The sequence below is a fragment of the Mucilaginibacter sp. L3T2-6 genome, from assembly GCF_030519355.1.
In the GTDB taxonomy this organism is placed as follows: Bacteria; Bacteroidota; Bacteroidia; order Sphingobacteriales; family Sphingobacteriaceae; genus Mucilaginibacter.
Genome location: NZ_JAUMKC010000027.1, coordinates 1 through 57,671, shown reverse-complemented (window position 1 = coordinate 57,671; position 57,671 = coordinate 1). Strand labels below are relative to the sequence as shown.

Below are 57,671 nucleotides of genomic sequence, written 5' to 3'. Positions count from 1 at the left end.
ACTACCAGAACAAGTTCGGGAAACTGGACCTAAATGCCGGCCTCCGCGCTGAACAGACTGTCGCCAACGGCAATTCCGTTACCCAGGGCTCGAAAATTGACCGTAATTTTTTTGATTTATTTCCTCATCTGGCAATAACCTGGTCAAAAGACGACAAAAACGAATACACACTGAGCTATAACCGCGGCAGCACCCGCCCCGCTTATGAAGAAATAAATCCGTTTTTATACTATGTGGATTTATATGATTACCGTTCGGGAAACCCTTATTTGAAACCTGAATATGCCCATAATATCGAGCTTACACATGTTTTCAATAAAATTATAACGACAACGTTATACGCCTCCCTGGTAAGCAATTCGTACGAATTTGGTTTTTATAAACAAAACGACACGACTAAAGTAAACATACTCACGCATACCAATTTCGGTAAGATAAATAATTATGGCCTAAGGTTTTCGGCGCCGGCGGTTATTAAGGCGTGGTGGACAGCAGATTTCCATGCCGATATATCCTATCAGCGTTACATAGCTTATCCCCAAAACGGCAATCTGAATAAAGGCACACAGGATGTTATCTTAAACGTGCTCAATACATTTAAGATAAGCCCGGCCGTAACCGCCACTTTATCGGGTGACTACGAGTCGCCCACGTTTTATGGTATTACACAAAATAAGGCCCGGCACCGGATCAACGCAGGGATCGGGACACAGCTTTTTAATAAGCGGGGGACCCTGCGGCTTAACGCTGAAGACATATTTAATACAGACCGCGACAATACCTACACCAACTATCAGAATATTAACCTAACTGTGAAGGATAAAAAGGAAACGCGGGTAGCGCGCCTAACCTTTATTTACCGGTTTGGTAAAACCACGGTAAAGGCGGCTAAAGTTCACCATACCGGCGATGAGGAAGAGCAGAAGCGAATTGGTAATGGAGGCGGCAATTAATCCTGAGTCTCAGGATATGATTCTTAAGCCGGTAGTCTTTCTGTAATGTTCCTGTTTTGGTTTCGGACTTAAACTAACGACTGCGGACTTGAGGCTATCCAACCCGTCCGCTCATCATACTGCTAAAAATTATCAGCAACACCAGCAAACTGATGCCGACATACAGATAATCCTTTTCAAGCGCAAAGCCGATAGTTGAAAATATCACCCTTAAAATCGGCGTAGCTATTAGCAATATAACACCTAACTGAATAATGGCTTGTCCTTTAAAGCTGAAAGCGGCTGCCACCAGGTCAGCAGGCTGGTGTAAAAACGCAGGTATGCCTTTAAATGTCTTATAATCCGGTACGGAATGGCCATGCCGGTAGATGAAAAATATTCCTCCGAAAAAAACGATCCCAATAGATACGATGGTGCCCCAGCGTAGTACATGGCCGATGATGGATTGTATGTCGGTGTCTTTTATCTTGTTCATCACTGTTAGTCCATAGTCCATGGTCGATAGACCATAGTGAATTTCTTATCGTTAACCTTTATCATCTCCTCCACAATTTTCCTTATATCGTCCATTGACCGTGGTCTACGGGATTCTTCATCAAATTTCCCCCATTATGCCGTTATAGATCATCTGGCCGGCCAAAAATGTTACTACTACGGCAAATACCCACCGCAGCCAGTCTGACGATTTAGTGTGTACCAATATTTTAGAGCCGGTAAATGCGCCAAATAACACCCCTATAACCACCGGCATCACCAGCCCAGGGTGAATATATCCTCGCTGTAAATAAACAACTGCGCTTGCCGATGCAGTAACGCCTATCATAAAGTTGCTGGTAGTGGTAGAAACCTTAAACGGTATGCGCATAATGGTATCCATCGCTATCACTTTTAATGCCCCGGAACCAATGCCGAGCAAACCGGATATGGTACCGGCAAAAATCATCATGAAAAAACCGCCTGCAACATTACGCACACCATAGTGAACGGTACCTTCTGCTGTTGGGTAGGTGCTGTTCAGCTTCAGCTTTTTAGCGAGGTAGCTTTCTTCATTAACGATATGCTCAGCCTTTTTACGCAACGACATGATGGCCGACATAGTTAATATCACTCCGAAAAGTATTGCAATAAAATGGGTAGGAATATAGATTGCCAGTATAGCGCCGCACATTGCCCCAAGCGTAGTTGCTATCTCAAGAAACATACCTAAACGCATGTTGGTTATGCCCTCTTTTACATAGGCTGCTGCAGAGCCTGATGATGTTGCAATAACTGAAACCAGCGATGCCCCGATAGCATAATGTATATCGACTTTGAGCACCAGGGTAAGTAAAGGGATAATAACCACACCGCCGCCGAGCCCGGTTAAGGAACCCAGCAGACCGGCAAAATAGGACCCTGCAAGTATGATTACCGTAACTATAATTACCGACATTGGCCAAGTAAATTGAGATGCGGCTAAAGTAATAATAACTTTTTTTAAGCGCCTACTTTAATGTTTCTCTATAGATTTAGTGGAGGAATGTTAATTGGAAGACTATTCGATTTCCAGTTTGGATAAGACTTCAGTTTTTAAGTTGACCAAGTGCTCTTTGATTATCGACCAAACGATGGCATCATCTATAGCATCGTAATTGTGCACCAGTATATTTCTAAATCCGATGATGTCCTTCTGGTAGTTAAATAACTCTTCAGGGTCTATTTCTTTTATTCTTTTTATGGCTTCACCCACAATCCCCAACTGTCTTTCAATTGCGCTCTTGGTTTTAAGGTCTACGGCATATTCTTCAAAAAGATTTATAGAGCCTAAAAATCTTTCGATATTATCAATGCTGGTAACGATATCATTAAAAAGTTTATTTTTTCTATCCATTGATTAAGACAGAGGATAGATTAGTTTTTTTCTTGATCCGATATAATCTTCGAAAAAATGATTTTTAATGCTGCTGCTGGTAACTAAATCTACTCGCTTTTTGAACAAACTTTCAAATTCGTGATAAAGGCTAAGCAGGAATTTTCCCCTGCGAATAGGGTCGGGTTCATTTATTTCGACAAGCAGGTCAATATCGCTTTGATCGTCAAAATCAGCAGTTAATACAGAGCCAAACGCATACAGCTCCTTAACGTTGTGTGTCCGGCACAAAGCAATAAATTTCTCCGATTCAAAATTTACCTCGTTAACGACCATAACATAAAGATACGCATAATTATTTATGTATAAACAGTTTTGAATATTTCTCTTTGCAATCTGTATGGCTAAGCATTTCGTACATTTGCCAACGATATGAGCTACCCTAGTTTAAAAGCCTGCATCGCCGACCTGGAAAAGCATAAGCAGCTTATCCGCATTAAAGATGAGGTTGACCCATACCTGCAAATGGCAGCTATACACCTGCGTGTTTTTGAGCATCAGGGCCCGGCCATATTGTTTGAGAATGTTAAGGGCAGCAAATTCCCTGCGGTGTCGAACCTGTTTGGTACGCTGGAGCGTTCGAAATTCATTTTCAGAGATACGCTGAATCACGTTAAAACGCTGGTCGACTTGAAATCTAATCCTTTAAAAGCAATTAGAAACCCGCTTAAATATGCAGGTGTCGGGTTGACGGCTGTATCAGCCCTGCCTATGAAAACCGGCCGCAGTGCACCTGTTAATTTTGCGAAATGCCACATAAGCGATTTACCGCAGATTATAAACTGGCCAAATGACGGCGGTCCGTTTGTGACCATGCCGCAGGTTTACACAGAAGACGTGGACGCACCGGGCATTATGAATGCCAACCTGGGCATGTACCGCATACAGCTTGCCGGCAACGACTATATTTTAAATAAAGAGATTGGCCTGCATTATCAGTTGCACCGTGGTATCGGCGTGCATCAAACCAAAGCAAACGCAAAAGGTCAGCCATTAAAGGTTAGCATATTTGTAGGCGGTCCTCCATCACACCCGGTTGCCGCTGTAATGCCGCTGCCGGAGGGCTTGTCTGAAATGACCTTTGCAGGAGCATTAGGTAACCGACGTTTCCGGTATTTTTATGATGAAGAGGGTTTCTGCATTTCGGCAGACGCCGACTTTGTGATAACCGGCACCGTAATGCCGCACGAGAATAAACCCGAAGGTCCGTTTGGCGACCATTTGGGTTATTACAGCTTAAAGCATCCCTTTCCGCTAATGAAAGTTCATAACGTTTATCACCGCAAAGATGCGATATGGAGCTTTACAGTGGTAGGCAGGCCCCCGCAGGAAGATACCAGCTTTGGGGCTCTTATTCACGAAATCTCCGGCGCTGCCATTCCTAAAGAGATACCGGGGCTGCACGCCGTAAATGCTGTTGACGCAGCAGGTGTTCACCCTTTATTGTTTGCAATTGGCAGCGAGCGCTATACCCCTTACAGCAACGAGCGCCGCCCGCAGGAACTGCTTACCATTGCCAACCATATTTTGGGCAGCGGGCAGTTAAGCCTGGCTAAATATCTTTTCATCGCCGCGAAAGAGGATAATGCTTTACTGGATGTTAATGATGTTGGCGGTTTTCTGAAACATACCCTCGAGCGCATTGATCTTAGCCGCGATCTGCATTTTTATACCAACACCACCATCGATACGCTCGATTACAGCGGTAACGGTTTGAATGCTGGCAGTAAAGTTGCAATTGCGGCAGCAGGCGAAATCAAGCGTGAACTGTGGAGCGAATTGCCTGCAGATTTTACGTTGCCCCGTCCGTTTGAAAAATATAAAATGGTGATGCCCGGCGTACTGGCGGTGGAAGTACCTAAAAACATACGCAGCAGCGATATGCCATTGATGCTGGAGATACTGGAAGAACACTTACAGCATGCAGAACTAAACGGCCTGCCCTTAATGGTATTTTGTGATGATGCCGGGTTTACTGCCCAAAACCTGGATAACTTTGTATGGGTTACCTTTACCCGCAGCAACCCCTCGCATGATATATATGGTATAAAAAGCTTTACCGAACATAAGCACTGGGGCTGCGAAGGCCCGCTGATTATTGATGCACGCATAAAGCCGCATCATGCGCCGGTGCTGGAGAAAGATCCGCAAGTAGAAAAGATAGTGGACAGGATGGGGGAGAAGGGCGGAGCATTATATGGTATTATTTAGTGCTGGTTGAATTAGAGATCAAACATTATTTAGAATGAAAAAATTAAAAAATAGCCTGTTAATATTTTGTTTGGCGATAGCCATATTTGCCTGCAGCAAACACAAGGACATACCATCTTACACCGTATCAAAGGTTATAAAAACAGACACACTTACCACCGTAAATGTTCACATCGCTAACCGCATCAATCGCAGTGATTTATTGTTGATAGCCGGCAAGGTTAAGGAGGACAGTTCTCAGATTAAAAATCTTAAAGTAAGCTTCCTGCTGCCAGGCAATTCCGAAATAAGCGCGGGTGATAACAGCTACTACGCATCAGCCCGTTTTATTGAAGCAGGTAAGGCGGCACTGTCAGATACGGTTAAGGATTATAATGGCAACTATTTACGCCTTGAAATATTTGGTGTGAATAAAGAGCAGGCCAGTCACCTGCTGGGCATGAAGCCGCAGGAAATATCCGGCAAAAACGTGCTCGGAAAATTTATCGACGATTATAACCATACCGTTATCATTCCCTTTAGTGACCCGAAAGATCCTAAAAAGGAAGTTTATATCATCGAGCTGGACTCTGCTGCTAATGTAGTTTCAAAAACCATCCCGCAGATAGTAAGAGATGGTGACGCCGATAAATGGATAGTGACCCAGCACGGCGACTACATGACCTTAAAAGATAGTGTGTTAACCCAATTCGGGGCAGATGGCTTGGGCATGCCGTTTAATAGTATTAAGGCTGGGATATAAACGGTTCCTAAATGTACTATGAAGCTTCAGGTATTAAAAGAGAATATTTTCACAATTGAAAACTTTTGGACAATACAAAAGTGTGAGCATTTTATTACTAAAAGCGAGGATATTGGTTATCGGCCGGCACCGTTAAAACAGAAAGAGGCCAAAGATTAGTTCCTTCGGTTAGGAACAACAACAGGGTTATTTATAAAGATGATATGCTTGCCGGCGAAATTTGGAAAAGCCTGGAGCCATTCGCCCCGCAACAAATAGGTTACAGTAAAGCAGTTGGACTCAACGAGCTTTTTAGATTCTATAGATATGAACCTGGCCAGGAATTTAAGCGCCATCGAGATCAAAGCTATATCAGGGACAACGGCGAGGCGAGCTATTACACATTCATGATTTACCTGAATGACGATTATGATGGCGGCGAAACAACTTTTAACGACTTAATTATTAAACCGCAAACGGGCCTTGCGCTGATTTTTTTTCATAACCTGGAGCACGAAGGCAGTCCTGTTAAATCTGGTGCAAAGTATGTTTTGCGAACGGATATTATGTTCCGGTTGGATGAGTGAGCTTGTTCTTAAACAATAAAACGCTCCGATAGTTACTTAATTATCACCAATTTGAAACCAATATGTCAATGGCCTCAAACATGCAAAACATCAGTAACCACCGGGTAACTACCCAAGAGGAATGGCTGAAAGCCCGTAAGGAACTTCTTATTGCTGAAAAAGAGCTTACCCGCCGAAGCGATCAGGTTGCGCAAATGCGGCGGCAATTGCCCTGGGTGAAAGTGGAGAAGGAATATCTTTTCGATACCGAAACCGGCAAGGCCACGTTGGCCGATTTATTTTGCGGGCGGTCGCAGCTGCTGGTTTACCATTTTATGTTCGGGCCGGATTATGAGGCAGGTTGCCCCTCGTGCTCCAATATTGCCGACAGCTTTAACGGTTTCGCGATACATTTGATGCATCACGATGTAATGTTCACAGCCATATCCCGCGGACCGCTCGGTAAGCTGCTGCAATACCGGCAGCGCATGGGCTGGACGTTCCCTTGGGCTTCGTCCTACGAAAACGATTTTAACTATGATTTCGGCGTGTCGTTTACTGAGGAGCAGCAGCGTTTAGGGGCAGTTACTTACAATTACCGGGATGGCAACGTAAGCTCGCGTGCCAACGAAATCAAACCTGCAGATACAGTCCCCGAGGCCGGTAAAAGAATTGCGGCCACGGTTGGTATCGATTGGCCTACTTATACCCGTGAAGCGCCGGGGATGAGCGCCTTTGTACTGAAAGATGGCGAAGTGTACCACACCTATTCCGCGTATGAGCGTGGCCTGGATGTGCTCTGGAGCATGTATCAATGGCTCGACCGCGCCCCGCTCGGCCGCAACGAAGAGGGGGAAACCATGTGGTTTAAGCGGCATGATGAATATGAAAGTGAGCCGGGAGAATTGGGAAAAAGCGGGTGTTGCTGCTCCTGACCGCAAACAAAGCGTTCCGTTTTTCTGCATGGAACACCCGGAGTATTATGAAACACACTGATTGTCAGCGTTATGTATTTTTTGTCAATTTTAAATTATTGATAGCCAATGGTTTGTTTGGGGGTTTACACCTGTAAACCCTCGTTAGATTATTCTCTTAAAAGGCGAAAGACTGGCGTAGCGGCGCGACCATGCAGGCTTCCTGCAAACCGGCTGTGGCGACACAGCCGGAAGTGTTCCTGGTAGATTTATTCTTTATTAATTTTCCTGCCGCTTGCCAAAACAATTCCGAAATCGAACTTCCGAATTCCGAAATTTCTCAAATCAAAATCCTGTAAACCCTCGTCATATTACTCTCTTAAAAGACGAAAGCCTGGCGTAGCGGCGTGACCATACAGGCTTCCTGCAAACCGGCCTGTGGCGACACAGCCGGAGGGACTCCTGGTAACTTTTCAACATTACAACTTTCCAACGTTTTAACACATTTCCTCAACCTCCTAACAAACTTTTACAACTACTACAACTTTTCCAACCATTTCCCTATCTTTGCCCATGCAAGAAAAAATCCTCATTCTTGACTTTGGCTCGCAATTTACCCAACTCATCGCGCGCCGTGTCAGGGAGCTCAACATTTACTGCGAGATCCATCCGTACAACCATTTTCCCGAACCAGACGAAACAGTTAAAGGCATTATCCTTTCGGGCAGTCCGCATTCGGTAAGGCAGGAAAATCCGCCGACGTTTGATTTTGAGAAATACCACGGCAAGCTGCCTATACTGGGCGTTTGCTACGGCGCACAATACATCGCTCATTTTCACGGCGGCGAGGTGTTGCCATCAAGCACGAGGGAATATGGCCGTGCCAACCTGCAATATATCAATGAGCACAACCCATTGTTTAAGCTGATATTGCCGGGCTCGCAGGTGTGGATGTCGCATGCTGATACCATTGCCAGTATTGCGCCGAATTTTGAGGTGATTGCCAGTACAGATACCGTGAAGGTTGCGGCTTACCAGGTTACCGGTACGCAAACCTACGCTATACAGTTCCACCCGGAAGTTACACATAGTGTGGACGGAAAACAGTTGCTGTTTAACTTTCTGGTCGACATTTGCGGCTGCAAGCAGGACTGGACAGCCGATTCGTTTGTTGAAACCACTATTGCCGCGCTTAAAGAAAAATTAGGCAATGACAAGGTGGTGCTCGGCCTTTCCGGCGGAGTGGATTCATCCGTTGCGGCGGTATTGCTGCACCATGCCATCGGCAAAAATCTGACCTGTGTATTTGTGGATAACGGCCTGTTGAGAAAAGATGAATTTCAATCTGTGCTCGATTCTTACCAGCACATGGGCTTGAATGTCGTCGGCGTTGACGCCAAACAGCGTTTTTACGATGCGCTGGCCGGCTTAACCGACCCCGAGAAAAAGCGCAAAGCGATTGGCCGGGTGTTTATCGAAGTATTTGATGATGAGGCGCACAAGGTGCAGGATGTAAAATGGCTGGGGCAGGGTACTATTTACCCTGACGTTATCGAGTCGGTATCAGTTAAGGGGCCATCGGCCACCATCAAATCGCATCACAACGTAGGCGGTTTGCCTGATTTTATGAAGCTGAAGGTAGTTGAGCCGCTGAATACCTTATTTAAGGACGAAGTGAGGCGGGTGGGTAAGGCTTTAGGTATCGATCCTAATATTTTAGGCCGGCATCCTTTCCCTGGTCCGGGCCTGGCTATCAGGATATTGGGCGAGGTTACTCCGCAAAAGGTTGCCATTTTACAGGAAGCCGATGCAATTTATATCAACAATTTAAGGGCTGCCGGTGTTTATGATAACGTTTGGCAGGCCGGTTCAATATTTTTACCGGTACAGTCGGTAGGGGTGATGGGCGATGAGCGTACTTACGAGAACGTAATTTGCCTGCGCGCCGTTGAATCGTTAGACGGGATGACGGCAGATTGGTGCCACCTGCCTTACGACCTGCTGGCCAAGATCTCTAACGAGATCATCAACAATGTAAAAGGAATTAACCGGGTAGTATATGACATCAGTTCCAAACCGCCGGCTACTATTGAATGGGAATAGGTGGTTAACGTTTATAATAATAGGTTTTATGGCAGCCGCATGTTCACCCAAGGTGGCGCCTGTTGCCGTACAGTCTAAAAAAAAGAAGGCTTCTGCGCCCGTCGCTAACGCCCAGCAGTCAAACGCGGTTAAGCCGGCAGAGAAAAAGGTGTCGGATATAGCGCTGCTGCTACCCTTCGGGCTCGACCACTTGAGTGCGGGTTCATCGTCGTACACTACGGTTACCTTAAAAGAAGCGGATATTGCACTCGATTATTACCGTGGTTTTAAGCTGGCGCTCGATTCGCTGGCCGGCGAAGGTTATAATTACAAGTTGCAGGTTTTTGACTCCAGGGGTGAAAAGGCCCAATCCCACAGCCTGGCTTTGAACCCGGCCATCCGCAACAGTGATTTGATTGTGGGGCCTGTTTTTCCGGGTGATATTAAAGCATTCACTTCGGCTTATCCAAACAGTAAGCAACAGGTGGTATCGCCGCTTTCACCGGCTGCGCCCGCCACTATTAAAAGCCAGAACCTGGTAACTATGACGACCCCCCTGGAGTATCATGCCGTAAGCGCGGCCAGGTATATAAACAACAATATAAAGCCTAAGAAAATCTTTGTGCTGAAATCAGGCTACAGCGAAGAAAATAGTTACATTGTTCCTTTCAGGAACACGATCGATTCGCTCAGTAAAAAAAGTACGCAGATTGTTTACCTCACGGTAATTCATGGTCAATTGGGCTCGCTGATTCCGCAGCTTTCCAAAACCTCAGAAAATGTATTCGTGATGCCGGCCACGAACCAGCATTTTATAACGGTTACCATGCGTGGCCTCGATTCGCTGGCTGCCAGTTACCCGGTTACACTCTTTGGTCATCCAAGCTGGGTAAACTATTCCTTTTTAAAAGCCGACCTTTTGCAAAGGCTGAACACGCATATAACTTCGTCTGATCATGTCAATTTTAAAGATGCTGGTATAATGGCCTTTTCACGCATTTACCGCGCTGCGTATAAAATTGAGCCTACCATGTATGCTATGAAGGGATTTGAGGAAGGTATGTTACTGGGGAAACAGCTTGCGGAAGCAGACGCGCAAAGCCTTTTGCCGGTAAGCTTTAACGGTTTGCTTAACGAATACCACTTTCAGAAAAAACCGGGTAATGGTTGGATTAATACGCATGCCAACGTTTATAAATACACTAATTTTGAGCTGAAAAAGGTAGAATGAAAGCAATAAATCAGCTTAAAACGTTTCAGCGTATTTTGGATGAATATCCGGCAGAAACGCCTCTAAGTAAATTTTTGCCCGGCTTTTACCGTCAGAACAAACAAATGGGCTCAACCGACAGGCGTATTGCCGGCCGGTTGATGTACAATTATTTTCGCCTGGGCAGGGCGTTACCCGATGCACCGGTTGACGAGCGCCTGTTTGTCGCCGAGTTTTTATGCAATACTCAAATTAACTCGTTCCTGCAACATTTTAAGCCTGATTGGGCAGCCTGTGTGGGTTTCGGTATCGATGAAAAAATCGGAATTATAAAAACGGTATACCCGGATTTCCGACTGGACGATGTATTTCCCTGGGTGGATAAACTGTCTGCCGGGATTGATAAGGGGGCTTTTCTGAAATCCTTTTTCGTTCAGCCTGATTTGTTTATCCGGGTGAACAGGGGATTTGAACAAAATGTAAAGATAGCCCTGGCTGCGGCCGAAGTTGTTTATAAGGACGAAGGCAATAATTGCCTTTCGCTGCCGAACGGTACAAAGTTAGAAACCTTGTTGCCCAACCAGCACTGGTACGAGGTGCAGGATTACTCATCGCAGCAAACTGCACAACTCTTTAAACCTAACAAATGGGATGCCTGGTGGGACGCCTGTGCAGCGTCGGGCGGTAAATCGCTGTTACTGCATGATCTGGAACCGACTGTGAAGCTCGTGGTGTCCGACATCCGCGAATCGATACTGTCCAACCTTGATGAACGCTTCCAGCAGGCTGGTATTGCTAAATATCAAAAAAAACTACTCGACCTTACCCAGAATAACGACCTGCTGCTGCACGATTATGCTTTTGACGGTATCATTCTCGACGCTCCCTGCAGCGGCTCAGGCACCTGGGGGCGAACCCCGGAGATGATCAGCCAGTTTGAAACACATAGCATTGAATTTTTCCAGCGGCTACAGCAAAGCATTATCCGCAACGTGGCGAAATACCTGAAGCCGGGTAAACCACTTATCTATATTACCTGCTCTGCTTTTAAAGCGGAAAATGAAGATGCCGTTAATTTTATGGTGAAAGAGTTGGATTTGAACCTTGAGCAACAGGTAACCCTAAAGGGCTATGAGCATAAGGCCGATACCATGTTTGCGGCAAGGTTAAGTGCAAGCCCCGCAGCCACCTGAATAGGGAGTCCTTATTTGCCATCTGGATATAAAACCCCGCGCCGCGGAATATAATTCCCACGGATGTTTTGCTTAGATAGCCCGGGTAAATTAAAACGCATTTTAGAATACTATAATTCAGTTGGTTACGTCGAAATACTATTTTGGCGGCAAACGGAACAGTATTTGCCTTAGTCCTGCATTACTAAGCTTTCACTAATAAAACTGATATGAAAAAACTTAAACTATTCCTGGCCGCTTTAATATTTATGTGCTCGGTATCTGCCATTTCGCCGGCTAATGCCCAAGGCGATCCCGGAGCTCCCTGCGGCGGTATTGATCCCGATTCAGGCTGCGGCGGCTCGTCAGGTGGCGATACCAGCTTACCTATCAACAATGCGGTTTGGCTGCTGGTTGCGGCAGGGGCGGTTATCGGCACTAAAGTAGCCTTTGCCAAAAGCAAAGTTGCTGTGACTAAGTGACAGAATTACACTATTAACTGAACATATAAATGAGCGTTCGCATCGGGTGATGTGGACGCTCATTTATTAATCTCCTTTTAACGCCAGACCTACAAATGCGTATTACTCCTGAATAGCTTAATTGCAATCGCTAATAAAATAATTCCAAACGATTTGCGCAGGATGGCCACGCCAACCGGCCCCAACAGCTTTTCGAGCCATTTTACGTTCTTAAGCACCAGGTAAACAAAAAGAGTATTTATTACAATACCTGCAATGATGTTTTGAGTTTGATATTGTGATTTCAGGGAAAGCAGGGTAGTCATGGTTCCCGCCCCTGCTATTAAAGGAAATGCTATAGGCACAATGGAGGCCGAGGTAGGGATCTCTTCCTTAAAAAGCGATATGCCAAGCACCATTTCCATGGCAATAATAAATATAACGAATGAGCCTGCTATAGCAAAAGATGAGACGTCTAAGCCGATCACAGCCAATAATTCATCACCCAGAAACAGGAATGCTACCATTAATATCAGCACCGCAATGCTTGCCTTTTCCGATTCGATATGTCCTACCCGCTGGCGCACCTGGATGATCACCGGGATGGCGCCAAGGATGTCGATTATCGCAAAAAGGATCATGGTGACGGAGAGTACCTCCCGGAAAATCAAAGGGTGCATAGTTATCGGGTTTTTATTCTTTCTTCTTTAAACGGAAACTCAGCACGAATGCCAGCAAAATATAAAATGAAGATAAGAAGAAAACGCTGTGAATGGAAATAACCGTTACCAATCCGGCAGTTAACGGCCCCAGGGTTTGGCCGATGGATGCATAAGATTGGTTGATGCCTAATATTTTACCCTGTTCGGTGGAATCAACATGCTCGGAGATGATGGCATTGAGCATGGGGTTACGCAGGCCATTGAACAGGCCATAAATGCACATGCAAATTGCATACGGTAAGAATACCGAAATAAACCCGGAGATAAACATCGCCGCAAAACAAAGTAAGGTCGATAGCATCAGGATGAGTGCTTTGGATGAAATCCATTTAGTGCAGAGCGGAACGCACAATTGCATGATGATACCAGCAAGGCCGAATCCAGCTAAAAAGAGCCCGATTTGCGTGGGCGATAATTTGAGAATATCGACACTGAAGGTTTGAAATCCGGTCACCATACAAAGCTGGGCGGTAGTTAAAAGCAAGCCAATAAATACCGCCGTGCCGATAGTCCTTCGCTTCAGCGTGGTGATCAGTTCTGCAAACCGGAATTTTTGCCCTTTTTTTTGATGCGTTGCCTTATTTGCACCGTTAGTTTCCTGCAAAAGAAACAGTGCGCAAAGTGTTCCTAACAGAGATAGGCCGGCCGCAAAAAAGAACGGTGCCTGGGGACTGATCTTTGTAAATACGCCGCCAACAAAAGGCCCTAAAACGATTCCAAAAGCCAATGATGAACCCAGGATGCCAAACCTGCGGGCCCGGTTTTTAGGCGTAGCCGTGTCGGCAACCATCGCCTGGGCTACGGAGACATTGCCTCCGGTCAGACCGTCGAGTATACGGGCGGCGAAAAGCATAAGCAGACTTTGCGCTTCAGCAAACATCAGGAAGGATAGACAGGTACCGGCCAGGCTAACGACCAGCAAAGGCTTGCGTCCCCATTTATCAGATAACGAGCCCAGAACTGGTGTAGCAAAAAACTGGGCAACAGAAAAAGAAGCCATCAGAAAGCCCAGCGTGGTACCGTTTAGCCCGAAGGTTTTGCCGTAACTGTACATTACGGGAATAATAATGCCAAGCCCCAGCGAATTGATGATACATACCAGAACAAGAATCCACAGGTTTTTATCGGCTTTCATTAGCAGCAGAAACGCAGGTTTATAATTAAAATTTCAAGGTAACAAAAAAGGTTCCGATTTACCGGAACCTTTTCAATATTATGGCTGTTTTATTAAACAAAACAGCTTTTTACTCAACTAATTATTTTTTTTCAAAATCAGTGGCCGTAGGTATTATTTCGCCTAAAGTGCCGAGTTTGCTATGCTTGCGACTGTAGCCGAAGTAGATAAGTAACCCAACAATCATCCATGCAAGCGCGCTTAATTGCGTATCGCGCGGAAGTCCTAATATCATACCTGCGCAAACAATTATACCCAGTATAGGTACCAATGGCACAAGCGGTGTTTTAAACGGACGAACCAGGTTCGGTTCTTTTTTACGAAGGATAATCACACCGAAGCACACCAGCACGAAAGCGAATAAGGTGCCTACCGAGGTAAGGTCGCCGGCAACACTTTCGGGCAGAAAGGCAGCAAATAATCCCACAAATATGAAAAGGATCATGTTGCTCTTGTATGGAGTGCGGAATTTAGGATGCAAGTCGCAGAAAACCTTTGGTAAAAGGCCGTCTGTTGCCATCGTATAAAATACGCGGGATTGGCCCATCAGCATCACCAGGATAACCGAAGAAAAGCCCATTAAGATAGCTACAGTTACCAGCGTAGATAGCCAGCCAAACCCGTGCATATAGGTACTGATGGCGTAAGCCACCGACGCCTCCTTACCGGCATGCATAAAGTCGGTATAAGGAGCAACACCTGTAAGTACCCATGAGAACAAGATATAAAGTATAGTACAAATAGCTAATGAACCAAGAATACCGACAGGCATGTCTTTCTTTGGATTTTTTGCTTCCTGTGCAGCAGTAGACACTGCGTCGAAACCGATGAAAGCGAAGAATACGATACCGGCGCCGCGGATAACGCCACCCCAGCCATGCCTGAAAAAGTCGGAATAAGAATATGAGGTGCCATCAGGCAGAATTGCCGGTTTAGCGTCGGCAGGAATCATATAAGGAGTATGGTTAGCTGGATTGATATAACCCCAGCCGATAGCGATAAACACCAATACGATAGAAACTTTAACAATTACAATGATGCTGTTTACGGTAGCCGATTCCTGGGTGCCTTTAATCAGCAGTGCTGAAAGCAGGATAAGTATAACCAATGCAGGTATGTTAATTAAACCGTGATGGTGAACTCCAGCAGAATCGATAGCTGATTCCATAGGCGAGTGGCACCATTCGTACGGTATTCGCCCCCCGAGGAGATTGTTGGCATATTCACTCCAGCTTATGGAAACGGTTGCTGCGCCAAGTGCATATTCCAGTATCAGTGCCCAGCCGATAACCCAGGCAACTATTTCGCCCATGGTGGCATAAGCGTAAGTATAAGCACTTCCGGCAATTGGGATGATAGATGCAAACTCAGCATAACATAAACCGGCGAAGGCACAGCCTATGGCGGCAACAATAAATGAGATAGTAACCGCGTTACCGGCAAAACCGCCCGCCGCCGCTGCAGTACGCACAAAAAGGCCTGCGCCAATGATGGCACCGATACCAAGCGCCACGAGATTGCCCGCGCCAAGCGTTCGCTTCAGGCTGGTGCCCTCCCCGTCTGACGAGGCCGTTAATTGTTCAAGAGATTTTTTTACGAATAATTTCATTATAAGTCAGTTTTGCCAAACATACTTAAATTTATTTGAAACAAAAAGCACCGAATGTAACAATGGTTTGGCGGTTTAATTCAGAATAAAAAAGGGGAGAATGGCATATTATGAGGTGACATAGTCATGATAGAACAGGCCAGGATACTTGCCGCCCTTGTTGGAGTTGTCTCTTCTCGCCGCCCTTGTTGGAATTGTCTCCAACAAGCAGAAAGCAGTTTGTGATTTCCGATAGCCACTTGCATTTTCACATTTTAAGCCAAGCGGTTGTTGCGATAAACACCGGGATACTTGAGGGAAAGATTGACGTTTGGTTTGCCGGCGAGTTGGCCCATCGGACGCCATTAGCATGGCCGGTTGTTGGTCACAAGGCCAATAACGGCAGGAAACACTTCAAACTATAGTAGTCTCCAAACAAAAAAGGGACACCTTCCGGCATCCCTTTTTTGTATAAATACTATATTATCTATGCCTTCTTATCGGCCTTGATAATATGATGAGTTATCATGGAGTGCTCATGAATTTGTTTTTGAATGCGCTCACTGTTATTTACTTCATGATGCAAATGCGGCGCAATAACCAGCGACATGATCGACATCAGTTTTATCAAAATATTCATTGATGGGCCAGATGTATCTTTAAACGGATCGCCTACGGTATCACCTGTTACAGATGCTTTGTGTGGCTCAGATTTTTTGTAGTGTACCTCGCCGTTTATTTCGACACCCTTTTCGAATGATTTCTTTGCGTTATCCCATGCGCCGCCGGCGTTGCTCTGGAAAATACCCATCAATACCCCTGATACTGTAACGCCTGCCAGCAATCCGCCTAAAACTTCAGGTCCGAATGCAAAGCCGATAATAATCGGGGTAATTAAAGCGATAAGGCCTGGAGCAACCATTTCCCGGATGGATGCTTTGGTTGAAATAGCCACGCATTTCTCATACTCAGGCTTTGCCTTATACTCCATAATACCGGGGATTTCGCGAAACTGACGGCGAACTTCTTCTACCATCGCCATAGCTGCGCGGCCTACTGCCGAAATACACAATGCCGAGAAGATAAAAGGAATCATGCCGCCCACAAACAGGCCGGCAAGCACATCTGCCTTATAAATATCGATATGCTCGATACCTGCAACACCCACAAAGGCAGCAAACAGAGCCAATGAGGTTAACGCCGCCGAAGCGATAGCAAAACCTTTACCGGTGGCTGCAGTAGTGTTACCCACAGCGTCCAGGTTATCTGTACGGTGACGAACTTCTTCAGGCAAACGGCTCATTTCGGCGATACCGCCTGCATTATCGGCAATCGGGCCGAAAGCGTCGATAGCCAGCTGCATAGCTGTAGTAGCCATCATACCTGCCGCGGCGATTGCCACGCCATATAAACCCGCAAAATGATATGAACCATAAATACCCGCGCCTAATACCAATATCGGCAATACGGTCGATTCCATACCGATAGCCAAACCGCCGATAATGTTGGTAGCGTGACCGGTTGACGACTGGCGAATAATACTCAATACCGGGCGTTTACCCATTGCCGTATAATATTCGGTGATGATGGACATTAAGGTACCCACTACCAGGCCGACAACTATCGACATGAAAACACCGTTTTTGGTAAACACCAACGAGCCTGCTTTTATAGCCCCTGTGGCGTCTTCATCGCGCACCATGTGGAAGGTATCAGCAGGGAGCATCCATTGTACCACAAAGTAAGTTGCAACGGCAGTTAGCACTATCGACATCCAGTTACCGATGTTCAGCGCATTTTGAACGCTGTCGGTTTCTTGTTTAATTTTTACAAACGAGGCGCCTACCACCGAGAACACCAGGCCTAAACCTGCTATTACCATCGGCAGCAATATCGGAGCTATACCACCAAAAGCATCGTGCGATACAATCTCGCGGCCCAACACCATAGTGGCCAGCATAGTTGCCACATATGAACCGAATAAGTCGGCGCCCATACCGGCAACGTCGCCTACGTTGTCACCAACGTTATCGGCTATGGTTGCAGGGTTACGCACATCGTCTTCGGGGATACCTGCTTCAACTTTACCTACAAGGTCGGCGCCAACATCGGCAGCCTTGGTATAAATACCGCCGCCTACGCGGGCAAATAATGCAATTGATTCAGCCCCTAATGAAAAGCCGGCCAACACGTCAAGCGCTTTCGCCATCGCCTCGCCGTTTACGGTGCTGCCTGCTACGTGTACTACATAAAACTGGTAAAATACAATGAACAACGAGCCCAAACCTATAATTGCCAAACCGGCAACGCCCAGGCCCATAACTGTACCACCGGTGAATGATACCTTTAATGCTTTAGCAAGGCTGGTACGTGCAGCCTGTGTGGTGCGTACATTCGCTTTGGTAGCGATACGCATACCCAAAAAACCCGCAAATGCCGACAGAAATGCACCGCATATAAACGATATGGCGATGATGGGGCTTGAGGTTGCCACGGTAGTGCCCGACCATGCCAACAATATACCTGCAACTACCACAAAGTAGCCAAGTATTTTCCATTCGGCACGTAAAAATGCCATTGCACCGTCGGCAATATAACCCGATAAGGTTACCATGTCGCCGTCGCCGGCATCCTGCCTGGTTACCCATGCCGCCTTTATTGCCATCGCAATAATCCCGATAAGACCCAGGGCAGGTATTAAATAAATTAAGTAATTGTTCAAAAAATCCATATTTAAGTTTTGGTTTATTAACTAGCCCGGTTTTTATTTTAGGGTGCAAATATAAGCAGTTGTGCAAAATAGCAAATTTATTTATTTACAATAGCGTGAGAATTATAAAGATTTTTGAATAGTTTAGAACTTTAAACTAAAACTGTTGATGACAACCAAAACCAAACAACCGAAACTTAAACATGAGCTGGGTTTGCTCGACGGAACCATGCTGGTAGCAGGCTCCATGATAGGCTCAGGTATTTTTATTGTTAGTGCCGATATTACCCGCAACGTGGGCTCTGCAGGCTGGCTGATAGCCGTTTGGCTGATCACCGGCTTTATGACCATAACCGCAGCAGTTAGCTACGGCGAACTAAGCGGCATGTTCCCAAAAGCAGGCGGACAATATGTTTATCTGAAGGAGGCCTACAACAAACTCATTGCGTTTTTATATGGCTGGAGCTTTTTTGCGGTGATACAAACCGGCACGATTGCCGCGGTTGGTGTTGCGTTTTCGAAGTTTACAGCCTACCTGATACCTGCGGTTAGCGACGATAATATATTGTTCAGTACTGTTATAGCCGGCTGGCATTTTAACCTGAATGCGGCTCAGTTGGTATCGATAGTCGTAATAGTGATACTTACCTATATCAATACAAAAGGTGTACAAAGCGGAAAGATCGTACAAAACATTTTCACCTTTACTAAATTGATAAGTTTGTTCGGGCTGATCATATTCGGTTTACTGGCAATAAAAGGCGATGTATGGCACGCGAACTGGAGCAACGCCTGGAATCTGCATAACCTTAAGGCCGATGGTACCGACAGTGGCGTAAGCTTAACCATGGTGGCAGCATTAGGGGCCATAGCAGCGTCGATGGTAGGCTCAATATTCAGCAGCGACAGTTGGAATAACGTAACGTTTATAGCCGGCGAGATGCATAATCCAAAACGGAATATTGGCTTGAGTTTATTCTTAGGCACGCTGATAGTTACCATAATTTATGTATCGGCAAATGTTATGTACACTGGTGTTTTATCATTGCACGACATAGCCATAGCGCCAAAAGACAGGGTGGCTGTATCCGCAGCAGATGCTATATTCGGTAACATAGGCACTTTTGTTATCGCCATTATGATTATGATCTCGACCTTTGGCTGCAATAATGGTTTGATAATGGCTGGTGCACGCGTTTACTATACCATGGCTAAAGACGGCTTATTCTTCAAAAAAACCGGTACCTTAAATAAAGCCGCCGTACCTGAATTTGGTTTATGGATACAGGCGTTGGTGGCCTCGCTTTTATGTTTAAGCGGTAAATACGGCGACCTGCTGGATATGATATCTTTTGTAGTGGTGATATTTTATGTACTGACTATTATCGGTATCTATAAATTGAGAGCTACGCGTCCGGATGCCGAAAGACCATATAAGGCTTTCGGTTACCCAGTTCTTCCTGCTATTTATATCATCATGGGTATAGCTTTTGATATTTTGTTGATTGTTTACAAACCGCAGTATACCTGGCCGGGTTTGATTATTGTACTGATAGGCGTGCCAATTTATTTTATTGCGAACCGGAATTTAAAGAATGAAGTTACACACGAAGTGCCTGCTTAGCCTTCTATTGATATACGGGCAGGCGACTGCCCAGCCGCTTGAACAGAAACTGCAATCGGCCTTCGGCCGGTTGCAGGCTGACAGCCAGTGTAAATATGCCTCACTGTCGCTTACGGTGCTCGATGTTAAAACCGGCGAAAAGGTTTTTGCGGCCAACCCCAACATGGGCCTCGCCACGGCATCTACCTTAAAAACCATCACTACCATTACTGCCTTCAACTTATTGGGGAAGGATTTTCAATATCAAACCCAATTCGGTTACAATGGCAGTATAGCTGCGGATGGTACGCTAAACGGCGATATCATCATCAAAGGCTCGGGCGACCCAACCCTGGGCAGCTGGCGATATGAAAATACGCATGAAGGCCATGTGCTTACAATGATGGTTGATGCTTTACGAAAGGCCGGTATCAAAAAAATAAACGGACGTATTATCGGCGATGATTCCATATTCGGGTCACAATCTATACCTGAGGGATGGATATGGATGGATATAGGCAATTACTATGGCGCAGGCACATCCGGGCTTTGCTGGCGCGAAAACCAGTTTGACATTAAATTCCATACCGGGCGGATTGATTCGCCTATCAGCATAACGCACGAGGTTCCTGCAATGCCATACCTCACTTTCAAAAGCGAATTGGTAAATGCCCCTGCCGGTACCGGCGACAATGCTTATGCATTTTTACCCGTTGGAGGCAAGGTGATGTATTTACGCGGCACTTATGCCCAGGACAAGGAAAAGAAAAGCATCTCTGCTGCCCTGCCCGATCCTGCGTATGATGCGGCATTTCGCCTGGCGGATACCTTGCGGCGCTTAGGCATTAACGTTAGCAATGACCCGGAGTCGACAGGGACTTTAACGGCCAAAGGGTTAACCCCGCCTGCAATCGCTGCCAATCTTATCACCTTACTATCTCCACGCCTTAGCCACATCATTTACTGGCTCAATCATAAAAGCATTAACCTGTATGCCGAGCAATTGCTGAAGACCATCGCGTGGAAGGCTGGTAAAGCACCGTCCACAGGTAATGGCGTTGATGTGGAACAGGCGTTTTGGAAGACGCGCGGCATCGACCCAAATTCATTGAATATAGTGGACGGCAGCGGCCTTTCCCCAGGCGACCGGGTAACCACCCTTACACTGGCAACCATCCTGCAATCAGCAAGAAATGAAACCTGGTTTAACGATTTTTACGATAGTTTGCCTGTTTATAATGATATGCACATGAAAAGCGGCAGTATATTAAATGTGCTTACTTATGCCGGTTATCAAACTTATCATGGCCGCGAGCTTTGCTTCTCTATCATGGTGAACAACTACAGCGGCAGCAGCAAGGCGATAAAGGAGAAAATGTTCAGAGTATTGGATGAACTGAAGTAGCGCCTAATCCCTAAAGGGGAATTAATTTGATGCAAAGGAAAATAGTATTTGAAATAGCCTGGTTGGCCGGTTTATTAGTGCTTTCATTTTTAATAAGTATCGTACCGGGAATTCAGCCGCTGGATATTAATATGCATGATACCTATGTTATGGTGGATGGACATACCTATAAACCAAGCTTAAATTCCTACCCGGTCGTACTTTATATTGTTATCGTCTGCATTTTTTATTTTACCTGCTGTATAGTCAGGCGTTTCCGCGATATAATAACTAACGGTGGTTTATTTATCATCGTAGCCATCGCGCTTTTTTTCTTTGGTGATATAGTCACAACGTTTACCGTGTCGCAAATTCATCCCTCATTCATCCCGGGGATCAGGCATTGGTTTTACCTGTTGCGGATAACGTTGTGGATTATTTTGGTGTTTGATGTTTTTATGATTGGATGGAATTGGAAAAGAGCCGTTTAACCGCAATAAGTAAAATACAGCATATACCAGGATGTGTGACTTTCGAACAGTTAAGACTCATAATACACGCCGAAATCGTATTTAGTAGTTTTTACGTCTACTAAATAAATTGATGTAAACTCCGTTATATGTTGAAGGCATGCATAAAAATAAACCGGTTTTATTTATTTCAAGGATATCATATTCATTGAGATTCGATTTAGGTTGGTTTAACATAGCGTAAGTATGTAATATCTTCCGGAGGCAGGGAAGACCGAGTCTTTTATTTTTGTTTTAACGAAGATGCCGTTATAGTCCATATTTACCAAACCAAAAATGCCCTAATTTACGACATCTTTCTTTAGAACGCTATGAAATTTCCGAGACTTAACCCGTTATTTACTTAATCTGCAATAATTTGATTCTATAAAATTATTAGTAAATTTGATTTATGAACTTGCAGGCTGAAAAACTTGAAGTAGTTAGACTAATACTTGATACTAACGATAAGACCCTCCTTAGCGCAGTGAAGTCGTTGTTTAAAAACGAAGCAGTTGCCTCAAAAGATAGTGCGCATTTAGAAAAGTTTTATGATGGATTTCGGGACGGTATTCGTGATGTAAAGCTATCTCTTGAGGGACAGGTTGAGTTAAAAAATGCTGATACATGGTTAAATGAGCTTTGAAGTTATAATCACCAGAAACTTCGAAAAGGAAGCAAAACCCTTGGCAAAAAAATATCCTTCTTTTAAACAAGACATTGCCAAACTGATCAAAAATCTTAAAATAAATCCCGAAGAAGGCAAATCGTTAGGGAACAATCTGTATAAAGTACGAGTTGCTATTGATAGCAAAAATAGAGGTAAATCTGGAGGTGCACGCATAATAACTTACCTTGTTATTGAAAAAGAAAAGTTGTTTTTAATTTCTATCTACGACAAGGCAGAGTATGAGACATCTGATACGAGTTTGCTATTGAAAATACTCAAAGACGAAGGTCTCCGATAATAATTGGATTACCATGAAACTAATCAAGGTATCAAAAACACTATAAGTCTTTCCGTTTTCCAAAACATATCTTTACCAAATGGGTATCTATTTAAAAATTTATTCCCATGTCAAACATCCAAATTCTCAATAAAGAGACCCTCTCCAATAAAAAATATGCGCTTAAATATGTAACTTTTGAAAAGCCTGATGCTGATGGCGTGTTTCATACGGTAGAGAAAGAGGTTTATTTCCGTCCTGATGCGGTTGCGGTGCTTTTGGTTGATGATGAGCACAAAAAGTTATTGTTTGGTAAGCAATTTCGTTTGCCGGCTTTTTTGAATGGCAGCGACAGCGGTTACCTGATTGAGGTTTGCGCCGGCCTGATTGATGACAATGAAACACCTGAAAGCACAGCTCATCGCGAGGTTGCTGAAGAGATGGGATATGCTATAACAAACCTTCAGCGTATCGCAACCGCCTATTCCTCGCCCGGCGGTATTACCGAAATGATATATTATTTTACCGCGCGTTACAACCCCGCGAGCAAAACCGGCGATGGCGGGGGGCTAAAAGAAGAAGGCGAGCATATCGAGCCTGTCGAGATGAGTTTTGATGAAGCCCGTGAAAAATTGGAGCAAGGCTGGTTCAGGGAAGCGAAGACCATTATGTTGCTGCAGCACTTTTTTATGAATTTAAATTAAAAGTAATTTGTCGGGTGATCTATAATAAACCGTAGGGTATAAATATCTGCGATTATGCAACAACCTATTAGTTTTTTAATGTTTGAAGGCAGGGCGGAGGAAGCGATGAATTTTTACACTTCGGTTTTTCCGGATTCCAAAATCATTCATATCAGCCGCTATGAGGCCGGTCAGCCGGGGAAGGAAGGCTCTGTAATACATGCCACTTTTTCCATAAAAGGCCAAACTTATATGTGTATAGATAGCTCTGTCAGTCATGGCTTCACGTTTACGCCGGCCATATCATTTTACATAACCTGCGATTCAGAGGTTGAAATTGACGAACTTTACAGCCAACTCGGCGAGGGAGGTAAGGTAATGATGCCTTTGGGCGCTTATCCTTTTAGTAAAAAGTATTGCTGGTTAAGCGATAAATTTGGCGTTTCGTGGCAGTTGACGCTGGTTTAACAGAAAGTTTTGCCATTGCCTTTGGGGCGTCGTTTGTGCGCAACAACAAATTTTATATAACCTTTAGCTATGTCAACCATCCGTCTCGCTTTGCTTAACGATATTCCCCGGCTAAATGAGATGATAGCTCTTTCCGTTCGCGGATTAAGCAAAGATTATTATACGCCCGCTCAGATCGAAAGCGCCATTAAATATATTTTCGGGGTGGATACACAGCTGGTGCTGGACGGCACCTATTATATTGCCGAAAAAGATAACATGATAACAGGCTGCGGCGGCTGGAGTAAGCGCAACACACTTTACGGCGGCGACCAGCACAAAAGTATTGAAGACCCATTGCTAAATCCATTAACAGATGCCGCCCGCATCAGGGCTTTCTTTGTACACCCGGATTATGCCAGGCAGGGAATAGGCCGCCAGATAATTAATATTTGTGAAGACGCCGCTAAAGCCGGAGGATTTACTGCATTTGAACTTGGCGCAACTTTACCCGGCGTGCCTTTATATACCGCAATGGGCTATGAAGCCATAGGACGCGTCGATGCCCTTTTGCCCGACGGTGAAAAGCTCGGTATCGTAAAGATGCGAAAAATAGCTTAAGATTACATTCCCGGCGGCACCGAGTGTAAGGCTACTCTATTACCTTCTGTATCTAAAAAAACAGCCATATGTCCATACTCCGGTGATATTTCGGTTTTGGGCATAATGATCTTGCCTCCTGCAGCCTCAATTTTATCGAGAATGTTTTGTACGTCCGGGTTGGCATTCAGATACACCAGCGTGCCCGCCTCGGCAGACGGCTTATAAAAATCCCCAGCACAGCTTATGGCGCCGCCGATCCCGGTCATGGGATCCTCGATCGGGAACATACGCATTTGCAATTGCGGCATATCCATTGGTATCATCTGGATATCGAATATGGTTTCGTAAAATTTCTGGGCACGGTTAATGTCAGTTGAAGGAATCTCGAACCAACTGATGGCGTTTTTAAATGTCATGGCGTTTCGGATTTAAAGGATTTGAAGGATTTCGGTTATCTGAAATAAAGTTAAAGACATTTTCAGACAGATAGAATATGAAATAATTAATTGCGTTAATTTATATTTGACGAAGACACACCCATGCTTAGAAAGTTTATTTTATCGGTCATACTCATAATTACGGCTTACATAGCGAACGCTCAAAAACGGCCTATTGACCCTGTATATGAAAAGTACCTTGATTTTAACCTGGCCCGCTTGCAGGGAGAGGTGGATAAGCTTATGGACCTGGGCGAGGCCATTCTTCCGGATACCGCCAAATTGCCGGCCAAAGCAAGGGTAAATTTTTATTTCTCCATAGGCCAGGTTTACGAACATAATGAACAGCCGCAAAAGGCGCTTGATTTTTATGAAAGGGTGGCAGCCGCAGTGCCCGACTATTATGTAGCCCATCGCGGCATTGGCTATATTTACCTTGACCGTGCGAATGAGATCCAAACTAAAATGAACGCCGCGACCGACCTGGCTGTTAACAAAAAACTTGCCGAAGAGTACCGTAAAACTGTCCGCATGGCATTACCACACCTTGAAAAAGCACAGGCCTGCGACCCAAGCGACGAAACACTTGATGCAATAAAAACTTTGTATAAAAACCTGAAAGACCAGGAAGGTTTAAACAGCTTAGATGAGCGGCTGAAACAGCTCAGCGCGCATTGTATAGATATTTTGGAAGACAAATAAGGGAAGTCCGGAAAGTTAGTAAAGTCGGAAAATTCCGAAAGAAGCTGCATGACCGTTCAATAAGTTTATATGCGCCTACACGATATTTAACTTTGCCGACTTTTAGGACTTTCCCGGCTCAAATTACGTTTTATCCGCGCGGGCCGGCTTCATTTTCTTCATGGTAGACTTATCTTCCTCCACGCCGTTGCCCAAAAGATAGCCCCACGGTTTCAGGCTTTGCACCCGGTCGAAAATAATTTTGAATATCGCCATAATGGGTATAGACAAGAACATGCCCGACAGGCCCCAAATCATCTCGCCTAAGATAATGCCCAGAAAGGTGATGAGTGCATTTAGCTTTACTTTTGAGCCGACTATGGTCGGCAGCAATATATTAGAGTCTACTGCATGGATGCCTATTATGCTTACAGCTACCCAGGCTGTATGCTGAATGCCGCCTGTTGCAAATGTGATCAGGCTGCTTAGCAGTAATGCCGTAAAAATACCGAGGTAGGGGATCAGGTTAAACAACGCCACTATTAATCCTAATAACACAGCGTATTGAATACCGATTATCCAAAACGCCGTGCAGGCCAGGCAGGCCACTACAAACATTTCGAGCAACAGCCCAAGTATGTACTGACGAAGAATACTCTGGATATTCTCAACAATGTCATGTACAATGGGTTCGTAGTCATCGCTAAAAACCCAAACAATAAAATGAATAAGCAGCTTGCGGTAAAGCAGGATAAAAAAGGTAAATATCAGGATAAATGTATAAAACAGCATTAATGACGATACCGCGCCGAAGGTAGTGCCCAATACATCGGCGCCGGAAGCCATGATTTTTTTTGTGGTATTGTTCACATAGGTCATCTGCTTACTGGCCGTTATATGAAACGCTGACCGGATCCACTCCCGCAAATCTCCGAGCGACTGGTGTACCTGGCCTTTCAATTGTGGCCAGTCGCTGGCCAGGTTTGATATTTGCGAGCCCACTGCATATAAAATACCCCCTACGAAAGTGATCAGCAGCAAAATGGCTATTAAACAGGCAACAGCCCGGGGCAGGCGTATTATTTTCTCTACAAACCTGGCTACAGGATATAATAAAATGGCGAACAGGAAGCCGAAAATCAATGGGTCAAGCACGTCCTTGCCCTGGATAACAATGTAGCCGAGGGACAATAAGCCGATAAGTACCAGCGATAATCTTTCGTAAAAAGGATGAACAGGAGTTTTTGCGGGCATATACCGGTAGCTATTTAGTGACCTATCAACACAGAATGTTGGTTGTTGGTTTGAAGGTAAGCATAAATGAATGATAATATGCTTTCAATGAAAAATTTCCCGGAGGGACAAAATGCTTGTGTTTTTGGGATAATATTTTGAACCCATTTTGGCAGATATTTTGCTTTATAAATTAATTGTTTACCTAAAGGAAAATATTATGGCAAAGTATTCAAAAAAAGCTGGCGAAAAAGTTGAAAAAGCCATGCACGAAATGCACGAGGGCAAGTTGAAAAGCGGCCGCAGCGGCAAAAAAGTTACCAGTAAAAAACAAGCGGTTGCAATAGGCCTTTCAGAGGCCCGCGAGGAAGGCGCCAAAGTGCCTAAAAAGAAGAAGTCATCATGAATATTTGATAAATCGCAATTTATCAGATTTTGATACTCAAGCCGGGGTTAAAACTCACTATGTCTTTTATAGATTTGGTAAGTTTTAGCTTTGGCCCGTAAACGCATCCAAAATATCCATCAAAACAATAGCTTCATCAATCGAGCAGGGATTCGGCCCTTCGCCGCGAAAGTAGGATACTATTTTGGTGATCATAGGTTGCTGGATGTGTTCCGGGTGTACGAAGGTGAGTGTTTGTTCCTCGTCGCCGGTTTTATAAGTTATAAAATTGCCAAAAAACGGAAATGTAATTTTACCATGGCTGCCGATTATTTCACATAAGTCTGTACTCTCGCTTTCGGCAACACTGAAACACCATGAGCCGCTTAACGCCACTCCGCTTTTAAACAGTATTTGTCCCTGTACGGTGTCGTCGGCGGGAGTGTCTTTTGCCTGGTTGAGGGAGAAGCCTGAATACTTTTCAGGTTCGCCAAAATAAAACAGCATCAGATCAAGCTGGTGCGGGGCAAGGTCGTGAAAGTAGCCCCCGCCCGAAAGTTCAGGATGCACCCGCCAGTCAGCCGCCAGTTCTTCTTCGGAGTTATGCGTTCGGCATTTCCACATCCTTATTTGGACTGAACGGATATCGCCGATAACTTTATTTTCCAGCAGTTCCTTTACTTTCAGAAACATGGGCAGGCCGCGCCGGTAATGGGCCACGGTAAGTTTTTGACCGGGATACTTTTTAAGTTCTTCTGCTATTTGCCGGGCTTCGGCAGCATTGCGGGTTACCGGTTTTTCGACGTATACATTAAAACCTTTTTCAAGAGCCTCAATAGCGTAAGGTGCATGCGAAGCGGGCGGGGTTGCTATATAAATGGCGTTCAGTTCAGTATCCGCCATTAATTTAGCGGTATCATCGTACCATTTTCCTACGCCATGTCGTTTGGCATAGTCAGCGGCTTTCGCAGCGTCACGCCGCATCACTGCCACCAATTTACTGTTTGGCACTTTGTTAAAAGCCGGGCCGCTTTTTCTTTCCGTTACGTTGCCGCAGCCGATAATTCCCCAGTTTACAGTTGTCATATTTAGTGAAGAAACAGGAGCAAAGAACCAGGAAAGAAAGGCTTCTTGTCTTGATTGCCGGCTCTTGATTCCCGAATCTATTTTAGTATTTCTTCAATCTTATTTAATTCCTCTCCCGAGAACTCAATGTTATTTAAACATTTCAGCGAATCAGCCAATTGTTCCGGGCGGCTGGCGCCAATCAACACAGATGTAACCCGTGGGTCTTTCAGCAACCAGGCCAGCGCCATTTGCGCAAGGGTTTGCCCGCGTTGTAAGGCTATGTCATTCAGTTTTTTAATCTGCGCTATGCGTTCTTCGGTAACCTGGCTCTCCTGCAAAAATCCGGAGGGCTTTGCTGCACGCGAATCGGCAGGGATACCATGCAGGTATTTATTAGTTAACAGGCCCTGCGCCAACGGCGAGAAAGGTATGCAGCCAACGCCGTCGCGTTCCAATACATCCAGCAAACCGCCTTCAACCCAACGTTCAAACATGGAATACTTAGGCTGATGGATCAGGCAAGGCGTGCCAAGGTCATGCAATATTTTAATAGCCTTTTCAGCTTCTTCGGCAGGGTAGTTGGATATACCCGCATATAACGCTTTGCCCTGGCGCACAATAAGGTCAAGAGCGGCCATGGTTTCTTCAAGCGGTGTTTCAGGGTCTGGCCGGTGATGATAAAAAATATCCACATAATCCAGCCCCATTCGTTTCAGGCTTTGGTCAAGACTGGCCACCAGGTATTTTTTTGAGCCCCAATCGCCGTAAGGGCCTTCCCACATGGTATAGCCGGCCTTGCTGCTTATGATCATTTCATCGCGGTAACCGCGAAAATCATCTTTCAATATCTTCCCGAAATTTTCTTCCGCAGTTCCCGGCGGCGGTCCGTAATTATTGGCTAAATCAAAGTGCGTAATACCGCTGTCAAACGCCAGGTGCAGAATTTTGCGAAAGTTTTCGGCAACATCCACGCCCCCAAAGTTATGCCACAGGCCAAGCGAAACCTCTGGCAGCTTAATACCACTTTTTCCGCAGCGGCGATAGCGCATGTTCTTATACCTTTCGGATGATGGCTGATAGGTCATAATGTATTGATGATACTTAAAGACGTAAAAATAGAATTTAATGTAAATACTTAACGTTAATATTTAAAGTAATGATAGCGGCATCGCTTTAATATCATTGGCCAGCATCTGCTGCTTCGCCCAATCCCGCAACTGCGACAAAAATGGCAGCAGTTGTGCACCAGTTTCAGTTAATTCGTATTCAACCCTGGGCGGTACTTCTACAAAAACAGCGCGTGTAACTAAGCCGTCCTCCTCAAGTTCCCTTAAAACCTGTGTAAGCATTTTTGCAGTAATTCCGGTTACCGTTTTTCGCAACTCACCGTAGCGGAGTTTACCGTTGCGCAGCCGCCATAGCACGCGGCCTTTGTATTTTCCGCCGATACGCTGAAATGCATAATCTATTCCGCATTTGGGCAGCGCCCTGTTACTTGCTTTTGTCATAATTCAAATTAATCTAATTGATTAACAGCATGGTACCTTTTTTGTAAGCAGGTTACAATTTTGTACGTACTTGATAAATGTAGACACCGGAGGCTATTTTTGAGCATGAAAAATATAATACTCGCACTTTTGCTATCCGTCAATATACACATTGTATCCGCCCAAACGCATAAAAATAATAACCTGGCAGGAACCTATGTTTTAGTAAGCGTTGACAATATTGACAAAAATGGAACCCGGACACATCTTTACGGAGATAGCCCGCAGGGACTATTAATTTTTGACAGTGCCGGTAATTATTCCTTACAAATCATGAGCGGCAACCGGCTAAAGTTCGCGTCTGCTGATAAAGCCAAAGGTACCGACGATGAGAACCGCGCCGCTGTAAAAGGATGTAATACACATTTTGGCACTTATTCAGTCGACTACAGTAGCGGTACTATTACTTTCAATATCCTGCACGCGTCATTCCCCAACTGGGAGGGTACGCAGCAAAGGCGCCCTTTTGTATCAGACGGCGTTGTTTTTAAATATACGGTACCTGCGCCCACAACAGGCGGAGCTGTTACCGGTGAAGTGGTTTGGAAAAAGATAAAATAAGAAAGACGGTTATCGGGGCGACGGCATTATGGCAAGCCAAAGGCTACACCACCTCGGCCACAACAAAGGTACTTCCTCCAACAAAAACAAGGTCATCGTCTGTAGCGTTCTGCTGCGCTGCTGCAAGGGCTTCTTTAACTGAGTGATAGGCCTCGCCATGCAAGCCAAAACCTTCAGCCTTTAACCACAGGCTGTTGGCGTCCAGTCCGCGGGGAATATCAGGTTTACAAAAATAATAATGCGCTTTTACCGGTAAAATTGTAAGCACCTTGCTGATGTCCTTATCATTAACCATACCTAAAACAAAATGCAGTTTTTTATGGGGCGTTGCCGCAATGTTTTGCAGTACTTCTTCCATGCCCTCAGGATTGTGGCCGGTGTCGCAGATGGTAAGCGGCTGATTGTTCAACACTTCCCAGCGGCCATGCAGACCCGTCAGACCCTTAACGTCAGCAAGGGCGGTACGCAGTTGTTCCTCCGTAATATTAAAACTCTGTGCCTTCAGCTCTTCGACAGCGCAAAGCACCGTCTTTATGTTTTTCAGTTGGTATGAACCAGCGAGATCGAGTTGTAAGTCCCGGGTTTTAAGTCCTGAATCTTGAGCCGGCGTGACAGTTACAGCTAAACTGGTAACAGAATCTTTAATGATGCCGGTTTTAATGTGAGTTTCCAGTCTTTCAGACGCGAAGGTTATTCTTGAAGATGTTGATTTTGCCTTTTCAATAAAAATATCAGCTACTTCTTCCTGGTACTCGCCGATGATTACCGGAACTTTGTCTTTGATAATGCCTGCCTTCTCGCCGGCTATAAGGCGCAGGGTATCGCCGAGGATATTCATGTGGTCCCAGCCGATATTTGTGATAACCGACAAAAGAGGCGTTATCACATTGGTTGAGTCAAGCCTTCCGCCAAGCCCTACTTCTATTATCGCTATATCTACCTTTTCTTTGGCAAACACGTCGAAAGCCAGGCCTACCGTCATTTCAAAAAATGATGGCTTTATCTGGTCGAAATCTTCTTTATGTTCCCCTACGAAATCAGTCACCGTTTGTTCGCTGATCATTTCTCCGTTTATGCGGATTCGCTCGCGGAAATCTTTCAGGTGGGGGGAAGTATACAGGCCGGTTTTATAACCCGCAGTCTGCAAAATGGCAGCCAGCATGTGCGATGTAGACCCTTTGCCATTCGTGCCGCCCACATGTACGCTTTTAAATGTATGCTGAGGATTGCCGAGGCGGTTTAACAATTCAATGGTATTATCAAGATTAGCCTTGTATGCCGACGCGCCGTCACGCGTAAACATCGGTAATTGGCTGTATAAGTAGTTGATGGTTTCCTTGTAGTCCATAGTCCATAGTCCATAGTCCATGGACCATGGTTTATCGATGGCAAATTTACCTCAATATTTATTTACCGGGAAGATTATTGGCTTGCAGAATGATAAGAAAACTATCGTCTGTCGTCCATGGCCTATGGACTTAGAATTAATCAACCTTAAACCTGAAAGTATATTGCCCGTTCTGATTACCGGTGGCCGGTTTTGAGGACGTGAATCTGGTGTTTTTTATCGCGTCGATACAGGCTTGTATAAGGCTTAGCTCTGCCCTGGTTTTGCGTGTATTATAATTAGCCGAAATAACGTTGCCGTTAGGGTCTACCACAAAGTCCACCACTACAACACCAGGCACACGGTGGATATTTTGCGGATCAGGAGCGCTTACAAAGCTCCAGTTGGGCATATTAAGGCCATTACCCGATCCACCGGGGCCGTAATTATCGCTTAAGGTCGAGCCGTTTTTACTGCCCTGGTTACCGGGCTTGTCTGTAGTACCATCGCCCTCGCCGCCGGTGCCTTTATTAGTTGCCCCCTTATATAAGGCGTTTTGATTGATGGTTGGTTTTGCCGCAGGCTTATTAGGCTGTGTTGCCACATTGGGTGTGGGCTTTTTTGAATTTGCCGCAACAGTTGGCGCATCTTCCGCATCCTGGGTAACTACTTTTTTGTCGCTGTTGTCTTCCTGTGCTTTTTGTTCAGTTGGCGGCGCAGTATTAACTTTCGTAGGTGCCGTTTTATTTGCTTTTTCGGCGACAGAAGGCTCCTCCGTACTCGACTGATTGTTACCTGTTCCCTCGTCTACCGTACCATAATTTACCAGTATGCCGCCAACACCTTGCTCTTCGGGTTGCGGTGCACGAAAAACAATAATATAACACAGGGCAATTAAAACCGCCATTACAATACCGGTTGCTAAAAAAGCCTTGGGGTAATTATTTTCTTCTTCGTAATTAGTCATTTGTCATTAGTCACTGGTCACTGGCAAGCGGCAAAGTTTAAGCACTTACCAACAACTACACTCTGCACTATTTGGGTACGGTTGCCAGTACCATTTTAATATTCAATTTCTGCGCTATATCCATTACGCCAACCACATCCTGGATGGCCACTGTTTTATCAACGTATAAAACGATGGTTAATTCTGCTGCCTGCGATTTATAGCTGCCCAGCACGGTAGGAAGGTCGGTAAGTAATACCGGTTTTTTATCTACAGTATATTGCAGATCCTTATCTATACTTACATTAACAGTTTTTTTTGCTACGGCTTTACCTGATTTTGATTTCGGCAGCAGCAGTTTTACAACGTTGGGGTTGGTAAGTGTTGAGGCTATAAGGAAGAACAGGAGCAGGAAAAACATGATGTCGTTCATGGCCGAGGTGTGTACCTCAGCGGAAGCGCCCCTTTGTCTTTTTCTTAAATTCATTTGGTTGGTTCCTCTAACAGGTCAATAAATTCAATGGCATCAGTTTCCAATCGCAATATTACTTTATCAACCATCATATTTAATATATGATAAAACACATAGGCTATTATACCAACGGTAAGTCCTGCTGCAGAGGTGATCATTTTCACATACAAGCCACCTGAAATAGTACCGATGCTAAAATTGTCGGTGGTTGATATATCGAAGAATATCTTGATTACACCGGCAATGGTTCCAAGGAAGCCAAACATCGGCGCGATACCTGCTACTATGCCCAGGATACCGATATTCTTTTCCAGCTTAGATACTTCAAGTTTGCCCACATTTTCAATAGCGCCTTCAATATCTTTGATGGGCCGGCCTATACGCAGCAATCCTTTTTGCAGCATGCGGCCAAGCGGCGAATTATTGCTGCGGCACAGCGCTACCGCTGATTCCAGGTTGCCTGAAACTATGCTTGAACGAACCTGCAACATCAGGTTGTTTTCGTTTTTAGATGCATTGCGAATGGTGAAATACCTTTCAAAGAAAATCACGAACGCAAGGATTGCCAAAATACCGATAGGTATCATTACCACCCCGCCCGCCAGTATCAGGCTGCCAACGTGCAGGTCGGCTTTTGGCGCCACTACCTGTCCGGCACGGTTAGCTGTATCTAAAAGTTTATGTGCGGTATCTGCTGCCTGCGCCTGTATAAATAATAACGTCATTTTTATTGTTTTAATGGAAGTACTGATGAAGTTGCCGGAATTTTTCCTGCCTTAACTAAAACTGACCTCGCAGCTTCAGCTTCGGCCTCTGTTGGGTAAATAGTTGTTATAGCTACTTTAATGCGGTTGCCTGTTGCTTCGTTTTTTGACAACACCCTTGCGTCGATATTTTTCGCTTTTAAGCGTTTTATCTCCGGATCTGCGAATTTTTGCTGCCGGTAGCTTATTACAATTATAGCCCACGAAGGTTTTTTAACCGTATCTGCCGGCGGAGCAGCCGCAACCGGCTGTGCTGCGGTTTTTGATGCGGTGTCTGTATGCGGAACAATTGTACTTTTGGCTACGGTGTCTGCCTTAGTTTCCCGGCGATAGATCGGTACAGAAGTATCAGCTTTTTTGGTCACGTGAAAAGCTGAACCGATTCTGTCAAATACGTCAGGGTAAAATTTATAGACGCCAAAGACGGACAGCGCCACGGCGGTTAACACTATCAGCACTATCAACCATACATTAACGCCTTTTTTCCTTTCTGCCTCTTCTTCAAAATACAGCTCATCAGTAACCGGTTGAGGCGATTGAACCGGGTGACTAAGAACAGCCGGCGCAGGCGCTACATTTGCAAATGAAGGCCGCGAATATTGCTCATTCAAGGGCTGGCCCTGCTTGTATACATTTAATTGAGGATAGCCATAAAAAGCCGGGTCGTCAGCGATCTTGTCATTCGGCTTAAAAACCAATTGCTGATCCTGGTCGGTATAAAACAGGCCGATATCCGCGAAAATGTATTTACCGGTTAAGGCCTGTTCGCGCAGTTTGCTTACAAACTTTTCCGCAAAATATTTAGATGACGCCAGCGATATGTTCTTTTTATCGGCAACATACTGGGCAAAAGTATCATCATCCTTTGGCTGAGCCACAAACTTTACCCTGTGGTAAGGCGGATAGAACCGTGCCTCTTTATCGTTATAGTAGCCGTTTACGCGCTCGCGCACAAAATAACCGAGACCAGGTACGCTAACTTCCTCGTACTGACCCAACAATTCACTTAAATAGTCGGCTAAATTCATTTGCGCCAAAAGTACATTTTATTATAAAATTTCAAAACCGGTTCGTTGCCCCTGTCTTATCAAATTCATTCCGGGCAGAGTGACTTAAAAAACCTTCTTTACCGGGAGACTTAAGCGCCGGCCCAAATCCCTTAAAAGCTATATCCAACACCGCCAAATATATTAAATCCGTAATCAGGATAATATAACCACGTTTGGCTGGTACTGTTTAAAAGATTATTTGCATGTATAAATACCGAGAACCGCTTTGGCAATTTATAATCCGCACCTGCGCTTAAATCGGCAAAACCATCAATTTCTGTAGGCAGGGTGCTTGTACCGCCAGGCGCAACCTTTGGCGCAGATTGTACAGAACCACGAACCAGCAGGGTGCCCGATATGCTTATTTTATCGCCTATCTTAAAATTGGTACCGCCCTTAAACACTACCTTTGGCAGGAAAAAAGGCTCGGTTGTTGCCATCTTATAATCTTTAAACTCAATACGGCCAAATATGTCCATATCTTCCGACACCTTATAATCCAGCTCACCGGTTAAGCCGCTTACGCGTGATCGGCCTTCATCATAAATCACCTTAAACCTGTTATAGCCGGTGGCCAGGTTAAAGTCGTTTACAAACAACGGCATGTTCTTAATTTCATTGCGGAACACGGTTACTTTAAAACCTAATCCCGGTGCGATAGTCCCTTTCAAACCGGCTGCAATGTCCAGTTGATCAACAGAGTTCTTGATATCGAAATTTTGCCCGAGGAAGGGATTGATCGCCATTAAGTCATGTAACGACGTTCTGTTTACATCACCTTTCGCTTCGGCAAACACACGCACGTACTTAGGTATTACCTGCAACTCCGCCCTGGCCGACGGGAAAATGTAGAACGCTGATTTGTAACCAAACTGGTCTACAATATTGATACCCGCATCAACCTTATAATTATCTCCCTGGAATTTAATGTATGGATTTAAACGGATCAGGCTGTTGTTATAATCAAACAAACTGTCTTTCTGCGTGCTCAAATCAATCGAGCCAGCTAAACCCGCATAAAACTGTTTGATGGTTTGGTTCACGAAACCCGAGAGCACCAGGTTGTTCTCGCGGGCCTGGTAAGCATCACTAAAAATATATCCTTTCAGCTTCAGTGCGTAGGTAAAGTCTTTTTCAACGTCCTGGTAGTTTTTGGCCAGCTCGCCTTCCGCCCCCAGCGTACTAAAATGCTGCTTATTGGCCTGTATGGCTGAAGGAGCGGTAAACTCGTCAAAGCCATAAAAATAATTGCTGTTATAGTTATAGGTAATGCGGCCGCTCAGGCTGTTCAAGTCGCCTACACTTTTGCCAAATACGCCTACTTCTTCCTTCGCCGATTTTTGGTTATACAAGTTGCCATTTTGTGCAAAATGTTTCAGGTAGCCGCCCACTTGCAGTGCATTGTCTTTACCATTGGCAAAATAAGCTTCGCCATAAGTGGTTTTTAAACTACCCAGACCAGCCTTTACATAATTATTGGTGGGTACAGAATCCTGCTCGGCCGGCATTTTCATGGCGTCGAGCCGTTTTATACTTGTATTCAGCTCCAGCCTTTTGTCTATTGGTACGTAAGTTAAGGGAGCTTTAAAAGGGGTTTTATCCTCTAAGTCGGGGTTGCGGCGTATTTTTACAGCATCGGCCAGTACCGGCTTGTAGGCGGTGGTTACCACAATCTCTTCAGACAGGTTGCCGTTTACCGCATCGTTGCCTTTACCTCCCTTTTTCGTAGTATCGGCAGCAGCTTTTGACACCAGATCGCCAAGATTAGCTGCATTTTTTTGACTGGGCGCTGTAGCTTTAGTAACCTTTGGAGCAGTTTTTTTAGCAGCGTGCTTTGCAGTAGTTTTTGCGGCCGGCTTTTTAGCCCTGGCCTTATGCTTCGTTTGTGCATCAGCAGGAACAAAGTATAGGGCGGTTATTAAGGTAAGCAGCGTATATATATATTTTAACTTCATTGCTTGTCTTGTTTTATTCTTTGTTATCCTGTTTCTTTTCCTCTGTTGCCGGTTTTTTATCATCCTTTTCCGCCGGCTTATCTTCGGGTTTGCTGCCGCCGGAGAGACCATCTAGTTTTTGTTTCGCTGTCGGCAAAATGTCGTCGTTGGTATTTTTGTAGTTATCAATAACGCTCTGTAAAGTTGCCTTAGCCTGGAATGCGTCTTTAAGTGCCTCGTAGTCATCAGCAAGCAGTATGAATGATTTTGCTACCCAGTAATCATAATTCGGCAGATCTTTTATTAGCTCAAAACATGTTTTTTGCGAGGCCTTGTATTTGCCCTGCTCAAACTGCACTTCAGCAATATTGTATTTTGCCTCGGCTGCAGCAATAGTTTTGGTATTGGTAACCGTGTAGTTAAATTCGGTTATGGCACTTGTAGTATCGCCCTTTTGCAGATATGCCTGCCCGGCGTATAAGCCTGTTTTAAATTTGTCTTCCTGTGCGGTTTTCTCATTTCCGCGGACCAGCTTCACGTAGTTCAGTGCATCATCGCTCATCTCCATTTGGGCGTAACACATCAGCAGGTTATTGATGGCCCAGGTGTAGTCGGCTTTATATTCTGAATTTATTTCAAGCTTTTTCAGGTAAGGGATAGCTTCGTTATATTTTTTTTGCGCAATGTAAAGCTTTGCCATACTGATGAGCGATTGCTCCGTGTAAGGACTGGTCCAGTCATTCAATATTACATTGTAATCGTTTACGGCCTCCTGCAGCCTGCCCAGGTTTACCAGGCTTTGTGCGCGGATAAAGCGAGCCTGCTTTTCATAAATAGGCTTGTTAGGAAACTTATCATAATAGGCGTTTACTGCACCCACAGTACCCTGCCAGTCACCGCGGGTATACAAGTTGTTTGCGGCAGTTATCATAATGTTTTCCTGGTCAGCCGTTGTGTAATTTGCTATCGGGGTGGTTGCGGCATAGTTAATAAATGTTTGCGCATCACCTTTATCGGTATATATCTTTTCAACCTGCTTCAATGCCATCTTGGCTTCCTCGCTTGAGGAATAATCTTTTACCACATTTTTAAACGATTCTACTGCTGATGTATCCCTGCCGGCATTGTAATCTATTACGCCTATGGTAACCAGTGCCCTTGGAACATAGCTGCTGGTTGGATATTTTTTAACCATGTCCTGCAGGCGTGTTTTAGCCGTCTCGCCGTCATCCTTTAAAAAGTAGGTATAAGCAATCTCGAATGAAGCGTCATCCGCATAGTCTGAGTTCGGGTATTTGCTCAACAGATCGGTTAGCGTGCTGATCTTGGTATCCGGCGCTCCCTGCAACCCCTGTATCATACCGCGCTGAAATAAGGCATAATCCTGACCGGGAGCATGTTTGTCAATTATCCTGTCGTAATATTGCATTGCCCGGCCATAGTCTTTCATAACGAAATAGCTATCGCCCAAACGGGTTATCGCATCGTTAGTAGTAGCAGCATCTTTTTCTTCACCGTCTAAAAACTTCTGGAAATAAGTGGCCGCCTTTCGGTATTGTTCGCCGCCAAAAGCCGCATAAGCCAGTGCATAGTTGGCATAATTGTAAACTCCGGTTTCACGGGCGCCATCAAAATCAAGGAATTTTTCAAAGTTCTGAACGGATTCGCCGTATTTACGTACTTCGTACATCGCTTCGGCCATCCAGTAGGTAGTCATTACCTGTATCTTCTCGTCCACCGGATATTTAAGTGAACGCAGAAAAATGCCGATCGCATTTTCAAAGGCCCGCTCATTATAGAATTCCAGGCCCCTGTAATAAGTTACTTTTTGATAAGCTGCTTGCGCACTGGCTGATTTATTCGGGATGGGTTCAAGTATCTCTACAGCCTCTTTGTAATTGTGCGAATTAAGCAATTCCTCGCCCAGCAACACCTTCATTTCGTCGGTACGCGGTGAGCGGGGATAGTTCTTAAGATAAAGACGGGTGGCGCCAAGTGCCTGGGTGTTAAAATCAAGCTCATATGATAGCTTGGCGTATTCGTAAAGCGCATCTTCCTGCAATTGCTTATCAAAATCAAGTTTTGATGCGGCGAAAAAAGCATTGCGCGCACTCTGCTTATTATTCATTTTCAGGAACACATTACCCAGCGCGTAATTACCATTCTGGCTAAAAACGTCGTTAGTTTGCTGCAGTTTCTCCAGTTCGGTTGCTGCCTTGGCAAAGTTGCCTACTTTGTAATAGGTATAACCCATCTGGTAGCTGTCCTGCGTGTTTTGCGTTTTGCCCTGGTCCTGGTCTTCAAACCGTCCGTAATATTCAGCGGCTTTATCATAATTTGCTTTAGCAAAGTACGATGCTGCTACAATGCGCAGCATTTCAGTTTCGTGCTGCTGGTGGGTGCTTTTTAAGATGGGCACCGCATAGTTCAATACATCATCATACCGTTTATCTAAAAAGTAAACTGCCGATATATAGTACGGATAGCTGTTTTCGTATTTCTTTTTGCCTTTTAAACGCTCAAAGTTTACCAGCGCCAGGTGGTAATCTTTATTCAGATAAGCTATATAGGCAAAATAGTAAATGGCGTCATCAGTATAGGGCGAATGTGTGTTTTTAACCTCGCTGAAAAGGGCCTGAGCATTTTTATAATCGTTAGTTACAAAGTAAGCGTAGCCCTTACGGAATTTGTATTCCGTATTTTGCCTGCCGCTTAACTCGCCGGCTTCCACCTTGTCAAACCATTTTAATGCTTCGGTATATTTTTCCTGCCTGGAGTAAGAGCGGCCTATCTGGAAGTAGGCCAACTTGGTAAGCGGGTTCTCGGGATGTTCTTTTATAAAACGCAAAAACATGCTTTCGGCGTCGTCGTTTCCTAATTCCAGTGCACATAGCGCCTCATAGTATTGGGAATTCTCTTTTATCAGGGACAGCTCCGATTCGAACTTCGGCTGTGTGCTTGTTTTAACCCGAAATGCATCCACCAGCTTGAATTGCGCTGCGGCAGATACATACTTGCCTTTATCCAGCAACTCTACTGCGCCATGGTATGTGCGGTAGACGTTAAAAGCCGGATTTTGCTGGGCACGTGCTGTTAAAACAAAAAATATAGGTACAAGAACGGAAATGTATTTATGTTTTATCATAGGGAGCAAACTAACGATTTGCGAAATTAACTAAACCCTTGAAGGTTAATCCACAATAGTAATTCACATAGTGTGGAGAACATTGTTCTTAACGAAGAGAAAATTATACATGGTATAGGTGTGGAAAACTTTACTTAGTGTTAGCAAGAAACTTTATGGCAGATATTTCACCAATTATCGCCGGAGATCAGCGGCATAAAGCCGTGTAATGATTTGCGGGATACCTGTAATATAATAGCCCGTTTCGCCAAACGTTATATTTATAATGATTAAAAAAGTAATTACCAGCAAGCCGGCTTGCCTTTCTCTTCTGATATTTTTTGCTCTTGCCTTCTCCGCTTTTCAGACTGTGCCACAACGGCTCAGCAGTATTATATTAACCAATGAGCAGTTAATAATAAAACCTGTCCGCTTTTATATTGACGATGTTGAAGACGAGTTGAATAGCCACGAACCGGTTGCCCTACTGGTAAGCCAGGTAAAAGGTTTGCCGCCGCAAACTTATACCACGGATTTAAAAGATGGGCCGGTACTTTCTTTTAAACGTTTTATTGCGGCAAGTTTACCGCGCAACACAGCATTGTCTCCAATAGTTATAGGTTTGAAGAAAATCAGCATAAAAGAAATGGCGCAGGCAAACAACCGGGTTGAAGGACATGTGGCGGTTATATTTTCTTTCTATTTGCGTAAGGGTGATGATGATAAGGTTTACCTGGCTGATTACAGCGGCAGTGCTGTTTACAACCGCGACGCCGGCCAAATTCAATATATCGAGCCGGTATTGCGAAAGGTATTGGTTAACGGTTTGATTTATATTAATACCTGGGTGGGCCAACAATCGGGAAATAATATCAAACTGGCTAAAAAAGTGGAGGTCTCCTTCAGTGACTATGCAGATCAAACAGAGGGCGACAGTATTTATTACTCAAACAAAAGGCCTTTAATTTGGGCTGACTTCAGAGGAATACCGCCCGTTAGTAAGTACTCGGCCGAGGTTTTTCCGGTATTAGGGTATGATCAGCGGGCAGAGCTGGCTAATGGCGTAATAAAGCTGCATCTTACGCTAAAGGCCTGCCTTCCGAAAAGCGCGGCGTGGGTAAAAAGTAATAGCCGGAGCGATTATACCTTAAACCATGAACAGCGCCATTTTGATATTGTGAAACTGGCCGCTGAACATTTCAAAAATGAAATTGCGGGTTCGAATCTCCTTCCTGATACCTATGAAGGTATTGTTAATGTGAAATATCTTGATGCTTACCGCGAAATGACCGATATGCAAATGCAATATGACAAGGAAACCAGCCACGGAATTGATACGGCCGAACAGGAGCGCTGGAATGCAAAAATCGATAAGGAGTTAAAGGAACTGAGGATAAAATAGTTAGCAGTTTGCGGCGGGCAGTTCGCAGAATTTCCAACGTCAGCTAATCCCGGAAATTGAAAAATAACATAGCTTGGAGAATTTTGTCTGCCAAAAAAACTGCCAATGGTTTGTCAAGCCGCTCTTACATGCCCTTTAACAACGCCCAGCAGATCGTCAATATCAAATGGTTTGGCAATGAAAGCATCGGGTGCTCCCTTTTGGTCAGGCGAGCCGGCCGCGTGGCTGGCTGATATCATGACCACTGGTATATTGCGGGTTTCGGCTGATGTTTTTACCGCCCGGCAAAGTTCCCGTCCATCTAAATTACCCAACATAACGTCCAGTAAAATTAAATCGGGCGTCTGTGTTTTTATTTTTTCAAATAATAGATTTCCATCAGAAAGGGCGTCTACTTCGTAACCCGAGTCCTCGAGAATGTATTGGATAACATCCAATATATCCTTGTCGTCATCCACCGCTAAAATCCGTCGCATAATTATAGGTAATAAAATTTTCGATAACAGGCAGGTATATATACCATTCCTTATATTATAGTATCTGCAAATAAAGTTAATTACGGCAAGCATCAGCAATTACTATACCATGTTTATTATGATATAGTTACAATTTGTAAACATTAGTTAATTTTACCTGTTAGAATGGCGGAGTGTAAGTTCGGCCATACCTATGAACTTGTTTATAATTTTTTTCAACCGAATTTGTGTTTTTCCCGGTTTGTAGCGCGGTACGGGCATTAGGTGTGTGTAGTTTATTAAACTATTGTATATAAAAGTGGAGCTCAGGCCGCTATTGGTATGTGTTAGTGGCCTCAGGATAAGTAAAGCTATTACTGCCGGTTTTCTTTTTTACTGCCTGTAAAAATATAGTGCGCCCTTGTGCACTTTGCACAAAACAGCCTTCTGACGGGAAAAAAATAAGATACCAGTTTCATAAACCAGCTACGATGCACCTGGAAATGAAAAGGAGAACCACATTTAGGGCAATTATAATCCTGAGAACGTATTTTTTTCCTGGTCAAAAGCGTCTGTATTTTTAGAGTATGACTAAATTAAATAATAATATAAAATAAGTTGCAATAGTTATTGCAAAATCCTTATACTAATATCTATCGCCAATCAACCAAAAATATAGGGCCTGCTGTTGCAGTTATAACAATGAAACCTTTTTACAGGACGCCAAAACAAGAAGGTTTTTACCCAGAAGCCACGCCGCACGCGTTCGGTAAGCTTTGAATTGCATTTCGGGCAAAGATAGGGCCTTCTCTCCCTGCCCGTGAGGTCAGTGTTGTTTTCCATAGCAGTCATGTTTGAATAGGGGTTTGCTTAACGCCTGTAAAAGTAACAAGAAAATTACGATGTAGAGTGTATTGGAAGGAAGTTTAATGAAAATCTAATATTAATCTAATAACCAGCGGTTAACTATCGATTGTGTTTAAAGCAAACTGTTAACCGTATCCACCAATTCAGTTAAATCGAACGGTTTGTTGATGATTGCGTCGCAACCATAAGCCATCAGTTCGTGATCGTTGTTCAGATAGGCTGAATAGATAATTACCGGAACGTGCTGAAGCTGCGGATGCGATTTTATCTGCCTGCAAAGTTCGCCGCCGTTTGTACCGGCAACGCGATAGTCGAGTATTACCAGATTTGGAATGAAAGTTTCGGCCATTGGGATAACATCAGCACCGTGCGAAGTGCTTTTTACCTCGAAATCTTCATAAGTAAGGGTTTCATGAACTATATCCAGGATATCCTGGTTATCATCCAATACTAAAATACGCTTTGCCATTAAGAGCCTGATATTAAAAATTAAAACTTTGACCGGATGATAACCAATAAAGACAGGAAGGGCTGAAAATTTGAATATAAATATACTTATTTCTTAATACCGATTTATATATTTTGTTATTGTGATGAAAATATTACTTAGAAGGCTTCTCCCAGGCCCACTATCAAACCATTGTACCCTTTACTAAAACCATAGTCGATAGCTATATTAGTGGCGGAACGTTTATTGAATTTAACACGCAGCCCCCCGCCCGCTGCCGGGTTCACGTAGGTAAAGTGGCGTGTATTGAGTTCGCTGGCGCTGTTAAAATTGGCAAATAGCACGAAACCGAATAAGCCGTTGGCAGTAATATCACGACGGTATTCGGCTTCAAAATAAATAAGGCTGTTGCCCCTGTACCTGTTCTGCTCAATTCCGCGACCGGAGCGCTGATAAGGGTCGTTACCAATGCCCGGCAGGTTTAAATAGGGCGTACCCTTCGATATGGTCGTCCAATAGTATGTCCAAAAGGCGAAAACACTTTTATAAACAGAGTTATCGCCGACGGCAATATATTTTCTGAAATCAAGATAAAGCGATTGGGAATTGTTGTCGCTGCCAAGAAAACCGGCGTTGTGCCTGTAAATTACGTTTGCAAATATACCCGGAAACGGATTGAACAGGTTTTGCCGGGTATCGTATACCGCATTTAAAGTTAACCCTGATGAGAAAGAATTCTCACCCGCGGTTGTGCCATAAGGGTATTGTGTAAAATCTTTAAGCGAGGTTGTCTGACCGTTTACATTAGTATTTATATTGAAATAATAATCCATGTTGTATCCCACACCCACATAAAAAAATGGTTGTATGCGCTTCAGCACAGTTTGGTAAAAACGTATATAATCAAAATTTACCAGCAGCCTTTCATCCTCGCTGTTTTTGCCGCCAAGCCCCCAGGTATTTTGAGGATAAACTAAAAAGCGTATATCACCCTGTATGTTGTAGGTATTATCCGGCGTCCAAACGCTGGAGTGAACAGGCAAGCCATACCTGCCTTTAAAATTTAAATAAGGGGCAAAGGTGACTGTAGAAAGGTAAGTAGTTTTTCTGTTGCCAAGGTAAAAGCCCGCTGTTGTGGAGGTTACTATTGCCTTGCTGCCGCCGGGTACAGATGTTGATAAGGGCAGTATGGAAAAGTACACCTCCTTTTTACCGGGTTTGCGGCGTGGTTTAATCTTAAACAATTTCCTGCCGATGTCGATCAGATCCCGCTGGCCGGTTGTATCGATATCCATGTTTGCAGTGTCGGTAACAGTTTGTGCCAGTAGCATATAAGGCGCTAAGCAGCAAATTATAGTAAGGAGCAATTTGTTCATACCCTGCTAAAAGCAAAAACTAAATGCATTTGTTTTAAAGCCCTGTATAATAAAGTTCAAAACGTACTTTGCTGCGTTAATCAATCTTTCAGAAAAGTCAGCACGGCTTTGCTGAATTCTTCGTTTTTGCTTGCGGTGTTATGATTGCCCGGCACGTATGCAAGGCCGGAGCACGGTATCAGTTTATTCAGCGCTGTCTCGGAGCCGTTTTCTTTATCGGCAGTCCCGCGAATAATTAAAACGGGTTTACGCACGGCCGCCAGTTCCTTTTTACTGGTTGACGGTTGCCACTTTTGCTGATACGCCAAAGCCAGTTCGTCAAATGGCTGTGAGCGAATGTACTTTATCATGTCATCCACATCGTGCAGGCTTGTGTCGCCCATAAGCGCTTTGTAAGCGTGTACCCGGCGCGGCCAATCAGGGTTGGTATAAGCATCGCCCATACCGCCCATTACAGCTTTATGCAGGCGTTTGTCGAGCACCAGCAGGCGCGATAGGATTATAGAGCCGCGGGAATAGCCAACGGCATCATAAGTTTTTAAATTAAGGGCAGTTGCAAGCCCCATTATATCTCTGGCTTCCGCGTCATTATTATAACCTTCGTCGGTATGGGGTTTGCCGGATCTGCCATTACCCCTAAGGTCTGGAATAATAACCTTGTAGCCAGCCTTGATAAGGTCGCCGTACAGCAACCCGCTTTTCCAGCCCTGCGATGTGCCCGAAAAACCATGAATCAGGATCACCGGGTAACCTTCGCCGCTTACCTCGTAATAGATCTTTGTATTGTCGAAAGAGGTGTAGTAGCGGCCTTCGGGTACCCCCTGTCCATGTGTGCGGCTGCAAAAGATCAGCAAAAGGCAAAATTGTGCCGCGGCGATTAAAGGTTTTATCATTTAAATAAGTTAATTATTGATTAGCAAATAGCGTCTGTATCAAGTAACAAGATGAAATAATTCAACCTGCTTACTCATCCTTCATGTATTTATCCATGCCGGCCGGCGGAGCCCACTTACTGGCAGGTTCAAAATAATGCCATAATAAAGATGACACTTTGCGGATAAGCATAACGGCCTCGTTATCCTCTGTCCAGCGCTGGTCTTGGTTATGGTTGGTGATGATAGAAAACACATAATCGCCGTTAGGGGCATTCACCATTACAGTTTCTGACTTCGACTCATCCAGTGCGCCCTGTTTGGATGCGGTTTGAATATAGGGCGGTATTTGCGATATGGCCTTATCATCCCAGAAGATACGACCCATATTGCGGTACATACGCTCACTTGCCGCCGGACTTACAGCTTCGCCGTTTCTAATCATCTTAAATAACCTGCACATTTCAAAAGGCGTGGTAACACCCCAGCCATACCGGGTTCTTATTGCTTCCCGGCCCTGCACACGCGAATTAACACGCATTATTTTAAATCCGTTTGTTTCGAGCCAGTTGTTGATGTATTCGCCGCCCACCAGCTTTTGCAGCCAAACGCTGGCCGTGTTGTCGCTCATGGTGATCATCAGCAGGGAAACTTTGCTCACTTCAATCGTATCACCATCCTTAAACGAACCAAGGATATCTTCACCTTTATATAAAAGCGAGTCGCGGTAAACCAGTTTTTGGTTATACTGCATTTGGCCTTTTTCAATTTTGTCCATCAGGCCGCACTGTATGCTAACTTTGATCATGCTGGCGGTTGGAAACAAAGTATCGGCGTTTATGGCGGCAGTTCTGCCGGTTTTAAGGTTTTGCACGTAAATGCCAACCTGGCCGTTAAAGCCTTTAACCGCATCCTGCAATTTTGCTGTTAGCTTAGTATCTGTTTGGGCGAAAGTTGCCGAAGCAATACATGATATGAATAAAAGTAACCGGTATTTCATTTACCTAAGGTAAGCACTATGATTCACAAGATTAAATATCAGGGTGATTTTTATAACTAAATCAAAAGCAAAATCATTAAATGCTGCATCTATTGGTTCATGCAGAAGCGTACATCCGTTGTATCAAAACCGAACGCAATTAAATCGCTAAAAATTAGTTAAATTATTAATTATCAGCTATTTATTTCGTTTGGCATTGTCTTGGCCTAAATTTACCAACTATTAACCGGTGATTGGCTTATCAGGACAAATTCCAATAAACTAATGCACCAATGAACAAATGAAATATGTTAAGAAGCTATCTGAAAACCGCATTCCGGTTCCTGTTAAAAAATAAGACATTCAGTTTTATCAATATCTTCGGCCTGGCCGCAGGTACGCTATGCTGTTTGTACATTTTACTATATGTGCAGGAGCAATACAGCTATGACAGGCAGCACAAAGATGCCAAAAGCATTTACCGAATTACCACTGACCTGGCCCTAACCGGCGATAAACATCACGGAGGCGCTTCATCGCCACCCATTGCGCCTGCTATTAAAGCTAATTTTCCCGAGGTATTGGATTACACCCGTGTGGTGGCGACCGAAAAGCTTGGCGCTAAGCAACATTTACTGCGTTACAAAGAGCAGTCGTTTTATGAGGATGGAGCTTACTACGTGGACTCCACCTTCTTCGATATTTTCACTTACCATTTCGTAGAAGGTAAAGCATCGCACGCACTCGATGCCCCTTATTCCATCGTCTTATTAAAATCTACTGCTGTAAAACTGTTTGGAAAGGAAGAGGCTTTGGATAAGATGATTAACATCAACGACAGCTGGGGTAAGCATGACTATAAAGTTACAGGCGTGGTTGATGAAAGCCTGGGCCGGTCGCACTTGCAGGCCAATATGTTTATAACCATGAGAAGCACCGCTACAGGTGTTGATATTTCTAACAGCCACGAATGGGCCGGCAATAACTTTTTGTTCGCTTATTTAAAGCTAAGACCTGGCGCTAATGCTGAAGCACTGGAAAAAAAGCTGCCCGCATTTTTAGATAAAAACGCCGGCCAGCAAATGAAAACCCTTGGCATGACCAAAGTACTGCACCTGCAGCCTGTTACCTCCATACATACTACCGGCGGCTTCGAGATAGAGCTCACCAAAAGCGCCGATCCGTCATTCCTGCTTATCCTGGTTTTGATAGCCGTTCTTATTCAGGTTATAGCTTGCATCAACTTCATGAACCTGTCAACCGCCCGCGCATCTAAACGTGCCAAAGAAGTCGGCGTCCGTAAGGTAATCGGCGCAGGGAAGTATGACTTGATCAAACAGTTTTTAGGCGAATCGTTCCTGCTGGCATTTGCCGGTGTAATGATAGCGATGCCCTTGCTTTGGGTAGCTTTGCCTTACCTGAATAATATTACACGTGCCGATATCCAACTGTCGTTTTTTGCCGATTACCGCCTGTGGCTTATTTTGGGTGGTTTGGTATTAGTTACCGGCCTTGTTTCGGGAAGCTACCCGGCCTTCTACCTCTCATCATTCGAGGCGATCAAGGTCATCAAAGGTAATTTTGGCAGTAAAATATCAGCCAATGGCATCCGCAAGTTTTTGGTAGGTTTTCAGTTCTTTTTGTCTATTAGCTTGATGATCGGTATCGTTGTGATTTACAGTCAGCTTAACTTCATCAAATCCAAAGACCTTGGCTTTGATCAAAACCAAAAATTGATATTTAATTTTTACACCAACGATGCGCAAACAAGAATGAGTGTGTTGGCTAACGACCTGCGGCAGCTTGCCGAGGTAAAAGGGGTAAGCAGCGCCGATAATTATCTGAGTCAGTTTATAATGCACGACCACGGCGTTTATACTGATGGCGGAAATATGGCCAATGCCATTGATGCGCAAAACATTACCTGCGATGAGTTTTTTTTAAAGACAAACGGCATTAAACTGCTGAGCGGCCGCGACTTTATGAAGGATGACAGCGGCAAGGTGCTTATTAACCAAACCCTGGCCAAACGCCTCAACTTAAACGAGCGCACGGCCATAGGCGCAAAGCTTTGGCAGCAATACGGCAATAACCCTGCAACTTATGTTACCGTTGCCGGCGTTATGAAAGATTTTAACTACAACTCGCTGAAAAGTGAAGTAAAGCCATTTATGCTGGTTTACAGTAAAGACCCTATGGACTTTGTGAGTATGGTGGTATCGGTTAACAGCAGCAACTATAAAAACCTGCTTAGCCAGGTGGACAATATCTGGAAAAAAGACTTGCCATCAGTGCCGTTTACCTATTCGTTTATGGATAGCGAAGTGCAAAAGCTGTACGAGGGCGAGATCATTATATCGCAGATCATTAACTCATTCACATTGGTTGCTATCGCAATATCATGCCTTGGTTTGTTCGGTCTAGCAGCGTTCAGCGCCGAACAGCGCAGTAAGGAGATAGGTATACGTAAAGTGCTTGGCTCCAGCGTATCAGGCATAGTTACCCTGCTCTCGAAGGATTTTTTGATACTTGTTGCGATATCATTTATAATAGCAATACCGGTGGCCTGGTATGGCGCAACAGCATGGCTACAGGGCTTTTCATACCGCGTGCCGCTAGCCTGGTGGATGTTCGGCATTGCAGGTGTAGCCGCCGCTATTGTTGCGGTGTTAACGGTAAGCTCGCAAGCCATAAAAGCAGCATTGATGAACCCGGTGAAGAGCCTGAAAACGGAATAAGTTTGCAGTGGCAGTATAAAGTTGGCAGTTGTATTGCCGGCAAGAGGGGAATACTTGCCTGGTAAAGGGTGAAAGGTTTACTATTCATATCAGAATTTACGCGGCATATAACCACATGCAGTGTAAATTCTGATATGTGCATTAGCTGGCTTTATTGATTAACCGGCGAGCTAAAACATTACTACCATAAGAACAATGGCAGGAGCCACACCGGCGAAACATAGAACGGGTCATAATAAGGCTGGTAGTACGGGATGGTTTCTTCAACAACCACTACTTCTTGCTGCGGATAGCCACCAGAACCGTTATAACCATTATTGCCTGAATTACGGTTTTGCTCTTCTTCCATCAGTTTCATCATCAGGTCGGCGCCCTGGCCAATCATGTCAACCATAGCGTCATCACCCAGTTCTTCGGGCTTAATGGCAACCGAACAGATTTCTTCTATTTCATCCCAAACATTGTCAGACACTAAGTCGATCTGCCAGCCGGCTGAAGTGGTGTCAAACCTGTTTTCATTGATAAACGACATGAAAACAATTTCTGCCGGGTTGATCTTTTTGAAAATAGCGACGGCGATGCGCAGGTCGTCAAAGCGCTCATTGTCGCAATAGTTCAGCCAGTCCTCATCGGTGTCGAAATCATAGTATCTGGCAAAAGCAAATTCGCCTTTCTCCAGATCGACATAAGAAAAAACATCGTACACCTTTAAAAACTCGGTATAGCGTTTCATAAACGTGTCGTAAACCTCGCGACCGCTTGCGGTAACCTGGTAGGTCATGCCGCTGGCAGTTAAGTAACCTTTGGCCATCAGCTCAATAAACAGCGGCTCCAACACACTATCGTCGCCATTGGCAACAGTTTTAAACTGGCGGTTGCCGTTTATCATCTCATCTAAAATGATAATGGCTTTGTATGATTTTTTATTATCAGGGGTTAAAAACATGGGGTAGATAAAAAATTTAAAAATCTTGTCATTGCGAGGAACGAAGCAACCTCGCCGCCATACACAACCGACATGCATTGGCGCTAATGCATTGCAACGGGGTTGCCGCGCTCGTTCCTCGCTCGCAATGACAAAGATGGATTATTTGTTTAATTCAACAACTTCGTTCTCTTTGCCTTAATAGCTTCCAGGGCATTTGACTGCTGGCCAGTGCCCAACACTTTATTGATTTCCTGTTCGGCCGACATAGTGGCATCATCAATCTGCGCATAAGCAGCCGCACGGAATTCCTGGGCCGAAGCTTTTTGATCCATACGATTGAGGGTTGCCATCAGACCATCCGTATCCACGCTCGACATGGTTTTGTTGATGCGTTCCGATACCTCAGCTGTTTTAGCGCGCGATTGTATCAGCTGTGCCCGGCTTTCTGTTTCGGCAATCTGGTCTCTTATCTGTTTGATTTTAAGGTCCATCACAGCTACGGCGCTCTCTTCCTTTTCAGCCATTTTTGCATACTGGTTGGCTTCGTTTTCGGCAGCCTGGTGCGCTTCCGCGGCTTTTGTAGCCAGCTCATTGCCTTTTGCTTCGTCCAACTGCTTGCTTTCTATACGGTCCAACAGCTCATTGGTTTTTTTCTCCCATTCGCTGGCGGTATTGCGGGCCTTTAATTCGCTGGCGCGATGCTGCAGCGCAAGGGCTTTTATTTCAGCTTCGCCCTGTATGGCCTGCTGGTAGTTCGAGCGAAGCTCGCGAAGAATCTGTTCGGCCATCTTTGCCGGATCTTCCAGTTTGTCAATAGCAGCGTTAGCTTCTGCTTTACCTATGCGGAATAATCTATCGAATATGCTCATTTTATTAAATTTTAGATGTTATTGTTAGTTGTGGTTATAAATAGTTTTTATTGCGTGTTTATGTTTACCTTCTTCGTCCGAAACCCCGGCTGCTGCCAAAGCTGCTTCTTCTGAAACTGCTGCTGCCGAAGCTGCTGCGCCTTGAACCGCTGCCAAAACTGCCAGACCTGCGCGTACTGAATGATCGCTGAGACCTGACAGGACTGCTTAAGCTGCTGCGGTGGCTCATCCTCGACGACATATACGACGACGTAGTTGGCCTGAATGTGCTGTAAGTATGTACCCTTGTGTAATAAGAAGGATAATAACCATAGTGGTACATTGGCACATAAAACGCATGCGGACGCATGATATAGCTAAGCAGCAGGAAGTCGGTAAACGAGAACGACGAGTGGTAATAGTTATTGTAGCCCACATAAGCCGGGTTACCCTGGATGGCTAAGTCGGCCTGGTTGCTGGCATTGTCAGTATCGATCCTGATGCTGGCAACGGTAACCGATTCCGAGTTACTTACATCGTCAATCACTTTCAGCCTGTTGTTTTCGCCTTCCTCAACTTTTAAATAGTCGATGTTACCATCTTTATCCAGATCGAGGTTATTGATCTGGTTAGCGGGGTTATTGATGGCCTTCTCCAGTGTTTCGGGGTCGGTGCTGGTTTTTACAAATTGGGCCAGCTTATTTACATCGAACCCGCTGGTGGTATTATTTTCGATGGTGACGTTGTTTTGCTCGCGGCGGTTTTGGTTGCACGACGAGGCTACTACCGCCAACATAGTTAGTGCTATGAATATTTTTTTCATGATGTTTTTAGTGTGAGTTATTTTCTGCCGGCTTTAGCAGCATTGATCGGTTGTTGTTTGTGCCGGTACGCTGTTTTTTGTTTTATTTAACGAGATTTAGATAAGAGGCAGTGGCAGGATGTTACAAATTTGTGCGAAAATATTTTGAGATTGCCCTGATTTCAGACCCTTTACAGTTTAAAGCCCCTGCAACCTATTAATGTGCTTATTATCAGATATTTATATCAAGGTTACAGTAAAAATCTGTAAAGTTCCTGTAAACCTTTACTTTTTGCCTGATCCCAGCACAATCCAACAGTCTAACGCAATAGGTTAAAGTTATTATTAAACCAGCATGCAGATACAACCACTTCAGATAGTAGATTTTTCGCCGCAGATAGCCGATGCGAAAGGCACTTATTCAAATGTCCCCTTAGCGCTTGTGAATAACCATGTGATACGAATGAGCGTAATGACGGAGCCATATTTCTGGCACATGCATCCCAACTCCGACGAAAGTTTTATGGTAATCGAGGGCTCGATATTTATCGATCTGGATGACCGCACGGTTGAGTTGCATCCCGGCCAGCTATTTACCATACCTAAAAATGTAAACCATCGTACACGGCCTAATGGCAGCCGCTCGGTGAATATTACATTTGAGGCGCAGGATATGGAGACTGTGGTGATAGAGATTAGTTAATCAGAGATTGGAGGTTGGTGAATAAAACAGCGGTTTAAATGTTTAACTTAGAACACTGTAAACCCGATTATAACCAAGTGAAAAAAATCTTTCCTATCCTGCTGTGTATTACTTACTGCTATACAGCTTTTGCTCAAAAGGCTACTGATTCAGGAGCTACCCGCACCATTTTTGCTTACGGCGGCGGCTTCAACAAAGAGTTTATGCAATATGTCATCCGGCTTACTAAAAAGCAAAATCCGAAAGTATGCTTCCTGCCGACCGCGATGGGCGATAACGCCAATGTTATTTTGGCCTGGTACGCAACCTGCGAAGACCTGGTTATGCGGCCGTATATACAGCGCACCTATGTGGCATCTTACACGGAAAAGAAATCGTTCGAGGAAAACCTGTTGAGTATGGATGCTATAGTTGTGGGCGGCGGTAATACGCTAAACATGATGGCAATATGGAAGGCGCAGGGAATTGATACTGTTTTAAGAAAAGCTTATAATAAAGGGATTATACTCGCCGGCGGCAGTGCAGGCTCACTGTGCTGGTTCCAGGGCGGCACTACCGACTCCCGGCCAAAGGAATTATCCATAGTGAAGGGATTAGGTTTTATACAAACCAGCCATTGTCCGCACTATCATAGCGAGCCATTGCGCAAGCCGCTTTATTTTGAAAACATTCTGAAGGGGAAATTGAGCCCCGGCTATGCTATTGATGATAAGGCAGGCATAGTGTTTGAAAATGAAAAGTACGTACGATCTGTAGCTGCGGATGATAAGAGCAATACATACTACGTTTCTGTTATTGATGGTAAGATAGATGAGAAGCTGCTGCCGGTAGGGGAGATATTGAAATAGAGTTGATTAGTTAATCAGAGACAGAAGACCAGATGGAATATAATAAGCCCAATGATACGCCTTCTAAGCAGAATCATTAGCCTGTGAAGTTTTAAATCCTGCAAGCGTAGCAGTTTATTAAATCCATCCGTTTTAATCCTTCAAATCCAACCAATGCCAGTTATCTTTGTCCAACTATGAAATACCTGCGCCGGCTGTTGTTACCCTTCTCGCTGCTTTACGGGCTGGTAGTTATTATCCGCAATTTTTTTTATGATGCAGGTCTTTTCAAAAGTCATAAGTTCAGCAAGCCCGTAATATCAGTAGGCAATCTGGAAGTTGGCGGCGCCGGTAAAAGCCCGATGACGGAGTATCTTATCCGTTTACTAAAGGATGAATATAAATTAGCCACATTAAGCAGGGGGTACGGCAGGAAGACCAAGGGCTTTTTGATTGAGGATCAAGAGTCGAAGCGGGGCAAACAGGAAGACGAAGAATTCGGATTCTCCAATCGTATATATACACTTTCTCAAGAAATCGGCGACGAACCTGCCCAGTTCCATCAAAAATTCCCGGATATTACTGTTGCCGTTTGCGAGGACAGGGTGTACGGTATCAATCAACTATTGCCCAGTCACGATCTGATATTAATGGATGATGCTTACCAGCATCGTGCTGTAGAGCCAGGTCTGAGCATCTTGCTATTTGATTATAACCGGGTAAACGAGCCTCATTTTTTATTGCCTGCCGGAAACTTCCGGGAGCCTTTCAGCGGGCGGTGGCGTGCGCAGATAATCGTTGTTACTAAATGCCCCCCATCTATATTACACAAAGAACAGGTGCAATTGGCAAACAAAATAGCACCCTTGCCTTATCAGTCGTTATTTTTTAGCGCGATAGTATATCAGCCACTGCTGGATCTAAAGGGAAACAGGGCTGTCGTAAGGATAGATAATGAGACAACCATCTTTTTGCTGACCGGTATCGCTAATCCCAAACCACTGGTGAAACATCTGGAAGCGCAGACGGTGCAAATTATCCATCACGATTATCCCGACCATCACCCCTTTACCTTAAAAAATATCGCTAAACTTGCCGAAGAATTTGAGGCTTGTCCATCGCAAAAAAAAATAATTATCACAACAGAAAAGGATGCACAGCGTTTAGAAGAGTCCTGGCTTAGCCATGGGCGGCAAAACGGGGAGCCGCTCCCTGTTTTTGTGATGCCCATAAGCATGGAATTTTTAAATGATACGGGCGGCGGCTTTGATAAAATGATTACCGACTATGTTAGAGAGTATACAACGAACAACAGCATACATTAAAAGCCGTATTGGCGACTTTGAACCCGAAGTAGGAATTATTTTAGGTACAGGGCTTGGCGCGCTGGTGAATGAAATTGAGATTGAAAAGCAGCTGATGTATTCCAACATCCCTGATTTTCCGATCTCAACCCTGGAGTTTCATTCCGGTAAATTGATCTTCGGCAAGCTGAATGGAGTAAAAGTAGTTGCCATGCAGGGCCGCCTGCATTATTATGAAGGTTACAACATGCAGCAGATCACCTTTCCGGTTCGGGTGATGAAGGCATTGGGAATAAAAACGTTGTTTGTATCGAACGCAAGCGGCTCTTTAAACCCAGCGATAAAAAAGGGCGACCTGATGGTGATTGAAGACCACATCAACCTGCAGCCGCAAAACCCGCTTACCGGGCGTAACGAAGAAGAACTTGGCCCCCGGTTTCCGGATATGAGCGAGCCTTACAAAAAGGAACTGATTGTTAAAGCCCTGGATATTGCGAAAGCAAACAATATTACCTGCCATAAAGGAGTTTATGTTGCGGTTACAGGCCCCAACCTTGAAACCAGGGCCGAGTACCGGTACCTGCGGATAATAGGAGGAGATGCCGTTGGGATGAGCACTGTGCCCGAAATTATTGTGGCCCGGCATTCGGGACTTACTGTATTTGCTATCTCGGTGATCACCGACGAAGGTTTTACGGAGGTGTTAAAGCCCGTATCACTTGAGGAGATACTGGCCGTTGCCCGCGAGGCGGAGCCTAAAATGACATTGATACTTAAAGAACTGATAGCCGGTTATTAATGCCTCATAAAGTTTTTAAATACCTACTGCTGCTTTTCATCTGTGTATTTGCGCAGTCTGTTTTCGCGCAGATTCAACGCGGCAATAATAACTATCCCGGCTCGCAGCAGCGTATCAACCTGCGCGACACAGGCACTACGCAAAAAACACTTACCACAGACCAGCAACTGGATTCGCTCCGCAAAAAGCAAGACAGAAAAAAGGATAGCGTGGTTTTTAACGCCAAGTTTATCAGGGTAACCAACGAGCGATTTTTACGGGACAGCACCGTGTTGTTCCCGCTTGATACAGGTCTTTATAATTACGAAAATTATAGTCCCCTTTTACAGCCGCGCACGCCAAAAATCAGCCTGGGTAATACAGGTTTGCCGGCGCGACCGCTGCTTTTTGAGCCATCGCGCACTATTGGCTTTGAGCCCGGCCTGCATGAGCTCGACCCCTACATGCTGCGCCCCGAAAATATAAACTATTACCGCGCGCGCGTTGCGATGACCAATCTTTACCTGGTTGGCTACACCGGTGTTAAAGAACAGTTGTTCAAAATAACGCATACGCAAAACGTTAACCCCAGGCTAAACGTGGGCTTTAACCTCAACTTCATAGGGTCGCGCGGATATTATGCTTATAATGGTGTGCTGGCGCAGAACGTGAGCGATGTTAATGCTGCAGTGTTTACCTGGTATGAGTCGAAAAGTAAGCGGTATAATCTGCTATCCAACCTCATTTATAATAACTTAAAGACGCCGATAACGGGCTCCATATTAAATGATTCAGTTTTTTCGGTTGGCTCGCTGAATAAGGGCAGCGAACAGGTACGCATGCCGGCTGCTTATGATAGCTGGAAAGGCGGGTCGTTTTACCTGAAGCAGTTTTATTATATAGGCCATATAGATAGTACCAGCAACGGAAAGAACAAGCCCACGATACTGCCCACCCAGCGCGTGGCGGTTACTGTACGGTATGATGCCACGAAATATGAGTTCAGGCAAAATGGGGTTGACACTTATAACATATTCCCTGATTACTATTACAGCTACGACAGATCGCATGATTCGCTGATGTTCCGGCATTTGCAGAACGATTTTTCCTACAGCTTTTACCTGCGGAGTAAATCGGAGAAAGCGGTGAAAAACGAGTTGAAGCTTGACCTTGGGCTTACACAGGATGTTTACAGTTATGGCCAGTTTGTAAGCGATACCGTGCTGGATGTTTATGGGGCTAAAATAGTACACCCCGTGAAAGTGCAGGGTAACCTATTCCAGGATTTAACGGTTAAGGGTAAACTAAGCTATAAGCTGAGCAACCGGGCATTGCTGGAGGGCGATGTACAGCAAATTGTGCAGGGGCATGATTTTGGCGACTTTTTATATGATGCGAAACTTACCCTGGCCGGGAACAACAAAACCGGTAAAATAGTTTTAGAAGGGTACTCGCAAAGCGCCACGCCGCCGCTGGTATTTACAAGCTGGAATACTAATCACTTTATCTTCCATAACCAGTTTAATAAGCAGAAAACCAATAGCCTGTCGTTCAATTATGTCAATGGGCCGTTAAAGTTCGATTTGAAAGCGGAATACTTCCTGATATCCGATTACCTGTATTTTACTGCCCAGGAAAACGGTATCGATGCACATCCGGCGCAATTGGGCAGTCCGATAAACCTGATAAAAATCAGCGTTGGTAAAAGTATTGCCTGGCGCCGCTGGCATTTTGATGATTACCTGGTTTTCCAGAAGACCGATTATCAGAGCACGTTGCGCACTCCCCAGTTTTATAACTATGCAAGCCTTTATTACAAAGCGTTGTTGTTTAATGTGCTGTACTCAAATATTGGCCTTGATGTGCGCTATAATACCCCGTACGTGGCTCCATCGTATGCGCCGGGACTCGGGCAATTTTATAACGGTGCGAACGTAACATTCTCGTCTTACCCGGTCGCAACAGTTTTTATAAAAGCCACGCTGCAGCGCACCAATTTCTTCGTGATGTACGACTATGCCAACCAGGGATTATTCAGCAAAGGCTATTACACAGTGAACCGCTATCCCCAACAAGACGCCATGGTGAAGATCGGGGTATCGTGGACGTTTTATAATTAGTTTATCAGAGATTAGAGATCAGAGATCAGTTGGAATGAGCAAAATGGGGTGATCGGTTTTTCCTAATCTCTGACCACTGATCTCTGGTCACTCAACCTCACGTTTTCTGTTTCTTTCCAGATTAGAG

The 57,671-nt window shown here is 44.7% G+C and carries 55 protein-coding genes (1 of these 55 running past the window's edge); 27 read left to right on the top strand and 28 right to left on the bottom strand.

Annotated elements, in window-relative coordinates:
- Positions 1-953 carry the 3' portion of an outer membrane beta-barrel family protein gene (locus tag Q3W13_RS22675; RefSeq protein WP_302867910.1) on the top strand. It extends 1,492 nt beyond the left edge of the window, so 953 of the gene's 2,445 nt are visible here — the last part of the coding sequence; its start codon lies off the left edge, out of view; its stop codon occupies positions 951-953.
- A gap of 94 nt (positions 954-1,047) precedes the next feature.
- Here Q3W13_RS22675 and Q3W13_RS22670 read toward each other — a convergent pair whose 3' ends face one another.
- The 4 genes from Q3W13_RS22670 to Q3W13_RS22655 all read right to left on the bottom strand — a co-directional run bounded on the left by Q3W13_RS22670 (position 1,048) and on the right by Q3W13_RS22655 (position 3,138).
- Complete coding sequence (locus Q3W13_RS22670; RefSeq protein WP_302867908.1) at positions 1,048-1,449, bottom strand: DUF1634 domain-containing protein; 402 nt, start codon at positions 1,447-1,449, stop codon at positions 1,048-1,050.
- Between the two features lie 99 nt (positions 1,450-1,548).
- Positions 1,549-2,385, bottom strand: a complete 837-nt coding sequence (locus Q3W13_RS22665; protein ID WP_302867906.1) for a sulfite exporter TauE/SafE family protein — start codon at positions 2,383-2,385, stop codon at positions 1,549-1,551.
- A 102-nt stretch (positions 2,386-2,487) separates the two neighbouring features.
- The gene (locus Q3W13_RS22660; RefSeq protein ID WP_302867904.1) at positions 2,488-2,823 is read right to left on the bottom strand and encodes a DUF86 domain-containing protein; all 336 of its coding nucleotides are present in this window, start codon (positions 2,821-2,823) and stop codon (positions 2,488-2,490) included.
- 3 nt (positions 2,824-2,826) lie between these two features.
- Positions 2,827-3,138: a nucleotidyltransferase family protein gene (locus tag Q3W13_RS22655; RefSeq protein WP_302867902.1), complete on the bottom strand. Its 312-nt coding sequence runs from the start codon at positions 3,136-3,138 to the stop codon at positions 2,827-2,829.
- 96 nt (positions 3,139-3,234) lie between these two features.
- Between Q3W13_RS22655 and Q3W13_RS22650 the strand changes: the two genes are divergently transcribed.
- The 8 genes from Q3W13_RS22650 to Q3W13_RS22615 all read left to right on the top strand — a co-directional run bounded on the left by Q3W13_RS22650 (position 3,235) and on the right by Q3W13_RS22615 (position 12,220).
- Entirely contained in the window at positions 3,235-5,073 is a 1,839-nt protein-coding gene (locus Q3W13_RS22650; RefSeq protein WP_302867900.1) for a UbiD family decarboxylase, read from the top strand.
- Positions 5,074-5,107: 34 nt separating this feature from the next.
- On the top strand, positions 5,108-5,815 hold the full coding sequence (locus tag Q3W13_RS22645) for a hypothetical protein (protein ID WP_302867898.1): 708 nt from the start codon (positions 5,108-5,110) through the stop codon (positions 5,813-5,815).
- A gap of 188 nt (positions 5,816-6,003) precedes the next feature.
- Positions 6,004-6,381: a 2OG-Fe(II) oxygenase gene (locus tag Q3W13_RS22640; RefSeq protein ID WP_302867933.1), complete on the top strand. Its 378-nt coding sequence runs from the start codon at positions 6,004-6,006 to the stop codon at positions 6,379-6,381.
- A gap of 80 nt (positions 6,382-6,461) precedes the next feature.
- Positions 6,462-7,295: a DUF899 domain-containing protein gene (locus Q3W13_RS22635; RefSeq protein ID WP_302867896.1), complete on the top strand. Its 834-nt coding sequence runs from the start codon at positions 6,462-6,464 to the stop codon at positions 7,293-7,295.
- Positions 7,296-7,847: 552 nt separating this feature from the next.
- Entirely contained in the window at positions 7,848-9,377 is a 1,530-nt protein-coding gene (gene guaA / locus Q3W13_RS22630; RefSeq protein ID WP_302867894.1) for a glutamine-hydrolyzing GMP synthase, read from the top strand.
- A 28-nt stretch (positions 9,378-9,405) separates the two neighbouring features.
- A complete protein-coding gene (locus tag Q3W13_RS22625; RefSeq protein WP_302867893.1) occupies positions 9,406-10,587 on the top strand; it encodes an ABC transporter substrate-binding protein in 1,182 nt (393 codons plus the stop codon).
- The gene (locus tag Q3W13_RS22620) at positions 10,584-11,759 is read left to right on the top strand and encodes an RsmB/NOP family class I SAM-dependent RNA methyltransferase (RefSeq protein ID WP_302867890.1); all 1,176 of its coding nucleotides are present in this window, start codon (positions 10,584-10,586) and stop codon (positions 11,757-11,759) included. Before Q3W13_RS22625 ends, Q3W13_RS22620 begins: the two co-directional genes overlap by 4 nt.
- Positions 11,760-11,968: 209 nt before the next feature.
- Positions 11,969-12,220 (top strand): hypothetical protein, encoded by a 252-nt coding sequence (locus Q3W13_RS22615; RefSeq protein WP_302867887.1) that lies wholly within the window; start codon positions 11,969-11,971, stop codon positions 12,218-12,220.
- Positions 12,221-12,309: 89 nt separating this feature from the next.
- On the opposite strand, the gene Q3W13_RS22610 is transcribed toward Q3W13_RS22615, so the two are convergent.
- The 4 genes from Q3W13_RS22610 to Q3W13_RS22595 form a co-directional block, all read right to left on the bottom strand.
- Positions 12,310-12,879: a MarC family protein gene (locus Q3W13_RS22610; protein WP_302867885.1), complete on the bottom strand. Its 570-nt coding sequence runs from the start codon at positions 12,877-12,879 to the stop codon at positions 12,310-12,312.
- 13 nt (positions 12,880-12,892) lie between these two features.
- A complete protein-coding gene (locus tag Q3W13_RS22605; RefSeq protein ID WP_302867883.1) occupies positions 12,893-14,056 on the bottom strand; it encodes an MFS transporter in 1,164 nt (387 codons plus the stop codon).
- Positions 14,057-14,177: 121 nt separating this feature from the next.
- Positions 14,178-15,704 carry an amino acid permease gene (locus Q3W13_RS22600; RefSeq protein ID WP_302867882.1) on the bottom strand — a complete coding sequence of 509 codons (1,527 nt, stop codon included), beginning with the start codon at positions 15,702-15,704 and terminating at the stop codon, positions 14,178-14,180.
- A 466-nt stretch (positions 15,705-16,170) separates the two neighbouring features.
- Positions 16,171-18,414 carry a sodium-translocating pyrophosphatase gene (locus Q3W13_RS22595; RefSeq protein ID WP_302867880.1) on the bottom strand — a complete coding sequence of 748 codons (2,244 nt, stop codon included), beginning with the start codon at positions 18,412-18,414 and terminating at the stop codon, positions 16,171-16,173.
- Between the two features lie 148 nt (positions 18,415-18,562).
- Between Q3W13_RS22595 and Q3W13_RS22590 the strand changes: the two genes are divergently transcribed.
- The 8 genes from Q3W13_RS22590 (at position 18,563) to Q3W13_RS22555 (ending at position 24,587) form a co-directional block, all read left to right on the top strand.
- Entirely contained in the window at positions 18,563-20,017 is a 1,455-nt protein-coding gene (locus tag Q3W13_RS22590) for an APC family permease (RefSeq protein ID WP_302867879.1), read from the top strand.
- Positions 19,989-21,401, top strand: coding sequence for a D-alanyl-D-alanine carboxypeptidase/D-alanyl-D-alanine-endopeptidase (gene dacB, locus Q3W13_RS22585; RefSeq protein ID WP_302867877.1), 1,413 nt, complete (start codon positions 19,989-19,991; stop codon positions 21,399-21,401). Before Q3W13_RS22590 ends, dacB begins: the two co-directional genes overlap by 29 nt.
- A gap of 29 nt (positions 21,402-21,430) precedes the next feature.
- Positions 21,431-21,871 carry a hypothetical protein gene (locus Q3W13_RS22580; RefSeq protein ID WP_302867875.1) on the top strand — a complete coding sequence of 147 codons (441 nt, stop codon included), beginning with the start codon at positions 21,431-21,433 and terminating at the stop codon, positions 21,869-21,871.
- Positions 21,872-22,301: 430 nt separating this feature from the next.
- Complete coding sequence (locus Q3W13_RS22575; protein WP_302867873.1) at positions 22,302-22,535, top strand: hypothetical protein; 234 nt, start codon at positions 22,302-22,304, stop codon at positions 22,533-22,535.
- A complete protein-coding gene (locus tag Q3W13_RS22570) occupies positions 22,525-22,857 on the top strand; it encodes an addiction module toxin RelE (RefSeq protein ID WP_302867871.1) in 333 nt (110 codons plus the stop codon). Before Q3W13_RS22575 ends, Q3W13_RS22570 begins: the two co-directional genes overlap by 11 nt.
- A gap of 107 nt (positions 22,858-22,964) precedes the next feature.
- Positions 22,965-23,540, top strand: a complete 576-nt coding sequence (locus Q3W13_RS22565; protein ID WP_302867869.1) for an NUDIX hydrolase — start codon at positions 22,965-22,967, stop codon at positions 23,538-23,540.
- A 54-nt stretch (positions 23,541-23,594) separates the two neighbouring features.
- Positions 23,595-23,987, top strand: coding sequence for a VOC family protein (locus tag Q3W13_RS22560; protein ID WP_302867866.1), 393 nt, complete (start codon positions 23,595-23,597; stop codon positions 23,985-23,987).
- A gap of 69 nt (positions 23,988-24,056) precedes the next feature.
- Entirely contained in the window at positions 24,057-24,587 is a 531-nt protein-coding gene (locus Q3W13_RS22555; protein ID WP_302867863.1) for a GNAT family N-acetyltransferase, read from the top strand.
- Between the two features lie 2 nt (positions 24,588-24,589).
- Here the strand turns inward: Q3W13_RS22555 and Q3W13_RS22550 are convergent, their stop codons facing one another.
- Positions 24,590-24,985 (bottom strand): VOC family protein, encoded by a 396-nt coding sequence (locus Q3W13_RS22550; RefSeq protein ID WP_302867861.1) that lies wholly within the window; start codon positions 24,983-24,985, stop codon positions 24,590-24,592.
- Between the two features lie 123 nt (positions 24,986-25,108).
- Here Q3W13_RS22550 and Q3W13_RS22545 point away from each other — a divergent pair, with 123 nt between their 5' ends.
- Positions 25,109-25,708, top strand: a complete 600-nt coding sequence (locus tag Q3W13_RS22545) for a hypothetical protein (protein WP_302867859.1) — start codon at positions 25,109-25,111, stop codon at positions 25,706-25,708.
- A 123-nt stretch (positions 25,709-25,831) separates the two neighbouring features.
- Here the strand turns inward: Q3W13_RS22545 and Q3W13_RS22540 are convergent, their stop codons facing one another.
- Complete coding sequence (locus tag Q3W13_RS22540; RefSeq protein WP_302867857.1) at positions 25,832-26,941, bottom strand: AI-2E family transporter; 1,110 nt, start codon at positions 26,939-26,941, stop codon at positions 25,832-25,834.
- A 199-nt stretch (positions 26,942-27,140) separates the two neighbouring features.
- On the opposite strand from Q3W13_RS22540, the gene Q3W13_RS22535 reads away from it, so the two are divergent.
- Positions 27,141-27,326: a DUF6496 domain-containing protein gene (locus tag Q3W13_RS22535; RefSeq protein ID WP_302867854.1), complete on the top strand. Its 186-nt coding sequence runs from the start codon at positions 27,141-27,143 to the stop codon at positions 27,324-27,326.
- 84 nt (positions 27,327-27,410) lie between these two features.
- Here the strand turns inward: Q3W13_RS22535 and Q3W13_RS22530 are convergent, their stop codons facing one another.
- From Q3W13_RS22530 to Q3W13_RS22520, 3 genes are all read right to left on the bottom strand, one after another.
- Positions 27,411-28,391, bottom strand: a complete 981-nt coding sequence (locus tag Q3W13_RS22530; RefSeq protein WP_302867853.1) for a Gfo/Idh/MocA family protein — start codon at positions 28,389-28,391, stop codon at positions 27,411-27,413.
- A 77-nt stretch (positions 28,392-28,468) separates the two neighbouring features.
- A complete protein-coding gene (gene mgrA, locus Q3W13_RS22525) occupies positions 28,469-29,458 on the bottom strand; it encodes an L-glyceraldehyde 3-phosphate reductase (protein ID WP_302867852.1) in 990 nt (329 codons plus the stop codon).
- A gap of 63 nt (positions 29,459-29,521) precedes the next feature.
- Entirely contained in the window at positions 29,522-29,881 is a 360-nt protein-coding gene (locus Q3W13_RS22520; protein WP_302867850.1) for a helix-turn-helix domain-containing protein, read from the bottom strand.
- Positions 29,882-29,986: 105 nt separating this feature from the next.
- On the opposite strand from Q3W13_RS22520, the gene Q3W13_RS22515 reads away from it, so the two are divergent.
- The gene (locus Q3W13_RS22515; RefSeq protein WP_302867848.1) at positions 29,987-30,481 is read left to right on the top strand and encodes a lipocalin-like domain-containing protein; all 495 of its coding nucleotides are present in this window, start codon (positions 29,987-29,989) and stop codon (positions 30,479-30,481) included.
- 43 nt (positions 30,482-30,524) lie between these two features.
- On the opposite strand, the gene Q3W13_RS22510 is transcribed toward Q3W13_RS22515, so the two are convergent.
- The 7 genes from Q3W13_RS22510 to Q3W13_RS22480 form a co-directional block, all read right to left on the bottom strand.
- A complete protein-coding gene (locus tag Q3W13_RS22510; RefSeq protein ID WP_302867847.1) occupies positions 30,525-31,850 on the bottom strand; it encodes a folylpolyglutamate synthase/dihydrofolate synthase family protein in 1,326 nt (441 codons plus the stop codon).
- A 115-nt stretch (positions 31,851-31,965) separates the two neighbouring features.
- Positions 31,966-32,775 carry a TonB family protein gene (locus tag Q3W13_RS22505; RefSeq protein ID WP_302867846.1) on the bottom strand — a complete coding sequence of 270 codons (810 nt, stop codon included), beginning with the start codon at positions 32,773-32,775 and terminating at the stop codon, positions 31,966-31,968.
- A 67-nt stretch (positions 32,776-32,842) separates the two neighbouring features.
- Positions 32,843-33,241 (bottom strand): biopolymer transporter ExbD, encoded by a 399-nt coding sequence (locus tag Q3W13_RS22500; protein ID WP_302867845.1) that lies wholly within the window; start codon positions 33,239-33,241, stop codon positions 32,843-32,845.
- The gene (locus tag Q3W13_RS22495; RefSeq protein ID WP_302867843.1) at positions 33,238-33,951 is read right to left on the bottom strand and encodes a MotA/TolQ/ExbB proton channel family protein; all 714 of its coding nucleotides are present in this window, start codon (positions 33,949-33,951) and stop codon (positions 33,238-33,240) included. Before Q3W13_RS22495 ends, Q3W13_RS22500 begins: the two co-directional genes overlap by 4 nt.
- A 2-nt stretch (positions 33,952-33,953) precedes the next feature.
- Entirely contained in the window at positions 33,954-35,018 is a 1,065-nt protein-coding gene (locus Q3W13_RS22490) for an SPOR domain-containing protein (RefSeq protein WP_302867841.1), read from the bottom strand.
- A 131-nt stretch (positions 35,019-35,149) separates the two neighbouring features.
- Entirely contained in the window at positions 35,150-36,994 is a 1,845-nt protein-coding gene (locus Q3W13_RS22485) for a TonB-dependent receptor (RefSeq protein ID WP_302867839.1), read from the bottom strand.
- A gap of 13 nt (positions 36,995-37,007) precedes the next feature.
- Positions 37,008-40,118 carry a tetratricopeptide repeat protein gene (locus tag Q3W13_RS22480; RefSeq protein ID WP_302867836.1) on the bottom strand — a complete coding sequence of 1,037 codons (3,111 nt, stop codon included), beginning with the start codon at positions 40,116-40,118 and terminating at the stop codon, positions 37,008-37,010.
- Between the two features lie 265 nt (positions 40,119-40,383).
- On the opposite strand from Q3W13_RS22480, the gene Q3W13_RS22475 reads away from it, so the two are divergent.
- On the top strand, positions 40,384-41,499 hold the full coding sequence (locus tag Q3W13_RS22475) for a hypothetical protein (RefSeq protein WP_302867835.1): 1,116 nt from the start codon (positions 40,384-40,386) through the stop codon (positions 41,497-41,499).
- Between the two features lie 113 nt (positions 41,500-41,612).
- Here the strand turns inward: Q3W13_RS22475 and Q3W13_RS22470 are convergent, their stop codons facing one another.
- From Q3W13_RS22470 to Q3W13_RS22450, 5 genes are all read right to left on the bottom strand, one after another.
- Entirely contained in the window at positions 41,613-41,975 is a 363-nt protein-coding gene (locus Q3W13_RS22470) for a response regulator transcription factor (protein WP_302867833.1), read from the bottom strand.
- A gap of 958 nt (positions 41,976-42,933) precedes the next feature.
- On the bottom strand, positions 42,934-43,290 hold the full coding sequence (locus tag Q3W13_RS22465; RefSeq protein ID WP_302867832.1) for a PleD family two-component system response regulator: 357 nt from the start codon (positions 43,288-43,290) through the stop codon (positions 42,934-42,936).
- A gap of 137 nt (positions 43,291-43,427) precedes the next feature.
- Positions 43,428-44,645: a BamA/TamA family outer membrane protein gene (locus tag Q3W13_RS22460; RefSeq protein WP_302867829.1), complete on the bottom strand. Its 1,218-nt coding sequence runs from the start codon at positions 44,643-44,645 to the stop codon at positions 43,428-43,430.
- Between the two features lie 80 nt (positions 44,646-44,725).
- The gene (locus Q3W13_RS22455) at positions 44,726-45,538 is read right to left on the bottom strand and encodes an alpha/beta fold hydrolase (protein WP_302867828.1); all 813 of its coding nucleotides are present in this window, start codon (positions 45,536-45,538) and stop codon (positions 44,726-44,728) included.
- A gap of 70 nt (positions 45,539-45,608) precedes the next feature.
- Positions 45,609-46,517, bottom strand: coding sequence for a serine hydrolase (locus Q3W13_RS22450; RefSeq protein WP_302867827.1), 909 nt, complete (start codon positions 46,515-46,517; stop codon positions 45,609-45,611).
- A gap of 287 nt (positions 46,518-46,804) precedes the next feature.
- On the opposite strand from Q3W13_RS22450, the gene Q3W13_RS22445 reads away from it, so the two are divergent.
- Positions 46,805-49,234: an ABC transporter permease gene (locus Q3W13_RS22445; RefSeq protein WP_302867825.1), complete on the top strand. Its 2,430-nt coding sequence runs from the start codon at positions 46,805-46,807 to the stop codon at positions 49,232-49,234.
- A 181-nt stretch (positions 49,235-49,415) separates the two neighbouring features.
- On the opposite strand, the gene Q3W13_RS22440 is transcribed toward Q3W13_RS22445, so the two are convergent.
- From Q3W13_RS22440 to Q3W13_RS22430, 3 genes are all read right to left on the bottom strand, one after another.
- On the bottom strand, positions 49,416-50,180 hold the full coding sequence (locus Q3W13_RS22440; RefSeq protein ID WP_302867823.1) for a hypothetical protein: 765 nt from the start codon (positions 50,178-50,180) through the stop codon (positions 49,416-49,418).
- A 149-nt stretch (positions 50,181-50,329) separates the two neighbouring features.
- Positions 50,330-51,031, bottom strand: a complete 702-nt coding sequence (locus Q3W13_RS22435; RefSeq protein WP_302867819.1) for a PspA/IM30 family protein — start codon at positions 51,029-51,031, stop codon at positions 50,330-50,332.
- 64 nt (positions 51,032-51,095) lie between these two features.
- Positions 51,096-51,833, bottom strand: a complete 738-nt coding sequence (locus tag Q3W13_RS22430; protein WP_302867816.1) for a hypothetical protein — start codon at positions 51,831-51,833, stop codon at positions 51,096-51,098.
- Positions 51,834-52,167: 334 nt separating this feature from the next.
- On the opposite strand from Q3W13_RS22430, the gene Q3W13_RS22425 reads away from it, so the two are divergent.
- The 5 genes from Q3W13_RS22425 (at position 52,168) to Q3W13_RS22405 (ending at position 57,544) form a co-directional block, all read left to right on the top strand.
- Complete coding sequence (locus Q3W13_RS22425) at positions 52,168-52,515, top strand: cupin domain-containing protein (protein WP_302867814.1); 348 nt, start codon at positions 52,168-52,170, stop codon at positions 52,513-52,515.
- Positions 52,516-52,592: 77 nt separating this feature from the next.
- Positions 52,593-53,363, top strand: coding sequence for a peptidase E (locus Q3W13_RS22420; protein ID WP_302867812.1), 771 nt, complete (start codon positions 52,593-52,595; stop codon positions 53,361-53,363).
- 176 nt (positions 53,364-53,539) lie between these two features.
- Entirely contained in the window at positions 53,540-54,667 is a 1,128-nt protein-coding gene (gene lpxK / locus Q3W13_RS22415) for a tetraacyldisaccharide 4'-kinase (RefSeq protein WP_302867809.1), read from the top strand.
- Positions 54,630-55,445: a purine-nucleoside phosphorylase gene (locus tag Q3W13_RS22410; RefSeq protein ID WP_302867807.1), complete on the top strand. Its 816-nt coding sequence runs from the start codon at positions 54,630-54,632 to the stop codon at positions 55,443-55,445. The genes lpxK and Q3W13_RS22410 overlap by 38 nt, the downstream gene beginning before the upstream one ends.
- Entirely contained in the window at positions 55,445-57,544 is a 2,100-nt protein-coding gene (locus tag Q3W13_RS22405; RefSeq protein ID WP_302867805.1) for a putative porin, read from the top strand. Before Q3W13_RS22410 ends, Q3W13_RS22405 begins: the two co-directional genes overlap by 1 nt.
- Positions 57,545-57,671: the final 127 nt, after the last annotated feature.

What these genes read in the sequence shown, in the direction of transcription:
- mgrA (WP_302867852.1), bottom strand. Translation starts at nt 29,458, where the DNA reads ATGACCTATCAGCCATCATCCGAAAGGTATAAGAACATGCGCTATCGC.
- Q3W13_RS22470 (WP_302867833.1), bottom strand. Translation starts at nt 41,975, where the DNA reads ATGCGACGGATTTTAGCGGTGGATGACGACAAGGATATATTGGATGTT.
- Q3W13_RS22460 (WP_302867829.1), bottom strand. Translation starts at nt 44,645, where the DNA reads ATGAACAAATTGCTCCTTACTATAATTTGCTGCTTAGCGCCTTATATG.
- Q3W13_RS22505 (WP_302867846.1), bottom strand. Translation starts at nt 32,775, where the DNA reads ATGACTAATTACGAAGAAGAAAATAATTACCCCAAGGCTTTTTTAGCA.
- Q3W13_RS22510 (WP_302867847.1), bottom strand. Translation starts at nt 31,850, where the DNA reads ATGGACTATGGACTATGGACTATGGACTACAAGGAAACCATCAACTAC.
- Q3W13_RS22620 (WP_302867890.1), top strand. Translation starts at nt 10,584, where the DNA reads ATGAAAGCAATAAATCAGCTTAAAACGTTTCAGCGTATTTTGGATGAA.
- lpxK (WP_302867809.1), top strand. Translation starts at nt 53,540, where the DNA reads ATGAAATACCTGCGCCGGCTGTTGTTACCCTTCTCGCTGCTTTACGGG.
- Q3W13_RS22645 (WP_302867898.1), top strand. Translation starts at nt 5,108, where the DNA reads ATGAAAAAATTAAAAAATAGCCTGTTAATATTTTGTTTGGCGATAGCC.
- Q3W13_RS22635 (WP_302867896.1), top strand. Translation starts at nt 6,462, where the DNA reads ATGCAAAACATCAGTAACCACCGGGTAACTACCCAAGAGGAATGGCTG.
- guaA (WP_302867894.1), top strand. Translation starts at nt 7,848, where the DNA reads ATGCAAGAAAAAATCCTCATTCTTGACTTTGGCTCGCAATTTACCCAA.
- Q3W13_RS22520 (WP_302867850.1), bottom strand. Translation starts at nt 29,881, where the DNA reads ATGACAAAAGCAAGTAACAGGGCGCTGCCCAAATGCGGAATAGATTAT.
- Q3W13_RS22490 (WP_302867841.1), bottom strand. Translation starts at nt 35,018, where the DNA reads ATGAATTTAGCCGACTATTTAAGTGAATTGTTGGGTCAGTACGAGGAA.
- Q3W13_RS22430 (WP_302867816.1), bottom strand. Translation starts at nt 51,833, where the DNA reads ATGAAAAAAATATTCATAGCACTAACTATGTTGGCGGTAGTAGCCTCG.
- Q3W13_RS22605 (WP_302867883.1), bottom strand. Translation starts at nt 14,056, where the DNA reads ATGAAAGCCGATAAAAACCTGTGGATTCTTGTTCTGGTATGTATCATC.
- Q3W13_RS22615 (WP_302867887.1), top strand. Translation starts at nt 11,969, where the DNA reads ATGAAAAAACTTAAACTATTCCTGGCCGCTTTAATATTTATGTGCTCG.
- Q3W13_RS22515 (WP_302867848.1), top strand. Translation starts at nt 29,987, where the DNA reads ATGAAAAATATAATACTCGCACTTTTGCTATCCGTCAATATACACATT.
- Q3W13_RS22435 (WP_302867819.1), bottom strand. Translation starts at nt 51,031, where the DNA reads ATGAGCATATTCGATAGATTATTCCGCATAGGTAAAGCAGAAGCTAAC.
- Q3W13_RS22580 (WP_302867875.1), top strand. Translation starts at nt 21,431, where the DNA reads ATGCAAAGGAAAATAGTATTTGAAATAGCCTGGTTGGCCGGTTTATTA.
- Q3W13_RS22455 (WP_302867828.1), bottom strand. Translation starts at nt 45,538, where the DNA reads ATGATAAAACCTTTAATCGCCGCGGCACAATTTTGCCTTTTGCTGATC.
- Q3W13_RS22660 (WP_302867904.1), bottom strand. Translation starts at nt 2,823, where the DNA reads ATGGATAGAAAAAATAAACTTTTTAATGATATCGTTACCAGCATTGAT.
- Q3W13_RS22450 (WP_302867827.1), bottom strand. Translation starts at nt 46,517, where the DNA reads ATGAAATACCGGTTACTTTTATTCATATCATGTATTGCTTCGGCAACT.
- Q3W13_RS22650 (WP_302867900.1), top strand. Translation starts at nt 3,235, where the DNA reads ATGAGCTACCCTAGTTTAAAAGCCTGCATCGCCGACCTGGAAAAGCAT.
- Q3W13_RS22530 (WP_302867853.1), bottom strand. Translation starts at nt 28,391, where the DNA reads ATGACAACTGTAAACTGGGGAATTATCGGCTGCGGCAACGTAACGGAA.
- Q3W13_RS22600 (WP_302867882.1), bottom strand. Translation starts at nt 15,704, where the DNA reads ATGAAATTATTCGTAAAAAAATCTCTTGAACAATTAACGGCCTCGTCA.
- Q3W13_RS22495 (WP_302867843.1), bottom strand. Translation starts at nt 33,951, where the DNA reads ATGACGTTATTATTTATACAGGCGCAGGCAGCAGATACCGCACATAAA.
- Q3W13_RS22670 (WP_302867908.1), bottom strand. Translation starts at nt 1,449, where the DNA reads ATGGACTATGGACTAACAGTGATGAACAAGATAAAAGACACCGACATA.
- Q3W13_RS22445 (WP_302867825.1), top strand. Translation starts at nt 46,805, where the DNA reads ATGTTAAGAAGCTATCTGAAAACCGCATTCCGGTTCCTGTTAAAAAAT.
- Q3W13_RS22590 (WP_302867879.1), top strand. Translation starts at nt 18,563, where the DNA reads ATGACAACCAAAACCAAACAACCGAAACTTAAACATGAGCTGGGTTTG.
- Q3W13_RS22540 (WP_302867857.1), bottom strand. Translation starts at nt 26,941, where the DNA reads ATGCCCGCAAAAACTCCTGTTCATCCTTTTTACGAAAGATTATCGCTG.
- Q3W13_RS22555 (WP_302867863.1), top strand. Translation starts at nt 24,057, where the DNA reads ATGTCAACCATCCGTCTCGCTTTGCTTAACGATATTCCCCGGCTAAAT.
- Q3W13_RS22545 (WP_302867859.1), top strand. Translation starts at nt 25,109, where the DNA reads ATGCTTAGAAAGTTTATTTTATCGGTCATACTCATAATTACGGCTTAC.
- Q3W13_RS22475 (WP_302867835.1), top strand. Translation starts at nt 40,384, where the DNA reads ATGATTAAAAAAGTAATTACCAGCAAGCCGGCTTGCCTTTCTCTTCTG.
- Q3W13_RS22425 (WP_302867814.1), top strand. Translation starts at nt 52,168, where the DNA reads ATGCAGATACAACCACTTCAGATAGTAGATTTTTCGCCGCAGATAGCC.
- Q3W13_RS22550 (WP_302867861.1), bottom strand. Translation starts at nt 24,985, where the DNA reads ATGACATTTAAAAACGCCATCAGTTGGTTCGAGATTCCTTCAACTGAC.
- Q3W13_RS22410 (WP_302867807.1), top strand. Translation starts at nt 54,630, where the DNA reads ATGTTAGAGAGTATACAACGAACAACAGCATACATTAAAAGCCGTATT.
- Q3W13_RS22575 (WP_302867873.1), top strand. Translation starts at nt 22,302, where the DNA reads ATGAACTTGCAGGCTGAAAAACTTGAAGTAGTTAGACTAATACTTGAT.
- Q3W13_RS22570 (WP_302867871.1), top strand. Translation starts at nt 22,525, where the DNA reads ATGAGCTTTGAAGTTATAATCACCAGAAACTTCGAAAAGGAAGCAAAA.
- Q3W13_RS22655 (WP_302867902.1), bottom strand. Translation starts at nt 3,138, where the DNA reads ATGGTCGTTAACGAGGTAAATTTTGAATCGGAGAAATTTATTGCTTTG.
- Q3W13_RS22625 (WP_302867893.1), top strand. Translation starts at nt 9,406, where the DNA reads ATGGCAGCCGCATGTTCACCCAAGGTGGCGCCTGTTGCCGTACAGTCT.
- Q3W13_RS22565 (WP_302867869.1), top strand. Translation starts at nt 22,965, where the DNA reads ATGTCAAACATCCAAATTCTCAATAAAGAGACCCTCTCCAATAAAAAA.
- Q3W13_RS22595 (WP_302867880.1), bottom strand. Translation starts at nt 18,414, where the DNA reads ATGGATTTTTTGAACAATTACTTAATTTATTTAATACCTGCCCTGGGT.
- Q3W13_RS22485 (WP_302867839.1), bottom strand. Translation starts at nt 36,994, where the DNA reads ATGAAGTTAAAATATATATATACGCTGCTTACCTTAATAACCGCCCTA.
- Q3W13_RS22610 (WP_302867885.1), bottom strand. Translation starts at nt 12,879, where the DNA reads ATGCACCCTTTGATTTTCCGGGAGGTACTCTCCGTCACCATGATCCTT.
- Q3W13_RS22405 (WP_302867805.1), top strand. Translation starts at nt 55,445, where the DNA reads ATGCCTCATAAAGTTTTTAAATACCTACTGCTGCTTTTCATCTGTGTA.
- Q3W13_RS22480 (WP_302867836.1), bottom strand. Translation starts at nt 40,118, where the DNA reads ATGATAAAACATAAATACATTTCCGTTCTTGTACCTATATTTTTTGTT.
- Q3W13_RS22560 (WP_302867866.1), top strand. Translation starts at nt 23,595, where the DNA reads ATGCAACAACCTATTAGTTTTTTAATGTTTGAAGGCAGGGCGGAGGAA.
- dacB (WP_302867877.1), top strand. Translation starts at nt 19,989, where the DNA reads ATGAAGTTACACACGAAGTGCCTGCTTAGCCTTCTATTGATATACGGG.
- Q3W13_RS22440 (WP_302867823.1), bottom strand. Translation starts at nt 50,180, where the DNA reads ATGTTTTTAACCCCTGATAATAAAAAATCATACAAAGCCATTATCATT.
- Q3W13_RS22535 (WP_302867854.1), top strand. Translation starts at nt 27,141, where the DNA reads ATGGCAAAGTATTCAAAAAAAGCTGGCGAAAAAGTTGAAAAAGCCATG.
- Q3W13_RS22665 (WP_302867906.1), bottom strand. Translation starts at nt 2,385, where the DNA reads ATGTCGGTAATTATAGTTACGGTAATCATACTTGCAGGGTCCTATTTT.
- Q3W13_RS22500 (WP_302867845.1), bottom strand. Translation starts at nt 33,241, where the DNA reads ATGAATTTAAGAAAAAGACAAAGGGGCGCTTCCGCTGAGGTACACACC.
- Q3W13_RS22465 (WP_302867832.1), bottom strand. Translation starts at nt 43,290, where the DNA reads ATGGCAAAGCGTATTTTAGTATTGGATGATAACCAGGATATCCTGGAT.